This is a genomic window from Paenibacillus amylolyticus, from assembly GCF_003719335.1.
In the GTDB taxonomy this organism is placed as follows: Bacteria; Bacillota; Bacilli; order Paenibacillales; family Paenibacillaceae; genus Paenibacillus; species Paenibacillus amylolyticus_D.
On the sequence record NZ_RIAS01000018.1, the window covers coordinates 1 to 57,671 of the forward strand.

Genomic DNA, 57,671 nt, shown 5'->3' on the forward strand with positions numbered 1-57,671 from the left:
CATCCGAGATATATGGAGAAACGGGCGCTTATATGCTTTCGAGTGTGCAACCGCTACCGTTATCGTACTCTATGGAGGCGTACTTGGAAGCATACGTGAGGATGCCTTTAATTCGTTATTCCGTAACCTGCTGCTTTTTGATTGGCATTACGACAGTGATCTGCGTTTGACAGAAAAGAATGGCAAGGAATTGGCTCTGCCTGGAGATGTGCTTTATTTCAAAAATCCAGATGTGTCACCCGAAACCCCTGAATGGCAAGGCGAAAACACCATTATGCTGAGGGAAAACTTGTACTACGGACACGGTATTGGCATTGCAAGCGGTCAGGAAATTATCCGAACCTTGAATCATTTTCGTTTTCCCGGCAGCATGACCTCGGCCTATTTAATGGATATGGTCATATATCCAGACTTTCTTTATTTATCCCGCTATGCCAAAAATGCTGCCGGCAGCAACCCGGACGTAACCACACCCGTGTTACCTGGACAAATGTATGTTCGAGTGGGCGGCAGCCGCTATTTGCGTACTTGAATGTCTCATGATGCAATCAGCCACGGGTCACTAGAAATAGAATAACCTATACATTGCAAGAAGCCCAATCAAAAGCAGCGATGGCGCTGACTTGAAATTGGGCTTCTTGCAATATGTTATATATGGAATCAACGCCTGAGTCACCAACCGTTTTGAGCAAGGCCAACGTAGCTTAGTGTGACTTTAACAAAAAAATTATCAGTTCGGTGGATCAAGCTGAACCACAACTTGCTTGCCGCTAACCTGAACTCCTGTCGTTTTAGTGCCGTGCTCTTTCAACGCTTTGCACAGTTCTTCTGCCCAAGCTTTGCCTGCCTCTCCCTCTTTGGCTCCATGCACTTGAATGACCAATTTCACGGAGTCACCTTTTTTCAGAATACGCTCTGCTTGTGACTGCTTCACATCCCGGTCATGATCCTCCATTTGCAGATGCAGCCGAATTTCCTTTACTTTGCGTTTATCCGGAGATTTGTCTGCCTTTTTCTTCGCCTGCTGTGCTTCTTCACGGGCAGCGCCCGCACCAATCAGTTTGCACGGAGGCGGGCTGGTCATAAGCGACAAACACACCAAGTCTACCTTATGCTGTTTGGCCAGTGCCAGTGCTTCCCGCGTTAACATGATGCCCAGGTCTTCTCCATTCAGACCGGTAAGTTGCACTTCGTTCGCTTTGATCTTTTCATTTTTAATGATCTGAGCCATGCATCTTCCTCCTTGACATGAAAAGCCTGTCCTGATCACTGAAGATCAGAGCAGGCTTAAATAATAAACTACATTTTGTAAAACTTTATAAACGTTAAAAACGTTACCTACGTTGCGTTAAGATTAACGATCTGGCATTGCAATGAGTTCTCGCAATGTCATATCGTGCCCCGTATTACAACGAGTTAAATGCTTCAGTCAGAACAGGTACGATCTGCGATTTGCGGGATACAACGCCTTTAAGCAATGCTTTGTTGTCTGTCAGCGTTACGTTGTACGCTTTTTCAACCGCTTGAGTGGATGCACCATAAGCCAGCCCAACCGAGTCATTGTTCAAGATATCCGTCACGACAAACAAGAACAGGTCAAGTCCTTTGCTAGAGATAATCGCTTCAATCGCCGCTTCAAGCTCAGGCTGTTTTACCAGTACATCATTAACGTCAACTGCATTTACTTGGGCGATTTCAACTTTCGCTGTACCCATAGCAAACTCTTTTGCATCCAGAGAGATCAGCTCAGCGATTGTTTTCTGACTCAAGTCTGCACCAGCTTTCAACATGTCCAGACCATAGCTATCGGCATCCACACCAGCAATAGCAGCCAGTTCACGTGCTGCAGCTACGTCTTGCTCTGTGCAAGTTGGAGATTTGAACAACAAGGAATCCGAGATAATCGCGGACAGCATCAGACCTGCGATCGGCGCGCTGATTTCAATGCCGTTCTCTTTGTACATTTTGTTCAAAATCGTTGCGGTACAGCCTACAGGCTCCGCACGGAAATACAAAGGCTGGCTTGTCTCAAAATTAGCAATACGGTGATGGTCAATTACTTCAACAACGGTTACGTCTTCAATATCGCTTACACTTTGCTGACGCTCGTTGTGATCCACCAGAATGACTTTGTTTACTTCATTCGCCGCCGTTTTGATCAGACGCGGTGCTTCAACTTTGAATTGATCCAGTGCAAACTGTGTTTCGCCATTCACTTCACCCAGGCGTACCGCTTCCACTTCCTGTCCCAATTTGCTTTTCAGGTCTGCATAAGCGATGGCTGAACAGATCGTGTCTGTATCCGGGTTTTTGTGGCCGAAAATTAGTACTTTTTCCATATTCATAGCCCTCCGTCAATTCGAGTTTAAGTTAAACTTATCCTTGTTTGAATCATACCTTACTGATTATAGCGCTTATACGTCTTAATTCCAATCCCTTTACAGCGAATTAATCAGAGCTTATGCCAAAGGCCTGTTTCGCTAGTGGCAAACGCAGGGAAGCAAGAACGACGCGCTCGTTCTCAGCCGGCATCCATGCCTGTTCTAATTTGCAGGTGTATTCGCTACATTTGTAATCAGATGTCCGTCCAGCTTGTCACCTTTACACAGAGCTTGCACGAGCTCCCGGCCTGATTCCGGGGTCATTTTACCGTACCAGTCTCCTTGCGGATACACAATCGTTACACATCCATCATCACAACGGCCATTACATTTGGTACGTGTTGTATGAATGAATCCTCCAGCCTGTTGTTTCGCAATTTCGTCCCGCACCGCCTGAGTGACTTCTTCTCCATCATTACGCATACATGTTCCGCCATTACAGAGTAAAATATGGTGCTGCAGTTGATCCAGATTATAGATAGCCAAACTCGCTTCATTCCTCTCACATCAATAGGATATGTATCTTTTTATGATTGCATAGTATAACGTTACAACTCTATAAATTAGCACATCTATCCAGGTTTGTGCAACGATAACGGTAAACTAAAGCTCAGGGCCGAACGTCTTCAATCCTTTTTTCACAAAGAATGTCTCCAAACTACCTGCTTCGTTAATCTCCAGCAAATTCAACTGAGCGCCATAAGCACATCCACCGTCTATACCGATCTTGTCTCCCCGCGGGTCCATCCAGATTCCGGGCTCATCCTGCAAATATTGCACAGGGGTATGTCCAAACACGACAATGTCCTGAAGTGCTGTAGGTCTGCTGTAAAAAGGTTCGCGAATCCAGATAAAATCCCGTTCGGACTGGTTCCTCCAGTCGGGAACATCCGGGTTAATCCCAGCGTGTACGAAAATATATCCTGGCACTTCATACGACAGTGGCAGCTCGTCCAGGAAACGCAGATGATGCATGTAATGAGAGCGCATCCATTGTTTGTCCTGAGCATACGCACGCCAGTCCATCTGATCACCATCATACGCAATGTCCAGATAACTCGCCAGCGTCTGTAATCCGCCATTGCGAATCCAATGTAAATCGTACTCCTCTACGTCATGAGTCAAAGCCTTCACCATCATGGCATCATGATTTCCCTTGAGAACAACGATTTGGTGCTCTTGTCTTAGATTTATAATCTGCTCAATGACCTGTTTACTTTTAGGGCCTCGGTCTACGTAATCCCCCAGCAAAATCAACTCATCCTGCGACGGGTCGTAATGAACCTGTTTTAACAGTGCATTAAACTCATCGTAACAACCGTGAATGTCACTGATGACACATCTGCGCAAGTGAATCTCCTCTCTTTCAGGGTGAGTCCAAAATACAGACCGGAACCCTGTCTGCTGCAACACAACTGCAGCCAAGTTTAGCAAGGTTCCAGTCCTATCCAGACTTATATTCCCGATCCTGTAGGTATAATCCTGCTTTAGTTCTGATTCAGACCGAAAGCTTCTGCAATCAGACGGAAGGAACGCAGACGTGCCTCGAACGAATGGATGGCAGACGCAATAATCACTTCATCGGCTTCATGACGTTCAACCATCGCAATAATTTTGTCCTTCACCTGATCTGGCGTGCCGATGATGGAGAAGGAGCGGCGCTGACGAATCTGTTCCAGCTCCATCGCTGTATATGGGTAGTTATTCACCGTTTCCAGAGAAGGGAAGGACTTCTGTTCCAGTCCGCGTCCAAGTCGCAGGAAAAATAACTCATTGCTGCGAGCCAGCTCAGCGGCTTCTTCTTCCGTATCCGCACAGAAAGCGGAGACCGCAATCATGGAGTGAGGTTTGTCGTTTAGGATAGAAGGTTTAAAGTGGCGACGATAATGTTTCATCGCTTCCTCACCGCCTGGTGTTCCGAAAAACTGTGCAAATGCATACGCAGTCCCTTGCGCCGCGGCGATCCTTGCTCCTTCCGAGCTGGACCCCAAGAGCCAAACTTCGGGTACCGTTGGAACGGAAGGCCCCGCTACAAGTGAAGCAAAACGATGATCTTCAGGCAACTGCTCGTGGAAGTAACCACCAAGATCGGCAATTTGCTGCGGGAAAAACTGTACATTGGATGATTTGCCCTCGTTCAATGCTCTGCTGGCAATAGGCATTCCTCCTGGCGCACGCCCAATGCCGAGGTCGATACGTCCAGGGTGTAAAGCTTCAAGCAAACGGAAGTTTTCCGCCACTTTATACGCGCTGTAATGCGGCAGCATAACGCCTCCTGATCCTACTCGAATGCGCTCCGTATGGGCAGCCACATGGCCAATCATGATCTCCGGGCTTGAAAAGGACAGTGCTCCTCCGCCATGATGCTCAGACATCCAAAACCGGGAATATCCCAATTGCTCGGCATGTTTCGCTAATGTTACAGCCTCCTGCAAGGCATCATGCACATGGCGACCCTCACTAATGTGTCCATGCTCCAATACACTCAGTTTCATATATATTCATTCCTCTCGTCTGTGAAGTGATGAAATAAAGGTGCTTTTTCCCTTTAGCTTACTCGTCCATTGTAACATTAAAAATTACAGTTTCAAACTTTACATTACCTTCAACTCTTTTTTCCTCCCCTGACGTTTTAGAGAAGAAAATAAAAAACGCAGCCAGTTTTTATGCTGGCTGCGTTACAGGACGTTATCTCGACCTACCTTAATAATCTACCTTTACTTGTCTAGCTTACTTACATGACACTCCATTACTCAACCCACTAGAATTAAGGTGCTCGTTTGGGCAACAGCTTCACGTATTCATCAGACAACTTCATCAAGCTGAGCACATGTTCGTAATCGGAACGGTACGGTTCCAGATTCGTTACCGGTTCATACGTTTTGAGCGAATATGCCGTTCCATCGTCAAAGCCCGCACCAGGAATGAACATGATGTCATTATTCACAAATGAACCTGTCGGCAGGTAATAACGAATACCGAATGCATTGTGATCCATATTGAGCAAGTCATGCCCAAACGCTGTGAACTTCTCCTGCGCAAGTGATACGCCCATCAGATTCATGACCGTAGGCAGAATATCCAGTTGACCACCCGGTTGTTCAATCACTTGCCCTTTCGTTTGTTTCGGCGTATGAATCATCAGCGGAATGTTGAATCGGCTTACTTTTCCATCGTACGGGATATTCAGGTTTTCCTGAATCTGCTGTGTAATTTCCGGTTCCTCTGGTAATCCAAAGTGATCTCCATAGAGCACAAGCGTTGTATTATCCCACAAACCGTTGGCCTTCAATTCGTTAATCAATTGACCCACCGCGTAGTCGGTATAATTGATTGCTTGCAAGTAATCATGCAACAGTTTGTTTGTAATCGTCGCCGGAATTTCAATTCGTGCACGATCAACTGGCACAGTAAACGGCGAATGGCTTGACGCTGTGATGAACTGAGCATAGAACGGCTGTTTTGCAGCCTGATGCGCAGTCATTTTTTCCACACCCACCCGATACAATTCTTCGTCCGATGGCCCAAAATCGTTAAATTTGTCATTCGTAAAGCTCGGTTTATCGAAGTATCTTGTAAAACCCAGGGCAGGATACATCTTGTTGCGGTTCCAAAAGGTCACGTCATTGACGTGGAATGTCTCGGACTCATACCCTTCTTTCGCCAGCAGTTTGGGCAGGCTTGGAAGTTCACGGTCACTATACCCGGCTGACATCGGTACGACTCCTGTAGGATAAATGGACGTATTCGACATAAACTCCGCATCCGACGTATTTCCTTGGCCGATCTGTTGGAAGAAATGAGAGAAATAATAGCTTTCTTTCGCAAGATTATTTAGGACTGGCGTTAATTCTTGCCCGTTTAGCGAAGCGTTAATCGGAAAATTTTGAAAGGATTCCAATTGAAGCACAATCAAGTTACTGCCTTTTGCTTGACCAAAATATTTGGCCTTCACCGCTGCACCGTTATCCGTTTTGTTCTGGTATGGATATTGGCTCACCAAAGCATTAATTTTGGCAATCGTTTCGTTAATATTGCCATTGGCAATCGCCTCATTTTCCTTGCTCGTCAGAATTGCTGAGGACACCTGGTAGTTCAGGAAACCGAGATTTTCAGCCCGTACCAGTTCGTTATCAATCGTTTCCCCCTTGACGATAAAGCTGCCCGACAAAACGATACAGAACGCCGCTGTAAGTGCAACGCCCAGTTTGCCCCAGTAGCGTCTGCGACTTTTTCCAAATGTCAGGTTGCTCTCCTGATAACTGCTGCGATACGCTCCCTTGCTGCGTCTGCGTCTGATCAACCAGACCGGTATAGCCAGAATAATATCGGCAAAAAACATAAAGTGTAACGGCCGAACCAGCGGCCCGATACTTCCTCTGACCTGGGCAACCTGCCCCAGTTCACTCAATGCGGTGTACGTGGGAACTGAACTGAAGTGTGCATTATATAGCGTAGCTGCAAACAAAATCAGGGAAAACAGAACGTTAAACGCCCCATATACCGTTCGTTTCCAGCTCAGCGGCACAATGAGATCCAGCAAGCATACAATGGTGAGCGCAGCGAGTGCATCGGTTAACATTCCCACGCCCGATAACCCATTAAAAAAGAAAAAACGCAGAAGCGATAATTTCAGCAACATTAAAATAAACAAGACGGCAAATAAGACCCGTGATGTTGACTGCCTGCTTTGATTTGTCGATGTAAACATGGTCGTTTTCAACCCTTATCTGAAATTTTACGTTCATTTTACAAAACGCATATTTCAGTATAACAGTTTTCGTGTTTCTGTTCCATTGAGGTTATAGCGGACTTAGGCGATCGTGGATATATCCTCATTCTGCATGCTTTGATTGTTGCGCGATGCTTGAATGACTGCCTGTGCTGCTGCAACTCGAACCCATGGAATCTGCTCGGGTCTGCAACATACAGCCACTGACTTGATATTATGGAGAAACGCAATGGACGCCGTATCTTGGATATGTTCACCGGTTATGGATGTTTTCAGATGTGGTTTGCGAATTCTCCCTTGCGTTGCCGCCATCTCCACTAAACGGCCTACCCTTTCTATATCAAAAGTATGAGAAGAATTACATTCGATCTGAACAGTCTCTCCGACAACCTGCTCTCGCCCCGCTATTTCCTCACGCGTGTTGCCATAGATAGATTGTGTCAGAATATCTGCATCAAACGAGATAAAGTCCGCATAACGAGCGATTTGTGCTGCTGTCCATGCAACTTTGGGTGAGGTGACTGCTGCCCCTAATTTATATACACAATGACGACGCTCTTCACCAAGTACCTGATTCGCCACATGATCCACCAATGCCCTCATTTTTTGAATTTCATGTACATGCTCCACATGCGGAATCATGATTTCCGGACGAACCCATAGCCCTTTACGGATACTTTTAACCGCTGCCCGGAAAATAGCCTCCAGCTGCATTTCATGAATCTGGGATAAAACCAGTTCCCAATCATTACTTTGCTGCTCCAGCACATTTACATCCGGGAACAACTCTTGTAGCGGAAAATTAAATAGTTGAATGTTCACCGGTCGTCCGTCCATCACTTCAAAAAGACACTCCATATCAGACTGCTGCATTGGCAGCAATCGTTCCAAACCGCGCCTGCGTTCTGCTTCCGTATCCGCCAACACCATCTTCTGCATATAAGGCTTTCTTGACGGAGACAACAGCATGGTCTCGGTTACACATAACCCGATTCCCTCTGCTTCCCATGCTTGCGCATGCCTAGCCTCTGATACATGTTCCACCTTGGCGAGAATAGATAACTCTTTGATGTCATCAGCCCATTCCAGCAAAATTTTCAGTTCGGGCAGCTCCTGTTGCACACACGTTGTTACATCTTCTGATCTTATTCGGAGGAGAGCTTCCTCTTTTGAAACCAGCCCCTCATGTACGAAATGGACTGCGTTTCTGATCATAGCCAATGAACTTAATCTCGCAGGTTGCACATGTTGTATACAGATCGAGTCCGACTTCACCACATAGGAAAGTTCCAGCACTGCCCCTACGCGTCTCTCTAACTCCGTACAGATCATCTCAAGCTCTGTATAGCGCTTGGAGTTATTTCTTTTTAAATAGGAGAGTGCATGCACCATACCAGACTTGCTCCTTGATGGAAGATAATCCCCTATCATGCCTCTTTCACCGGTTGCAGGATTACGAGTGTAGACTTTCCCTGTACCTTTGTAATCAGCGTAATTGCCTTGTACCATGGCCTGTATAAGCACAGCTGACCCGTTTACTGCTCCGTTTGTTGCTTCTTCCTTTGCCTGATCTTCAAGGCGATTATCTCTTTGATTCATCTTGTCAGCAGTACAAAACACCGCTTGAACGGATGCTTGAAGTTGAGAAAATACATCCTGTGGAAAAGGGCCTCCGCTGATCGCCTGAATCAAACCCTTCCTCTCTTCTATCAATGATTCAAGCTCCGCTTCTCCAGAAAAATAAGGCTCTGAATCTGAAGGCTTCGCTAATGTCATCTTATAAGGAATGCCATGAACCATGTGCCCGTACTGCTGAAGTACGGCCAGATAACATTGAAGCGCATAAAAACGATTGCCTGTCTGGTGAGCGAGACCTTCGACGGTTTCATCATTCAGACCCACATAAGATATAGCGTATTTTTCTAATGCCGAAGAAGAATAAGCTTCATCTGATCGCACATCAAGCAGGAGTGGATGGTTTGGACCACCAAAAGATGTGCCTGTTTGTTGCTCCATATGACGGATGGCACTACCCAGCTCTTCCATCATTTCATCGGAAAGTTGACCAAGACGGGTAGAACATGCGCGGCAGCCATCCGTCGTGACGACCATTCCCGCTGGATCAGACCATCCAGCTTGTATTAGTTGTGCGAGACCAGCCCCCATGCTGCGCGTCATCCCTGTTAAGTCTGCCCCACTTTCTTCCAACAACATTACCCGTTTAGTCATTGCAGCTCTCCCATCTGCCGTCCATGGCTGTGATCGATTTAGCAGCGTCCTTAAACCTTAAGCAGCGCTGCCTTCACTCTAATGTTATGATGCGGGAGCATCTTCAAAGACTACAGGTTCAACATTTTGTAAACGTTATTCTTTTTTTGTATTAAAATCGATCCCGTTTCAAAGCAAAAACTCCCCCAGCATGAGCTGAAGGAGCCTTTATTGCGTACATTTTGCATAACGACTACTACCCTATAAACCTCAAAATATCGTCGATTTTCTTCCCATGTGAGATCACACCGTAGTTCATCCACGTCAAAAAGTCTACCTCATAAACATTACCGCTCTTCACGGCAGGGAGCTGCTTCCACTCCGTTCTGTCCAGCAATTGTCTTTCTTCTCCGGAGCTTAAAGAGTCACGAGTATCAAAAGTAATCAGTAGATGATCCGCACCAAGCTGACATAATTGCTCTAACGTAATGCTTACTCTGCGCTCACACTGTGTCCACTGTTGCACATGTTCATCCGGGTTAAGACCAAGATCTCTATAGATGACCGGGCCTACATAGCCACATTGATCACCGTAAAGTGTAATTTCCAAAGCTGAAACACGGAGAAAAGCAACCGATTCTTTGCGTATACGTCCTTGAAGATGTCTTTTGGCTTCAGTCGCTTTGTCTTCATACATATCAATAACTTCCTGTACGCGATTGGTTTTGCCAAGCACGTCTGCTGCCGATTTCAAAATGGCACGCCAATCTTCACCGTCATGATTTACATAATAAACGGGTGCCACCTGCTCAAATCGATCCAAATTCCACGTTTTATATCCCATGTCCAGCATAATAAACTCGGGTATATGCTCCGCCTGAAACTCGGCATCCCGCTGACTGACGTCAAATTCGGGCACATCATCCAGCTGTAAATAACGTTGTTTGCCCCAAGCCCGATGCGAACCCTGCAATATTGGCTTTACTCCAAGCGCCAACAGGAAATCCTCCAGATAAGGAGCAAACACGCTCACCTCCTGACGGTGATGGCGGCGATATACACCAGGCGAGATCCCTGCATATTGTTTAAACCTCCTGCTGAAATAATACTCATTGTTAAATCCCACATGACTTGCGATATCATGCAGACGATCATCCGTTATCTGTAACAGCTGTTTCGAACGTTCCAAGCGAACACGGTTCACATAATCAAGGGGGAGCTGGCCTGTTAATCTCTTGAAATGCCGTGTATAACTTGTTCTGGAAAGACCGGCTCGAGAAGCAAGCCCGTCCACTGTGAGCATCTGATTGTAATGCGATTCAATGTATCGAACGGATTGCTGGAGATGGGTTCGATCATAATTCAGTTGAAGCTCTGGATCATTTTGACGAATGACATTTCGGAACCACTGCTGGAACTGAATTTGCACATCCCATACATCATGCATATCTGTAACCTGTTGCTGACGATATAACTGCTCTAAACACTCCAGACAGGCACTCCAAGGGGTATATGTAAACTCAATGACGGATATTATGTTGTCAGTAACCAAACTTAATTCACGGTTAACAGTCTGCTTCTCCAGATGGATCGGCATTAACTTGTCGGAAGAACTACCTTCAAACATCGAATTCATATCCATTTTATAAAACGTGAACGCCTCTTCTTCTCCAACATTAGCTGTTACAGAGAAAGAATCACCTGCACGCACCAAACATATAGAACCCGGTTCCAGCTTTGTTTGCAGACCAGAACATGCTAAAATGCCCCTTCCTTCTACCACAACAATGAAAGAGTGAACATCCGTTTGCTTATATGAATAAGTTGAACTTGTTTCCAATGTATAATCTACGTATTGTATGCTTTGTAAGGAGCAGAGCCACGGCTTGGTCATTATGTGCTGTATTGAAGCGTACATTGTGCATCCATCTTCCTCATATGAGAATTATTATCAATTAAAATTAGTGTAAACGAAAAAAGAAAGCTCTTCAAGCCACGCTGAAGAACTTTCTCTATTTTAGTCACAACTTATGGTGTCATTTTTTCCAGCAAATCATCAATCTTCATCGAATTCGCAATAACTGCTCCAGACTGCCAGTGGGATCGCTCCATCATGTAGACATGTTTATTTTTAACCGCAGGAAGCGACTGCCACAGTTTTCCGTCCAACATGTGGATGGCCTCCTGATTTTCTGGGGAATCCCAGGTTCCGTTCGAAGGAAATACGATAATGTGGTCGGCATCCAGACTTGGAATTGCCTCTTCGGACAGAATCTCTTGGTATTCTTTCATATCTCGTGCCAGTGGATGAGGATTAAGTCCAAGCGCAGAGTAAATAAATCCGGTATACCGATTTTTGACCCCGAATAACGCCAGTCCTTTGTCCGCTACGTTTAATCTCACAACCGCAACCGTCTCATTTCCGATGGTTTGTTGTAATTTTGCTTTCGCATCTGCAATTTTTTGTTTGAATTGCTGTTCAAATGCAGCAGCTTTTTCCGGCTGTCCCACAATATCAGCAATGGTCGTCAATACTTGATTGGAATCCTGGAGAACGCTCTCCTTCAGACGATAAGTTGGTGCTACTTTGCTATATTGTTCGTATTGTGCCGCATCTACCCCACCATCGACGATGATCAGATCAGGGTTATATTGCAAAAGTGCCTCGATGCTTCCTGTCATATCAAATTTGGGCGCATCTAACTTCAAATAATCCTGTACCCCCCATGTGGGATGATACCACTGTACAACGGGTGTAATATCCAACGCCTTAAGATAGTCCTCGACATATATACCCGCAATACGCTGTGGATGAACAGGGATCGTTACTTCTCCAAACTCATCCTGAACAACCCGTGTCTCAGCGTTCGAAGTTTCCGTTTCCACACTGGTACTCTTTTTGGCATCTCCCTGTTGTGCTGACGTTTCCGTCTTTGCGCTACAACCGGATATCACCATTGCCGTGAGTAGTAACAACATCAACCACTTTTGTATCCCTTTGCTCCGTCTTGCCATCATGTGTTTCCCCCTAAGTGTATTTTTCTGTAGATGTCATCATGAGAACACTCTAATCTATAATGATAATCATTCTCATATTATTCTTTAGGTGAATTGTACATGATGTTGACCCAAGCTCACAATACACATTTGAAGACTCTTTTTTATACAAACGAAGCATTTTTGATGAAAAATAACCCCCGCTACGAATGCAGGGGCAGTTTTATCGCGTCTCTTCGGGTCAGTATTGTTAAATGTCTGATTAAGGCTCCCCTATCACTCGGGCAGATAAAATTTTAGAATTTAGGCTTAGTCAAGACTCTCTTCATTGTGTTTTCTAATCATCTCAAAAAGTTCTTCCTCACTATTCAAACGTATAGAATCTGTGATCTCCCTACGCTTTAACGTAACCTTCATACAACCGTTCCACAAACGCATCCTGCTCGCCCCCTTGTAGCAAGTAACAACCGATCAATCCAAAATCATCACTGACATAACCCGCTAACTCGGGTTCACCTGTTAAAGAAAGTGTTCGTTTAAATGCTGTCTCCCTGATCTGTCGCAACACTTCATCTTCCGCAACGGACGAGTCCCCGGCATAGCGTTCATAGGCCTGCATCCACTCATCTGCAAATGGGGCTTCATCACGCTCATCCAGATAAGCATCTACATCCAGTCCTTTGAAATTCCGTTCGCCCGGCAGCCGTCCTTCCTTCAAATCTTGCAACAATATATTTACATCACTTCTGCTCATCCCATCACTCCTTCATTCTCCTTCTTCAAATACATCTCAGGTATAACAAAACGTTTCATATGCTTACTTGAATCTGCTGTAAAATGATCTAATCCCCGTTTCTCATATTCTTCAAGCACACATTCGAAAATACGAGCAATAATTCCACAATCAGCCAGCGCATCATGTCTATGAATACCTTCTGTATCCAGATCGTAATATCCAATAAGAAAATCCGTTGAGACAACGTCCGTTACCTCGGGATGAATATATGTAAACATCGCTTTAGTATCCAGAACCTTGTTAGTAAACATCGTTAACCCGTACTCTTGACAATGACGCTCCAGCATGGGCAGATCATATTCATAACCCGCATGAGTCACGAGCACCTGGTCTCCGATAAAGCTACAGAATCGCTCATACACCTCATTAAAATGAGGAGCTTGTAACATCGCTTGATTCGTAATACCGGTAAGTTTCTCCACCGCTTCTGGGATCATTTTAGATGCTCGAACTAGAGAAGAAAAACTAGATTCACTAACTCCCTCTCCCCTTTTATAAGACACTGCGCCAAACTGAGTGATGCTCTCCACAGTCGTATCAATACCTGTCCCTTCCAGATCAAATATGCAGTATGTTCTATCCTGTAACGGTGTCACAATTAACTCGTCCACCGTATATGTCCCCGGCAAAAACGTAATTTTCACATCTTTCACTCCCACATTCGTGTAATCTGAAACATCTTGTCAGCTTGATCCAAATCCATCCTGTAAATATCCGGCATCGTCGTGCTCTTCCAGAACTCGAAACCATAACTCGGGTCAACATGCTGAAAAATAAGGGTCATGATATCACCATGTGTACCAATTACGACCTTTTTCCCCCTGTGCTCGCCTAACATTTGTTCAATCGTGTTAACCGCCCTCTTCTGAGCCTGAATGCCAGACTCTCCACCTGGAAAAGCAAACGTGGTATCAAGATACAACTGCCGTTTGGCTTCATAAAAATCATCATGTTTTACGTGGGGACTCGACAGCGTACGCTCACGTAAATCTTCCTCAATGAATACAGACTTCCCGCACAAATCAGCCAGACGCTGAATGGTATGCACAGCTCTAAGATACGGACTGGAGTAAAACACCTCGACGTCCTCTGTATGCAAAATCCGGGCGACCTTTGCTGCATCCAAGTCCCCTTGTTCAGTCAGTCCACGCTCGCGCTCCTGACCTTCAATGAACCTGGATTCTGCGTGTCGCACAAAATACAAGCTTGTACAAGCTTCTGCGCTCATGCATCTACCCTGCTCTTCTTCTCGATCACAATCAGACAGGTGCTGTCAGGTAAGGATACAGGTTCACCCTTCTCATCCATAAAAACAATCCGATCTGCCAACGCTTCGGTATATCCCTCTTGCAAGAAATGACGCAACATGATGATATCCGCTTGCTCCCCTAACGTGTCGCGTATGCATTTCTCATAGGCTTGCGGTGTAAATACGCCGAACTGCTCCTGGACTTCATGCACATAGGCTTCCTCCCCCCAAGTATAGGTGTACAGAAATTCCATCGCATCATTAATCGGCATCATTACTTCATCATCCGTTATACGTTCAAAAGTGATCTCTCGCCCCTTGAAATCTGCTGCATAACGTTCCAGCCAGCTTACCCCATCCGTCTCCAGGAATCGAATTCGTCGTGTCTGTGACTCCGGTTCGCTCATAATACCATCCCGAATAAGGATTCTTCCGCCTGGCGAGAGCACCTGAAAAGCACTATGCAGCGCAGCTGCCACGGTATCTGTATTAAATCTGCGTCCGTCACGCTCAATATAGGAATACAACTCGTGCAGAATGGAGGAGAAGATCACCGTATCCACTGTTCCCGGCTCCACATACTGATCCAGTTGCAGGGCATCGCCTTTCATCACATGCCAGCGATGGGACTCCCGTTGCTTCTTGCGCTCCAGCGCCTCGATCACATTGGCCGAAATATCAATGCCGATCGCTTCAACCTCGGGCTTCTCCTGCTCAATCAAATCCAGCAACACACCGCCACCTGGGCCGATATCAAGCACACGTTTGCCCACCATATGTTCGAGTAGCACTTTTTTGTAGTCTCCCGAACTATTCATATCCGAAAGGTACGTCTCTTCGTTGTGGAACCGATCATATGCATCCCGTCGCAGGCCAAACAGGTCAAATAATAGTAGTACCGCCTGTTCGTACAACGGAGATTTCTCTGCTTCAATGCAAAAAGCGATCAATTTCTCGGCTGCAGGCGAGAATTCAAAGGTTACAAACAACGTATCCGGCAGGTCGGGGTATCGTTCAATCCGATGTCCCAGATGCGGATAAGACAGTTGCTCTCCAGCGCTAATCTGTTCCCATGAATACTGTTCCAGATATTTTTCAATCATACGTTTCTTGTAAATATTCAGCTTTTTGACACCCTTGTAGTCGTAATACATCGTGTTCATTAACGGTTCGAAGCTGATATGACGTATAGAGGTCACGGAAGAGTCCTTTGAATGCCCCTCTATTTTCTTCTCCCATTCTTCGCTATGCAGTGCAAGTAAAAACACCTTGACCATCTCTTCCAGCGAAAAATCCCGCATGGCTGACTCCACATACCACAACGTACGTGATGCAAGAGAAGACAGTTGTTGCTCTACAGGAAACTGTTGTTTCAGCTTGGCATACGTTTCATCAATCGCCTCACCTTGACGGATTGAATTACTTCTTAGGCGAGATAATCGCTCCTTCACGCTCCAGTCTGTATGCTCCGTTCCTGACACGATCCAGTCTACAATTTGCTCTACTTCATCCTGAACCTGCTCCCAAAGACCAGAATCAACCGCTTCAATAATACATTGGTTCAGAGCCATTAACATAATACGAAGTTCACCGCCGGTAACCCAGCCTTCAGTAATCAAAGCACGCAACGGTAGATTCTCTGCATACGGAATTTCACCCCGTATGTATTGCCCAATCAGTCCATGTGTTGATATTAAAATACGAATGATCTCCTGTCTCGGAGACGCTACCGATTCCAGTCCATTTTCTCGATCTCGATCTGTTGCGTATCGTTGATAGAGCTGTGCCGAGCCAATATTATGTACGAACAGGTTAATTCCCTGCTGCTGCCACGTTCTGCGCTGTTCCAGTGAACCTCCTTTTGCCGTTTCCGACCAGGCCAGCACCTCTTCCAGAAGTTCCCGAATCCAGAACGAAAGCTGCATTCCATCCAGCATGTGAAGTGTGCGCTCGGTGTAATCCAATACCGCATGCGTCTTCTGAAGCTCGGCAATGGAGTGAATCCGTTCCAGATTAATTCGCGGCTTCTCCGCCGCGACTAACCATTGCAGCCATTGCGGCTCTTGTTGCTCTTGGTGCAGATGTTGTTGTTGTGAATTTCCTGATTTATAACGTTGAATCACTTCCAGCGCGTGCAGCATGGATTCTCCACCCTCTTTATTTTCATGATGTTGTATGAAGCGTTTCATCCAGCAAGCGCAGTCTGTCCCGCACAAACTGAAGGAGATACTCCTCTTCCGAGAAAGGCAAGCTTTCGTCCAAACGTGCCGCAGCGACAGGCAACATCCAAGCATCAATCTGCTCACGAGTGATCCCGGAAAGAGCGACGTAATGCCCTATATACTGCTCCAATATCAAACTTCGAGCCCGCTCGAATCCTTCCCGAATCGCAGGTTCCGCATCGTCTGGCAGCTTGCCGCTCTTTAATATTACCCATGTCCTGGCCACATCACCCGCGGGATTACCCGCCATGCCCGTCATCCAGTCAATGACACAATGTTGTTCTCTGTCCTTGCTCAGCATTACATTATCAGGATGATAATCACCATGGCAAATCGCCCGTTGTTCAGGCAATACAGACAAATAGTGAATCAGTCGTTCGTGTTCAATATCGGAGAAGCCCGATACGCACAGCATCGCGTGCTCCAGAATCTTTTTCTGAGAAGGCAATAAGTTACCCTCATCCTGTACCCTGTGCACTTTATAATGAGTTTCCGCCATGATGTAGGATAGCTGTTCCAGCAATTCCGGCTGCTGAATCATCAGCGTTAACAATGTTGTTCCCTCAAACCGCTCAAATACAATACCCGTACGTGTAGCATGATGCATTTGTTTTACAGCACGAGGAACGGGCAATCCCTTTCCATATACCCACTGACTAATGCGATATTCATTCTGTACGGCTTCTCCTGAGAACCCTGTCCGGTATAATTTTAAAATAAGATCATCTGCATAATGGTAGATTTCCGCCGTTCTTCCTTGCCCAATCAGCTTCATCCGCTAATCCTCCTGAGTATGTGAGATTCTTTTTTAATCGAACTCAATCCCTCTTACTTTGGAAAAAATGATCATATCTACCCATGCCCCTGTGCGATCTTGTTTTATCCTGCGCAGTATTCCTTCTTGCGTGTAACCGAGCCGTTTAGCTACACTGGCACTGCGGACATTTCGGGCATCACAACGAATCTCAAGGCGATTGGCCTGCAGATGTACATTTGCAAACTGTTCGATCCCCTGCACAGCCTCTGTGACCAAACCTTCACCCGACCGGGAGGTTCGCACCCAGTAACCAATCTCGAAAGAGCGTACATTCCAGTCCATCCGGTGCAGACCGCTGCTGCCGACAAACTCATCTGTAGCCTTATCGCGTAAGTGTAACATCAGGTCACTGCGTTCCAAAAATCGCAGTCTGGCTTTACGTACGGACACCTCTGACTCCTCTAATGTAGGAATGTTCTCTGCAAATGGTAACCACGGCCTTAGCTCTTCCACACTTTCCCGAATGGCCTCATTAACATCAGCGCCATCACCCCACTGCGGTGAGCGAATCGTAAGACGTTCCGTATCAAAGCTCTCGGGAAACTCAAGCATCATGGGGTCAATCGAATCAAAATCTGTCATACAAACTACTCCTCCACCTGAAAAATCGAATCAATAATCAGCGGTAGCTGATCTCTCACAGAAACGGCCCCTAGGACGGAACGGGCGTGAACTCCCTGTTCTTCTCCAAAAACGTCGATCATCAGATCCGAGAACCCGTTCAGCACCTTATGATGTTCCTGATAGGAAGCCGAAGCGTTGATGAACCCTTGCACTTTAACTACCTTTTTAACCCGATCCAGCGAACCTAGCACGTCCCGAACAACTGCAAGTACCTCCAGTCCTGCATTCCGGGCGAAGTCATATCCCCGTTCTGTCGTAAATTCCACGCCAAGCTTGCCGCGTTCATCCGTAGCCGGACCTTTTCCTGATACATACATCATTCCATTTACAATGACGGCGTTCGCATATTTCCCCGCAGGAGAACTGGATTGCGGGAGCGTGATTCCTAATTCCTGTAGTCTGGCTTCGATTGTTTTCATCATCAGGCCGCCTCTCTATTTTTAATAAAATGAAAAGCCTCTAAATGTTACTTATACATGCTTCCAGCGGTACTATATAAATGATTATATAAAACTTCATATTAAACATGAAAGTAAATAGAGGTCATGCATTCGCTGAATTCTTCCGGTGCCTTAATAGTGTTAAATCCTTAGCTTATTGTTGATTGTGTTTTTTTAATTCCATCCCGTCCATTGTATTCCTGCCTGTACGTTCTTGGTGACATCTGAACCGCACGCTTGAACATCTTGCCAAAATGCGAAAAATTGCCGAATCCCGCCAGCAAGGCAATATCGGTCACCGACTCTTCACTCTCACGCAGTAGACGCTGAGCCTCCTTTACCCGCAGTAGATTCAGATAATCGCTAAACGTAAAACCCGTCGTTTGTTTGAACAGCCGGCTTAGATAATGTGGACTAATCCTAAACTTGCCTGCGACCTCCGGCAGCGTAACTGGATTCTGGTAATTCTCATTCAGATAACGGACAACGACCTGAATCTTGGGGTGAAGGACAGGGTCTTGATCATCCGACTGTATACGTCCTAGATGACGGTGACGGTACGTGTGCAGCAACATCTCTAACGTACGGTGACGCAGCAACATTCCACTTCCCTCGTCGGGATTACGCATTTCTCGGACCATTTCTGCCACGATCTCCTCTGTCACCTTGGCGACCTGAATGGGGAATCTCACAATCGGTATGTCCCAGCGAAAGGGCTCCGTTAACCCTTCTGTGAGCTCACTCGTTACCGCCATAGCGGCAAACAGTTCCGGTTGCATATACAGCACGATTCGTTCGTGGTCCGGCATTCCACTTTCCAGTGTTTTGTGCACCGTATTGCGGTCTACGAATACCAAGTCCCCTGCTTTGACCAGATACGAACGATCTTTGATAAAATAAATGCGTTCACCAGAAAGTAAATAATACAACTCATAATGGTCATGAAAATGATCATTTGGCATAGAGTAGTATCCGATCCTGCGATCGTATTCTATATGTAATAAATCCGTTGCATCATGATAATCTGCACGAATGGCTTCGGTCATGTCACTCTCTCCTTTTTCACAATTATAGCAAAATATGCGGCATTTGAAAGCGGTTACGCATCAAATGCGGTGAAAGAAGTGCTCCTTTGTTATAGTCTAAACCTACATTCAAGGAGGCGATATAGGTGGGGAACAAAAAACGTTATGTATTAGTCGGAACTGGTGGTCGTGCCGAATTTTTCTATGGTGCTTTGACCCGGGATTTTAGCGCTACTTCCGAACTTGTCGGCTTTTGTGATATCAATCAAGTGCGTATGAATTATGCGAACAAGCTGCTGCGAGAAAAATATAACTATGCTGAGGTGCCTACATACATGGCAGATCAGTTTGACCAGATGATTGAGAACGAGAAGCCAGACTACGTTATCGTGACCAGCGTGGATCGGACTCACCATAAATACATCATTCGAGCAATGGAGCTCGGCTGTGACGTTGTTACGGAGAAACCGATGACTATTAATGAGGAGAAATGTCAGGACATTCTGGATGCAGTGAAGCGTACCGGACAGAATGTACGCGTGACGTTCAACTATCGTTATGCACCGCATCACACGAAAATAAGGGAGCTTATTCTGGACGATGCCATCGGCAAAGTGACTTCTGTGCATTTCGAATGGCTACTGAATACCCGTCACGGTGCGGACTATTTCCGCCGCTGGCACCGGGACAAGCGCAATAGTGGAGGTCTGCTGGTTCACAAATCGACGCATCACTTCGATCTCGTAAACTTCTGGATCGGCTCACAGCCAGATACTGTCTTTGCGTTTGGGGATTTGATGTTCTACGGTAGAGAAAATGCCGAGGATCGCGGGGTTACCCAATTCTACAACCGTGCTACAGGTAATCCGCTCGCACAGGATGATCCATTCGCCCTGCATCTGGATTCTGATGCCCATCTGAAATCGATGTATCTGGATGCCGAGACTGAAGATGGATACCAGCGTGATCAAAGTGTATTTGGTGAAGGAATCAACATTGAAGATACGATGGGTGTTCTTGTCCAATATCGGAACAAGGCGATCCTGACGTATTCCCTTGTTGCTTATCAGCCGTGGGAAGGTTACCGCATTGCGATCAACGGCACCAAAGGCCGTATCGAAATGAGCATTATCGAACAATCCTACGTTAATTCCCTGGGTGACAAAAGCAAAGAAGGTGCTTTGATTGGCAAAACGCTGCGCGTGCTTCCAATGTTCGGCGCACCTTATGACGTTGAAGTCGAGGAAAAAGAAGGCGGCCATGGCGGAGGCGACCCTGTACTGCTCAACGATCTGTTCGGCGCACCGTCAGAAGATCCATTCCATCGTGCGGCGAATCATGTAGATGGCGCTCGCTCGATTTTGACAGGCATTGCAGCCAATCGTGCGATTGCAACAGGCCTACCGGTCAAAGTCGATACTTTGGTACAATTTTAATAAGGCACATGTAAAAAGGCATAAGATCAGAGACCTCGAATCTCTAATCTTATGCCTTTTCTGATTTTCATTTCATTTGCACATTCCATTGTACGTCTCATGTACGTTGCACTCCGGCATCAACATGGGCTGTCAAGTATTCACCTTCCTCCTTGCTTCGTTCATATACTAGGTATAAATGACGAACGGAGGAAGAATTATGAGCTGGCAGCATCTTCGTACAGGCAAAACACTCCAGCAACGCTTGGCCCAATTGCAGGGACATCTTGCTGAGCTTAACGCCCCGCGTTCCGGTCTGGAGCCTGGACGCATTCGTCGGGTATTCCCTCGTAATTTTGTCAAAATCAATCATCAATTATTTATTCCGCTAAGCCTAAATTCGATTCGAGTATTCAACGTTCCGCGCACACAGCGAGGGATTCGGGTTGGCATCCGTACAACATTCCCTTCACGCAATGCATTCCGAAATATTAGACTGGTCGGCGTTGGACTCAATTATATTGAGTTGCAAGGCAAAGGCAGAGTTCCTTCACGTATTCTGTTTCCGCTTTCCAGCGTGGAGTCCATCTATCGCCCTCGCAAGCGAACCTTGAAGGGGAAACGTGGCTGTATCCGTCGTAGATAGATTAGAACGAGCCGAAGGAGCGATATGAAGAATTTGCTCAAGTTGAATGCCTAAGCAACATGTCCATGGAGAAAAAAACGGTGAGAATCGGTTGTCTCCGCTTCTCACCGCGAGGTTAAATGCCTACCTTGTTACACATACTCGCTGCATCCATGCATATATTAGAACACGTTCGCTCCATCCAATTAAATGCCTGTCCAGACATCCTTCGCATAACGACCTTGCTCTTGAAGCTGATTCAGCCAGGCTTCTGCCTCTTCTACCGTCTTACCTTGAGTATCTGCATAAGCCTGCTTTAGCGTTAATTCCACATCGGGAGCCATTTTACTGCCATCTCCGCAGATGTATAAATGCGCCCCATTTACCAGCAAAGGAATTAACAGATGTGCATCCTCTTTCATCCGATGTTGAACATAACACTTCTCTTCCCCTTGAATCCTGGAGAAGGCTGTATGCAGCTGTACAAGCCCCTCCTGCTCTGCAATTTCCAGCTCGTTTTTGTACAAATAATCATGCTCCGGATTGCGGCAGCCAAAGTACAGATGTGCTTCACCAACTTGCGCGCCTTCCTCCTTCATCACATGTCTCGCCTGCAAGAAACCACGGAATGGGGCTACCCCTGTTCCTGGTCCAACCATAATGATCGGCACTTCTGGAGTTTCAGGCAACTGGAAGCCAGATTCCGGTGTACGAACAAACATAACAACCTCATCACCAGGCTTCAGATCAGCCAGATAATTGGAAGCAATACCTTTATAAATCCCTTTTCCACTCCACGCAGATGCCTTTACGACACTTACCGTAATGCTTGCTTGCGCTGCTTGTACCCGTGGTGAACTGGATATGGAGTAGTATCTGGCCTTCAACGAAGGCAATAATGTAAGAAAACGTTCAAACGGCAATTCACATGCTTCATATTTCTCCAGATAGTCCAGCATTGATATCCGTTTGCCACGAACTTCCTTCATATATAATGTCTCATCCAGGAGCGCTTCAAGTTCCTTCTTGTGTGGAGGGCAGACCGTATATGCAGTAAGTTCCCTTAACTGCGCACGTGTTGCGGCCTCTTGCAATTCCACACTATGGCTGAGCAGATCGTACAAGTTCACTGGCCGTTGCAGTGGCAGATGCGCCGCGCTTCTCCCCGATGCATCCAGTACCAGATGCTCTGTTCCCGTGAAACCGTAACGACGCAGCACACGCTTCACAAGCTCTGGTGGATTTTGCGGCAACACGCCAAGATGATCACCTTCCTTATATGTGATCCCCTCCGGCAGCTTAATCTCCAGATGTCTTGTGCTTCGCTCGCTCCCTACATCATGAAGCTCCCGATTCTCCAGCACGGTTGCAACATGTGCGTCATACGTTTCAACCAGCGGTGTAACCGCCCTGCCACTAACAAATTGTACCGACAGGGAGCTGTGTTCACTTTTGGCTCCCGTATTCAGATTCAATTCCAGCGTTCGTGCCAAGTCAGGCCATAGTTGTTCTGTCCAGTCCTCCACCTGCTTCTCAAAATCCCCGCTGGCATCTGACTCCCCAAGAGATGATAAACGCTTGGCTCCCCGTAAGGACAGCTGTTCATCAATCAGACGTGGAATCCGCTGATACGTGCTGGCCCAGTTATGGTCACCGCATCCGAGAACCGTATATTTTACGCCCTCGAATTCCCCCTGATCGGCATGCTGAATCCACTCTACAAACGTTCTGGCATTACTTGGCGGCTGACCGTTATACGATGCGCTGACAATAATAACAGCCCCTTCTTTCGGCAACCTGCCGACGCGATCATCCAGTGCAGCGACTTCACTGCGGAAACCTTGATGTCTCGCGTTATCCGCTATTTCGCGTGCGATCCCTTCAGCCGTCCCCAGATTCGAGCCGTAGAGTACAAGTAAGGGAGTATCGTGTGCTTCTACCACATCTTGTTCATGCTTTTTCACTGTGTTAGCAGGCTCTTGCATAGCCACACCAGGTACAGCCATCACAGGCTGACTTCCGCGCGAACGTACACGAATGATGAATTGATCGGGTTTGAGTGTCAATGTCTCTTTGACTTTTAACTGATAATTCATATGATCGATGAAGTCAAAATGTTTCAGCACCATGCCCAGCACGAGCGTCGCTTCCTGAAGCGCAAACTGCTGACCAATACACGCGCGTTGACCGTTGCCAAACGGTTTATACGCGTTATGTGGCACCTTGCTTGGGTCTTCGAATCGCTCAGGCCGAAACTCCTCCACATCATCTCCCCATGCCTCACGGTCACGATGCAACTTGGGAATGAGCACGCTGACACTGTCCCCTTTCTGAAGCGGGTATTGTCCGCCGAGCACTGTATCCTCTTTTGCATATAAAGAGAATGCTGGCGCGGTTGGCCACAAGCGTAGTGCTTCATTCAGCACCATACGTATATATTTCAATTGACGAACCTGATTGTACGTTGGCACCGGGTCTTTCAGAATCTCATCTGCTTCCGCTTGGGCTTTCGCGAGCTTATCCGGGTTTTTCATCAAGTAGTACACGGCAAACGATAACAAACCACTTGTCGTTTCATGCCCTGCAATCAGAAATGTAATAATCTGATACCGGATATTTTCGTCATCCAGCGTTTCACCTGTCTCCGGGTCCTTGCCGCTAAGCATGTGAGAGAGCAGATCATCTGCCCCTTCCTGCGGTTGCGCTTTACGCTCTGCAATAATGTGATCCACTAGCGAGAACATGGAACGGATATCCTGATCGAATTGTTTCTTTTTGCTGATCATCAATTTATCCTGCAAACGCAGACGCTGCAACGAACTCATGGATTCATCCAATGCACGTACCATGCTTGTAATGAATGGATGTGGCTCTTCACGGTAGAAGCTGTTGAAGCGATAGTTAAACCCACATAAACCAATGGTATCTAACGTCAAACGAGTCATATCATCCGGTACATTCACCGTTTCATCGGGATTCAGTCTTGACCACTTCTGCACAAGCTGCACGGCAAGATCTACCATTTTGTTATGATAGCCCTGCATCGCACGCTGACTAAAACTTGGAAGCAACACATTATGTGCCTTTTTCCAGTTAGGCTCGTCCGTCCAGCTGGTAAAGAGTCCATCCCCGGCAAAAGCACGTACCTTCGCAAGCGGGGCCCATACTCTTTTATCAAATTTGGATTCATCCGTCACTTCGGCTACGTACTTCTCACTTGAAATATAAAGCTCGCTTCTTCCAGGGTAATCCATGCGAAAAATAGGTCCGTACTCGCCTGCCAGCTTCACCAAGGACTGGGTCGGCTCATCAAAATTCAACTGTGGCAGATTGCCCAGTGGACCGTACGTTTTGGGCTGAGGCACTGAAACGGGTGACATAGCTCTCACTCCTTCTTTTTCTCCAAATGTAAATGATGTTTCCTGAAGCATAGCGCGTTGAATCAGATTTCAGTTAAATCCATCTTTTATTCACGTGTGTGTTGTGTGTAATATGTCATACCCAAAACCAACTGACCATAATCGTAATCCGGTCAATTTAGAGTAAAAAAAATGGGCATTTCTCTATGTCTATCTTTACCATATCATTTCCAGTTCCAATCTTCAACTGTCCTAAAGTCTCAGTTTCTCTCTCGGCATCCTCACTTCTAAAAAAAATAAAAACTGTCCTCAGCAGAAATTCTACCTTAAGGACAGTTCTATGTTTACAGTTACTCCCTGTTTCAGGCGGGCTAGAGATCCGAAAGCTAACCGACAATTAAACCATACACAATCCCTGGGCCATGAACCCCAATAGTTAAATCATTTTCGATATCGGACGATCGGCTGGGACCTGATATAAAATGAATGCCTGCCGGTAGCTGCGCGCGTCCTGCTTCGTCAAAACGGTTCAGTGTTTCTCCGAGCCTTGTATGCAGCCGTTCAAGCGGAATAATCAGGATCAGCACGGTTGGCAGAAGACTGACGGAACGTCCTTTCTCCGGGGAAGAAAGTACAGTTACTGAACCAGTGTATGCTGTGGCATAATCCGCCATGACTACACCGATATCCGCTTCGGCTGCCCGGGCTTTCCAGTCTACATCCAGAGCACTATTCCACACGGAAACTTGTACTTCTGGAAGCTGTTCCTCCAGTCCCAGATCCGTAAGCGTCTGTTCATTCTGGCGAATTAGATATTTAGCACTTAATTCATTCACTTTGTTCGCAATGAACTGTGCTACTTCTTCCATATTTGACATGCGGCCGATATGCGCACCGACACTGACAAAATTATCTGTAAACGCCTGTATTCGCTGTTCCTCATCCCATTCCATTTCATTCCAGAAGTCCGGGGCACCTCGAAAAGCATGGATCGGCGCATGACGCTGCCTAGGTCTTTTCAACTTCGCGGCGATATCGTCCATAAACTTTTCCTGTCTACGCCGCGACTTTTCCTCCATAGATGCAAGCCACTGTTGATGTTCACTTCCCATGCTTCGAACCTCCCTTCCCGCGATCTCGAACAATCTGTTGCATGCGCTCTCGTACAGATGTATCCATAGCGGCATGTTCCTGCTGATTCAACTCTTGATCCAGACTATCCCACTGTTGCCGGAAGGATTTTTTCGCGAGACTGGGAGCTACTCTATACGTATTCCAGCCTTTAAGCGGGCCAAGCTTCAGTGAAATACCATCATTCCGCACAACCGCTTTTTGTCCGATCTGTCCAAGCCGAATAGCGAGAGCAAAACGTTTGGAGTTTGCCGCAACTGCCGCAAAGCCCTTCATCCCCATCGTTTCCAGCTTGTTGCCATGTCCTTCTTCCACCTTACGTCTGCGTAAATATACGAGCATGTCATGCAGTGGAATTTTGACGGGACAAGCTTCATAACAAGCACCGCACAGACTCGATGCACTCGCAATATCGTTCCACTCCTCTATGTTACCGTTTAAAGCTGGAGTCAGCACCGCCCCAATTGGGCCACTATAGGTTCCACCATAAGCATGACCGCCAATGTGTCGATATACCGGACAAGCGTTAAGGCATGCTCCGCAGCGAATACAGTTGAGCAGTTCCTGAAACTCGGGATCACCGAGTTGTAAAGATCGTCCATTATCTACGATAATGATATGCATCTCATCCGGCCCATCTGCATCTGCCGAGCGGCGAGGACCTGTAATGCCCGACATGTACATCGTGAGCTTTTGTCCGGTAGCAGAGCGTGGCAACAAGGTTGCCATAACTTCAAGGTCTGCCCATGACGGAATGATGCGCTCCATGCCCATAAGTGTAATCTGTGTTTTTGGCACGGTAGATACCATACGGGCATTGCCTTCATTTTCAAATAAAACCATCGAACCCGTCTGCGCAATCGCAAAATTGCAACCTGTCAAACCGATATCAGCCTCCAAAAATTTCTCGCGCAGCTTTTTGCGGACGAACCCGGCGAGTACCGTTGTATCTGGCTCCAGTATCTCTCCAGCTTCCTTGGATAATAACTCCGCAATCTGATATCTGTTTTTGTGAATGGCCGGTATGACGATGTGGGAAGGCGCTTCACCCGCCAGCTGTATAATATATTCGCCAAGATCGGTCTCAATGGCTTCTATGCCTGCCGATTCCAGCACATGGTTCAGATGCACTTCCTCCGACACCATGGATTTGGATTTCACTACAGTTGAAGCTTGCTTGTGCGCCGCAATATCAAGAGCAATGGAAGCCGCTTCCGCTGATGTATCTGCAAAATAAATATGCACCCCGTTCGCACGGGCGTTGTTCACAAACTCATTCAAGTAATAATCGAGATGTGCGATTGTATGCAGCCGAATCTGGCGTCCACGCTCCCGCCATTCTTCCCAGTTGCCATGCTCTTCCGACGCAGCTTTCTTGCCATTACGCAAACGTTCTGTTGTGAACTTGACCGCCTTGCGGAGAAAATCATCATTCAGTGCCAGACCCGCACGGGATTTGACCGTTTCATCCATAACACCAGGTTGGCTCATCGTGTCTGCACCCCCTCATATAAAAGTTCGGCCAGATGCATCACCCGCACTGGTTCATTTCGGTGCCGCAGATTGCCCGCAATATTCATCAGGCAAGCCATGTCTAGCCCAACGAGAACTTCGGCTTGTGTTTCTTTCACATGATCCACCTTTTCGGTCACCATCGCCCCGGAAATATCCGACATTTTAATCGCAAACGTACCACCGAATCCACAGCAATCCTCTGCATGAGGGAGTGGAACAAGTTCAAGCCCTTTCACGTTGGAAAGCAAGGCCAGCGGTTCATCCTTTACCCCGAGCAGACGACTGCCATGGCAGGACGGATGGTAAGTTACTTTATGCGGAAAATGTGCACCGAGATCGGTTACACCTAACACCTGTACAAGAAATTGTGTGAACTCGTAAGCCTTGGCCTCAAGGCGCTTCGCTTTATCCAGCCATTCTGGCTCATCTGCAAACAGTTCTGGATAATGATGAATCATATATGTGCATGAGCCTGACGGACAAACCACAAAATCACTGTCATCAAACGCTTCTAATATCGTCTTGGCAGCTACCCGAGTCTCATCCCAATATCCACTGTTATACGAGGGCTGACCACAACAGGTCTGTATCTTTGGAAACTCCAGCCGAATACCGTGAGCGGCCAGCAATCGAACCATCGCTTCCCCCACTCGGGGGTAAATGGCATCGCTGAGACAGGTTATAAATAAGGAAACCTTCATCATTACACACTCCAATAAACAAATGTTTTCAGGTTAACGCTTCGTTATCGTTATACCGTGCGAATTAACAAGTGGTAGGCACTACACAAGGAAATCTGTTCCTCGCTTAAGGGTTGATCCGTAATAACCGTGTGTACCGTATCGAGTCCGGTCACACGGGCGAAAGCCCGAAGGCCAAACTTGCTCGCATCAGCCAGCAGGATTACCTGATCTGCAGTACCTACCATTTTCTGTTTTAATCTGGCTTGAAGCTCATTGGATTCACTGATGCTGCCGCTCTCAAGATGCACACCCTTGCAGGATAAAAAAAGTTTGTCCACATGATAGGTTTCGAGAGAACGCTCAGCGAGTGGGCCAACAAAGGATAAAGACCGCGCAGCCAGCTGCCCACCAGTGGAAATCACCTCGATGTTATCCCGACTGCTGAGTTCTGTGGCGACTTGAATCGAGTTGGTCAGCACCGTTAATGGCATATCCGGCATGTTCGCCGCCATATAACCTGCTGTTGTACTGGCATCCAGCAAAATGCGATCTCCCGGCACGATTAGCGCCAATGCCGCATCAGCAATCCGTTTCTTCTCCACCGCATGTGTCGTTTCCCGAATTCGGTACGGAATCTCTGGCTGCTCCTCCCTGACACTGACCGCTCCGCCGTGTGATCGGCGCAGCCGACCAGCCTCTTCTAAACGATCCAGATCACGGCGGATGGTTTCTTCGGTTACCCGGCAACGTTCACTCAGCTCGGATACACGCATGCTGCCCTTGATATTAACTAGCTCTACGATCCGGTCATATCGTTCTGCCGCGAGCATGTCTACACCTCACTCCCGCTTTCTGTGCCCGGTGATAAAACCGTTATCCGCAAAAACCGTTCATAAGCATCTGCCCATGCCGACCTGTCTTGCGGTTCATATTCGCTAACCGGGAATGAATCACGAATAGCGCGGCGGGCTTCCCAAATATCCTTAAACGTTCCGCTCGCGATCCATTGCACAGCCATATTGCCGATTGCACTTCCCTCCGCTGGCCCTGCCCATACTGGCTTGCCGATGGAGTTCGCTGTCCACTGGCATAATAACTCATTCTGAATGCCGCCGCCCACCATATGCAGTCCGCCGAATGTTTTCTCTGACAGCTGCTCCGTCCATTCCAGAACCCTTCTATACTTCAAAGCAAGACTCTCCAGAATAGCCCTGGCTATACTGCCCTGATCCTCTGGAACACGCTGTCCTGTCTTCTGGCAATATTGACGAATGCGTTCCGTCATATTGCCAGAAGGCAGAAATAACGCATCATCCGGGTCGAAGAGACTGGCAAACGCCGGTGCTGTTTCAGCCTTAGCAAGTAATGAGCCATAGCTAATCCCTTGCCCTTCACGTTCCCATTGCCGCATGCATTCCTGCAAGATCCAAAGGCCCATAATGTTTTTGAGCAGACGATATGTTCCCCCCGCACCACCCTCATTCGTAAAGTTCAGTTCCATACTCTCCGCACTGATGACGGGCTGATCCAGTTCAGTACCCATCAGGGACCACGTTCCACAGCTTAAGTAAGCAAAGCTTCGTTCCGTAGCTGGAACCGCTGCCACAGCCGAACCGGTATCATGCTCTGCTACTGCCAGGACGGGAATGGGCGCAAGACCAATATCATGACATATGCTGCTGCGTAATTGTCCAACAGCGCTCCCCGGTAGGACCGCATCCCCGAACCATTGCTCAGAAACACCAATATAAGCGAGAAGTTCACGATCCCATTGTCCAAGCACCGGATTGTATAACTGTGTTGTTGTAGCATTGGTGAACTCATTTACCGCTTCTCCAGTGAGAAAATACCTTAATAAATCAGGGATCATTAGAAAACGCTCCGCTTCGCGCAGCAATGGAGAAGCGCTTCGCTTAAGTGCCGCGAGTTGGTACAATGTGTTAAACGGTAGAAACTGTATCCCTGTGCGCTCGAAAACTCGCTTAGCCGTTATCTCCTGACAAACTGTATCCATTACACCGTTGAACTGTGTGTCACGATAATGATAGGGATTACCAAGCAGTTCACCATTGCTGCCCAGCAAACCAAAATCTACGCCCCAAGAATCGATGCCCATACTCTCCGGCACTTCACCTTGTTGTTTTATAAACGTCAAGCCCTGCAGTACTTCATGATGCAGCCGCAAGATATCCCAGTGCATCCGATCACCCGTCTTCACGGGTTCATTTTTGAATCGGTGAATTTCACGAGTTTCGATCCCTCGATCATTCAGATGACCAAGTATCGCTCTGCCGCTTCCTGCACCCAAATCATAAGCCAGTACACTCACTTCTCTCCCACCTTTCAGTTGTTATTGTCTTCATCTTCGCTTATATCTTTATTTAATTACTAAATTACTGTTTGTTTTTCTTTGTTTAATACTGTTTTGTTTTATTTTACGAGTATATCATCAATGTAAACGTTTGAATACCCATGAATTCGCTTTCTCATTGAATAACAAAAACGGCTCACTCCCTTCCGAAAGTAGCCGTTGCTTGCTTTTCCTATGAAAAATGATTCACTCTTAATTCCCAGGTTGCCCAGACTGAGGCTGGAGATCTCGTTCAAAATGTTTAAATCGAGTACCTTGATATGTCAGCATCCCCTGATCTTGTTCCACCAGCATTCCGTAGGTTTGTCCGCCAACATTTAATTCCAGGCGTTCCCCATTGTCAAACTCAAAGGTCGCATAATAACTCGTTCTGGCACTGCTATCCCCACTTCCACCTCGAACCTCGGTTCGTTTCGTAACGACTCTGGAATGTAAGGTCAATACAGCCGCAGCATTGTTGGAAGACCAGGTTCGTACACCCGAGAAAATCGCATATACGATACCTCCTGCCACAACCAGAAATACGATGCCGATCAGAATAGGGACAATCGTGCCCATAGCTCCAAGCTCATTAAATCCAGAAAAAAAACCACTCTGATTGCCTTCAAATCCCGGCACGCCGCTCATATCGTCTAATCCCCCAAAGCCATCTACACTCAACTGGCCCACTGACGAGAATATGCCCGTAACCGTCATAACACATCGTTCCTTTCCCCACGCAAAATAACAGTTCACCGCTTCCCGTTCAGGAAATGGTTCATTTGCAGACAACCCGTTCTGCCTTGTCCCTATACTATATGAGCCGGATTAGGAATACAGACGTTCAAGTTCGTCCACAAGACTGCCGACATAAGAAACGGCTGTGCGGATCGGTTCAGACCCAGACATGTCCACACCTGCAAGCTTCATCAATTCCTGCGGTGCGAGGCTTCCCCCGGATTTAAGTGCCTCAAGCCAGCGATCCACTGCAGGCTGCCCTTCCTCTCTAATCTTCTGTGCTGCAGCTGTTGACGCTGTGAGACCGGCTGCATACGTGTAGGGATACAAGCCCATATAATAATGCGGCTGTCTCATCCACGTTAGCTTGGCCCCTTCGTCCACTACCAGCTCTGGCCCCCAGAATTCGGAAAGGATCGCACCTTTCAGCTCACTTAACGTCTTTGCAGTAATTGGCTTATCATTCGACGCAAGTGCATACACCCTACGCTGTAGTTCACCTTCCAGCAGATGTGTAACGAAGTTATGATAATACGTATTAAGCAATTGCAAAATCACCCAACGACGCATTCTAGGATGATCGGAACGTTTCAACAGATGATCTGCCAGCAGCATTTCGTTCATTGTCGAAGGTGCTTCAATAAAATAAAGAGACGGCCGCGTATTGGTAAGCCGCTGATATTTGCCTGCTAGCATAAAATGGCCTGCATGCCCCACTTCATGCGCCAGGGTAAACGCTCCGCGCATATTATTCGCCCAAGAGATCAAGATGTAGGAGTGCGCGCCATAGATAGAGGAACAGAACGCTCCCGTGGATTTACCTGCATTGTCCGCGTAATCAACCCAGCGGTCATTAAAGGCCCGTTCGACAATCTCCCCATATTCCGGCCCCAGTACATCCAGCGCCTCACGGATCAACGTGCACGCTTCATCATAGGTAATCGCTGGACTAAATTCCGGATCAAGCGGAGCCTTGAGATCACAGAACATCAGCTTATCAAGTCCAAGCTCACGCTTTTTCAGTGCAGCCAGTCTGCGCATATGCGGCGCAAGCTCCTTTTGAATAATATCCAGAACGTTATTATACATTTCCTTGCTCACTTGTTGTGGAGCTAATAGCATGTCCGTCACATCTTCATATCCGCGCAGACGGGATAGCACCACTTGTTTTTTGACCTCAGTAGCATATCCTTCAGCAAACGTATTTTTGTATTGATCCAACGTTTCAGTAAAGGAGGCATAAGCGGAACGACGCAGTTTGGTATCGGGAGACATCTCGTAATTATTTTCGTAAAAAGACCACGATAATGGACGTGACTGCTCCTCACCATCCAGCACTTCATCAAAAGTCATATCCGCCAGCTTGCCACGTTGATAGAATCGATAGGGGGAATCCAGTACTTCACCAAGCGAAGCTAGCACTTTCTCCGTTTCAGGCGAGAGTCGGTGTGCCTTTTCTTCAATAAGTCTCTCCAGGCTGCGCTTGTACGGTTCCAGACCCGGAAGTTCATTCATATACTTCTCAATTGAGCCTTCTGGCAGTGAAACAATCTCGGAGTTGACAAATGACAAGCTGGACGACAAGTTAGACAGAGTATCACCAGCTTTAGCGGCATTCTCGATATTTAGCGGGTTCGTGCTGTCCTCGGATTGTTTTAAGCGCGCATAAGCCGCCGTTTTACCGATTCGTTCCTGCAAAGCTTCACGAGCATCAAGACAAGCGAGCAATTGCCCCGCACTTTGACCCAGTGTACCTTTGAATGTTTCGATATCAGAAGCAGCATCCGGCAGCGATAGAAGTTCCTGTTCCCACTGCGCATCGGTTGCAAACAAATCACGCAAATCCCAGGTTGTTTCTTCCATAACCTCGGAACGTAAACGTATCTTTTCCATCTTGATTGTCATCCTCCTTGCATTTCCAATATCTCTCATCGTATCATACTCTGCTAATCGATACATGACATCTCCTGATTATGAGACTTTTGGTTTAAATCCGCAGAAATCAATCCGGCTGGAAAAGTAAAAAAACGTCAAGCTCTGGAGTTGCCCAGTTTACCTGACGTTTCGTTAATCGATCATTCATTTCTGATTCTTCAAGATATTCATCGGTGTACTATAAGATATTCAATTCGTCCGCTTTCCAGATGACATTTTCACCGTAGTTTTTGCCCCAGTTATACATCGCATGCAACACTGGCATCAGACTCTGCCCATGATCCGTCAGTGAATATTCGACTCGAGGCGGAACTTCGGCGTACACCTTGCGTTCCACCAGTTTGTCCTCCTCCAGCTCCCGCAGCTGGTTGGTCAGCATCTTTTGCGTAATATGGGGGATCAGGCGTTTTAACTCACTGAAACGTTTAGTGCCCTCCAGACCCAAATGCCACAATATAATCAGCTTCCACTTGCCGCCAATCACCGCCAGTGTTAATTCCTTTTCACAGTTGATTTCTTTTAAATTTATGCGTTCTTTGACTTCGGACGCCATGGCTCCAAGTCCCCCCTTATCTCGTACGATATCAAACTCTAATACTTCATTTTACTACAGCACGGACCGAATGCAAAGTTCGCTCATCTTTTTCACAGAAAAGACCGCAATCCCATTTGCACAGGACTCCGGTCTACTTCATTTTTAGCTATATTAAACGCGTGAGCACTTTAATCGAACTACTCCAGATTCGCGTGCCGGCTGAACATATCTGCACCAGTCATGCCTTTCATCTCCATCATGGTGAGGATCAGCGCATCCATGCTGAGCAACAAGCTTTGTTCAAACAAGGAACCCATGGGCTGGATAGTAACATCCGCTCCGGCTCCCGCCGTATCTTCTTTTGCAGAGGCAGGCAGACGAACGACCGCTTGTGCCAGCTGTGCAATTGTGGAATCCGGCTTAATCGTGATTAAGCCTACAGGTGCACCCGCTTGATTCGCTTTTCGTGCCATGGCAACCAGCCCGCCTGTCTCTCCAGAACCAGAGCATAACAGCAGGAAATCTGCGGAACCGATCCCCGGTGTCACGGTCTCGCCTACGACGTAAACGGTCAGTCCCATCTGCATCAATCGCATCGCAAATGCTTTTCCCATGAGACCTGAACGACCCGCGCCAGCTACAAAAATGCGTTCCGCAGCTAACACCTGCTTTGCCATTGCCTGCATCTCGGCATCGTCAAGCTGGCTTAACGTGCGTTCCAATTCCTTCAGGATATCTGCGGCGTATTGTCTGCTGCTCATCTGCTTATCCTTGCTGAACAAGACGCTGCATTTCGGATGCTACAGCTGCTTTATCTGCTTGCCCTGTAATACCGCCACCAACGATGACCAGGTCAGGCTGTGCTTTCACAACTTCTGGCAATGTGTCCAATTTGATACCACCAGCAACCGCGGTTTTTGCATTTTTCACTGCACCTTTGATCGTTTGCAGGTCTTCGAACGGGCTCTGTCCAACCGCTTGCAGGTCATAACCGGTGTGAACACAGATGTAGTCTACGCCCAGAGCGTCAACTTCACGTGCACGTTGTTCCAGGTTAGGCACGTTGATCATATCCACGAGAACTTCTTTGTTTTGCTTTTTCGCTTCTTCTACAGCGCCTTTGATCGTCATATCGTTACTTGCACCCAGAACGGTGATCAAGTCTGCGCCCGCTTCAGCTGCTTTCATGATTTCATATCCGCCAGCGTCCATAATTTTCAGGTCTGCAAGGACTTGCAGGTTAGGATACGCTTCCTTCATTGCTTTTACAGCATGCAATCCTTCGTTAATAATAATCGGTGTGCCGATTTCGACGATATCAATATATTGTTCAACTTCTTTAACCAGTGCGATACCTTCCGGGATGTTAACCAAATCAAGTGCGAGTTGTAATTTCATGTTTTATGTCTCCTTTGTATTTGAGGTTGAGTAAATAGTTTTCAATCCATTTTTCGATCCATTTGCCAATCAACATGCTATTAACTTTACAGCCAACGATCCGTTGCTGAGGCCAGCATCTCGTAATGGTGGCTGCTAGTTCATTGTAGAGCCTGACTATCTATTTAGGAAGTACGCACTTTCAAGTGAGGTAGTTACTTGGGCGAAACTAATGATAATATTCCGTTGTTATGAGAAATTATTTTCAATTACACATCCACCTTCAACTAACTCAACGAGCATTATTACTAACAGCGTTACTGTTCAACATAAATTTAAGCGGGTTCGTGCTATGGATCTTTTTCCTTTATCATAATGATTTTCAAAAAAAGAAAAAGAAGAACCCTGTCTTCTCAGGCAGGGTTCTTCTCAATTTTTCATAGCAGCATAAGCGCTGTATGTCAATATTTATTTACACATCGACCGGTTACAGATATACAGGTTTCACACATACCGGCTTGGATACGCCTGTGCTGTGACCTGTGTATTTCAAGCGACCGCTTTCCTGATCTACCGTAAAGGTAACCATGTTGTTCGTATCACGGTTAGCCGCAATCAACAGTTTACCATTCGGTGTCAATGCGAAATGACGCGGGTGCTGTCCTTCTGCGGAGACATGCTCTACCAGGGTCAGATGACCTTTGTCTGCATCTACTGCAAATACTACGATGCTGTCATGTCCACGGTTGGAACCATATACAAAACGGCCATCGCTCGAAACCGTAATCTCAGCGGTTGTATTCTCAGCCCCGTCGTAGCCATCAGGAAGCGTTGAAATATTGGAGATTTCAGTCAGTGTGCCTGCAGCTGCATCATACTTGTAAGATGTGATTGACGAATCTACTTCGTTGATCACATAGGCAAATTGACCATTCGGATGGAACGCCAAGTGGCGTGGTCCTGCGCCCGGATGGGTTTTCGTTTCACTGTGAAGCACCAGTTCATTGGTGTCTGCGTTAATGGAGTAGATCACAATTTTATCTGCGCCCAAATCCTGTACCATCATATATTTACCATCTGGGCTGAAGAATGCCGAGTGCACATGTGGCTTGTCCTGACGCTCAGGATGTGCGCCGTGTCCTTCATGTTTCTTCTCGTCCAGAAGCGCTCCAACTTCACCGTTGTCTGTGAGTGCCTGGAGTCCTACCAGTCCACCGTGATAGCTGGACAGGATCAAATATTTACCGGAAGGGTCACGCTGAATGTGGCATGGTGGAGCAGAGATGGAGTCTTTGCGATTGAGCAAAGTTAATTTACCATTCGAAGGATCTACACTCAGTGCTACCGCTTCAGACATTTTATTGCCCTCAGCAGACGCCGTTTCACCAATCGCATATAGTTTGTTTGCTTGCGCGTCCACGTTAACAAACGTCGGGTTTTTCACGCCCGCAATGCCGTCCAGCTTCGCCAGACTGCCTGTATCCTCATTTAATTCATATGCGTAAATGCCCTCATTTTCCGCTTCGGCATAAGAGCCGACTAGTACGAGCAAGCGTTTTGATTCACTCATTACAGTTTCCTCCTCTATGTGTATGTAATCTTGTTGCACCTCTTCTATAATAAATCTGCCATATCAAAATAGCAATCTGACCCCTGCCCGCTCCACCTGTGCCCGACATGTTTAACGCAATGCAATGCGCATCTGTATAAGGAATATGTGCTTATACATTCAACTGTCGAGCATTTCCTGCTATGATAAGATAGGTTTTTCATCTAGAAAGGACTGAACAGATTGTTTACCTCGTTTTTCATTACGCTCTACCATGTGTTTCTGCCCATATCCTTGCCCGTCATTGGCGGAATATTGTTAAAACATTTCAAGGACTGGGATACACGGCCGCTTTCGGCGTTTTCACTCTATATTTTAAGTCCTGCGCTTATCTTCCATACCCTGCTGCACGCAGAGATTACCTGGACTGATGTTACAAGCACTTTCTGGTTCTCCATCCTCAACTTGATTGCCCTATGGGCTCTAGCTGAGATCGTAAGCCGAATTTTTGGTCTGGGTGCACCTGAAAAAGCAGGACTGACCCTCGTCTCCACATTCACGAACTGTGTGAACTACGGGCTCCCGCTTGTGCTGCTAGCTTTTGGTCAGCTTGGTCTGGACAAGGCTTCGGTGTACGTCATTGGACAGATGATTATCGTCAATACGGTAGGTATTTTCTTTGCCGCAAGATCGGAATTCACGGTGAAAAACGCGATGCTGTCCGTATTCCGCATGCCCACCATCTATGCAGCTGTGATCGCAGTCATCATCCGGAGCTCGGGCATTTCTCTTCCTGATGCTCTGGATGGGGGCGTTTCGATGATGGCTACCGGTTATTCTCCCATTGTTCTGGCGATCCTGGGCGCACAGATGCTACGACCCAAAGGAGATACAGCACCTTGGCAACCTAATGTTCGTAAGGCTTTTTGGGCCGGACTAGTTGTCAGGTTGGTTGCAGCACCGATTTTATCCTGGCTTATACTGAAAGCCCTGCAAGTCGAAGGAACATTATTCCCTGTATTGCTTATCCTCGCCTCGATGCCAACGGCTGTGAACGCTGTTATTTTGGCTGAACAGTTCGGTGCATCTCCGCAATTTGTATCCCGTTGCATTCTGTGGACCACCGCTGTTTCCATGGTCTTCCTGCCGATTATGATTGTGATGTCTTCCTGATCAGCACAGACGCTGTGCTAAGGCCTGAAGCGTTTGCCGCTTGGCGGCGCTTCTCCAGCCGGCGTTCATGCCGCCGATGAAGAGCTCTGACGTAGAAATATTTGACGACAAAGTACGAAACGAATCCCAAAATTAACCCAAGCACACTCATACCTGCCAGGATATCTAGTCCGCCGAGCAACAGTTCGCTTACCGCTGACCAGTTCCCATGAAACAGTTCCCTCCATGCGCTCTCATGCATAGGCCCCTGTCCCATACTGTGGGCTGGTAAAATCCATGAACCTATCTGTTTCGCAAGTGGCATCAGAATAATCGGCAGAAATGTCAGTTTGCCCACAACGTTACCTACGATGGCCGCTGGCATGGAACCACCAGACAAACGCACGATCGGATAAAACACAAGATAAATCAGGGATGCAGTTGAGATCACGATCAGTTCAAGACCGAACCCTATAGCAAATCCGGTAGATACCTTATGAGCACCACCCGGAGCACGTAAAAGTTTGAGGAAATTCAGTTTCATTGCACGAGTCAAACGTGCCATTCGATTGGGTTTGCGCTTCTGGTTTTTCATCCTGAATTTCTCCTTATTTGCACAAATGACGAATCATGTCGTCTACCCATCAATTATATCACACTGCGTCGGCTCCAGTGGTTACAATCACCGGACGCGTTTCCATCGTCACATTGCCAGCTACTGCGCGAGATATCATACAGGATGCCTCCGCCTTATGCGCCAGCTTCTCGGCCTTGCTCAGATCTGATTCGGGTGCATCTGGTGGAAGTACAATTCGCGGCCGATGCACAATGCGTTCATACGTAAAGATGTTATTGGTCACATCCACCGTTGCCTCCGATTCCAGCGTCAGCTCGTCAGGTGTAATATCTGAACGCTCCAGCATCGCAGCGAGTGTAATCAGGTAACAGGTTGCCGCTGCCCCCAGCAGCATCTCGTCCGGGTTCGTTCCTGTACCAGGGCCGCCCATCTCCTGCGGGATAGAAATGACGGTTTTCAGACCTCCCGCATCAATCGTGCCCTCACTGTTACGTCCGCCATTCCATACCGCTTTTAAGTGAAACGGATGTTTCATTGCCATCGATCCTTTCTGTACCGTTTATAATCCTTAATTCCCGTCACACCCGTATACACGGAATTTGAAGTTCATTCAGCGCGTTGACATGCTCATCCTGCACACCCTGATCGGTGATGACCTTCCCAACACTCTCCATGCCAGCTACCCTTGTAAAAGCTTGGATGTTAAATTTGCTCGAATCGGCTAGCAAAATGACTTCGTCAGCAATATGAATCATTTTCTGCTTCACCAAAGCCTGTAATTCATTCGACTCGCTGATGCCCTTGGTCAGATGTACGCCTTTGCAAGACAAAAACACTTTATCCACATGATACGCATCCAGCGAGCGCTCTGCGAGTGGCCCGACAAAGGACAAGGATTTTGAGGCAAGCTGTCCGCCTGTAGCAATGACACGAATCTGTTCTTTCGTACTTAGCTCCGCTGCAACCTTAATTGAATTGGTCAACACCGTCAGCGGAATATTGGGCAGTCCAGCTGCCATATACCACGCAGTAGTGCTTGCATCCAAAGCAATCCGGTCACCAGGCTCCACCAGCTTCACTGCTTCACTTGCAATGCGGCGCTTCTCATCGGCATGGGCAACAGCACGCTCGGGATATGGAATCTCGGTTTGCGACTCATCCTTGTATTTCACACTCACCGCTCCACCATGCGAGCGTCTGAGCCTGCCCGCCTGCTCCAGCTTGTCCAAATCACGGCGAATTGTTTCTTCGGTCACTCCACAGCGCTCACTAAGCTCAGTGACACGCATGCTTCCATGCGCATCCACCCATTCCACAATTTTTTCATATCGTTCCGCAACGAGCATTTTCATTCACTCCAAACCGTTAATATACCAGTTAATCCTGTTATCCCATCATACCATAGAGCAGTTGGAAGGAGAATTTCACAGACCTACAAGAAATGACATTCATAAACATTCATGCAATATATGAAAAAGAGGAGGCTTGCGCCCCCTCCATCCAGTCATTCCGATACATTATTTATCCTCTGCCATAGGGAACCAACCTGGCGTGTGGATAATCGCATTCCACAATCCATCAGGAATTACCAAACGCTCTTGATCGGATTTCGTCAGAATGGTCTCAATATCCTCTTCACGTCCGCTTTCAATCTTCTCGACCCAGTCTGGCTCGATGATCAGCTCACGTCCAATCGCAAGCAACGGTACACCGGTCTCCAGCGCTTCTGCTGCTTCATCCGCGGTATGAATCGATCCAACACCGATTACAGGTACTTTACCGCCAACACGATCCAAGATGAATTCGATTCTAGCACGTGTATCCTCTTCACCACGTCTTGGCTTAGACCAGAACTCATTTAAGGAAACGTGCAAATAGTCGAGATTTTTGTCTTTCAAAGCATCAACCAGTGCATACGTATCCTCCATTGTTAATCCTGGCGTTTCTGGCTCTTCCGGCGAGAAGCGGTAGCCTACAATGAACGGAAGTTTGGTATGCTCGGCAACGACACGTTGTACCTCATCTACGACGGCCAATGGGAACGCTAAACGTTTCTCTACACTGCCGCCCCAGCGATCTTCACGTCGGTTGGAATGCGGAGAGAAAAACTGCTGAATCAAATAACCGTTCGCGCCATGAATCTCGACACCGTCAAAACCGGCTTCAATGGCACGGCGAGTGGCTTCACCGAAATCACGAATGACCGATGTAATCTCTTCATCCGTCATTTCTCTCGGCTCCGGAGAACCCGGGCGCTCACTAGCAACGGCACTAGGTGCAACCACTTGGCCTGCAGGAACGGCTTGTTCCGGTGTCAGACGCCCTGCATGGAACATTTGCAGTACAGCAACAGAACCTTGCTGTTTAATCGTTTCAGCCAGACGTTTCAGTCCAGGCACAAAGCTGTCATCATAAGAGCCGAATTGCGCTGGAAAGCCGATACCGTTAGGCGTAACATGAGTTACCGCTGTAACCGACATGCCAGCTCCACCTGTGCGGCGCGCATAATATGCAAGCTCAGCATCGGATACCGTTCCATCTGGGTTAGAGGACATATGAGTCATAGGAGCAAGCACGATCCGGTTTTTCAGTGTAATGCCGCTTGGCAGCGAAACTTGTTCAAACATTTTCGAATACTTTGGATTCATTCGTGGTTCCCTCCTGAATTATATCTCTTTAAATAGATATATGGATATATACATTCAATTACTGTAACTATTATAATTACGTTTTAATTCAATTGCAACTTTTCTTTTTCCATTCCCTGTCAGCACGCATCGGAAACCACGCGAATGTAAAAAGGACAGCATGTCCTCAGACACCCCATCCTGTTCTTTTAACCATTCCAAAAGCTCAGAAACAAAAAACATGGAAGCAGCTACATCTTCAGCAAATTCTCTGGTACACCTAAGTCATTCCTAGTAACTCCGCACGTATGCCAGCTTTTGCTCCATCTCTTCAACACATTCATAACAATCATGTTCGTCGTTCGCCACCATCGGTGTGACCGGGTACAGATTCATATCTGTTTGGTTGTACGTTTTGAGGAGCGGTAGCAACTGTGTCACCCGTGTATTAGCCGGATCAAGCCAGGTGTTGATCTCATCATCCATAAGAATCGCTGGCATCTTGTTGCCAAACTCACGAGTCGCAAGGTTTGCGCCAGCCATGAGCATCGTACAGGTACGAAGCGGCTGTTTACGTGTATCTTTCCATATTTCATACAACCCCGCGATGCCAAAAAGTCCGCGATCCGGCATGACCACACGTACGGCATAACGCTTCTTGCCTTCTTGTCGCCAGTAATACAGCCCATTGCAAGGAATAACACAGCGTTTGGTCTCCACCAACTTATAATATGCGGGGTTTTCATGCACAGTCATTAAGTTGGCGTTCACCGCATCCCTCCCCCAGAACGGAATAAATCCCCAACGGAACTCATCCAGCACACGTTCTCCATCCTGATGCAGAATGATCGGCGTATGTTGCGTTGGACTGATATTATAGCGATTTTTATAGTAATACATGACACGCTGTACCTTGAAATGATCCCGAACTTCATCCAGATCAGCCGCGAGTGAAAAACGTTCGCACATCCCTATACACTCCTTTTTCCTAGTCAGGTTGAGTGTATTATTTGTGAGTTAAGGGAATTTATGCATACGTTCCCCGGACAGAAAGCGACTCGTTGTGACAACATTCCTTTGTAGTACAGGTTTTTTCCTTTTTTCCACGGCAAAAACAACGACTTGAGACTCATTTCAGGTACACATTTCCTTGTTACTATAATAGAGAAAATATACATTTATTGGAGGTTTTAAGTATGAAAAGGAAGATTTTGATGAGCCTGATGTTGTTCTCTGCGCTTGCGATGTTTGGAAGCACGATCTATGCAGCAACCTTTTTGAATTACGGCTACCCAAGCTCCACCATTCCAATCCGTACCTACAACTACGCTTCTGCATGGCAGGGTCCGATGGATGCTTCTCTTGCCAACTGGAACAATGCGGGAGCCAAAGTGCAATTCGTCAAAACGAATAACTCTCCAAACACGATCACCGCTGGCAACTTCAATAATACCGCTTACGGTGTCAACTACGCTTCCGTCTCCGGCAATCAGGTTGTCAACTTCCGCATCGAACTCAACGCCTCCACCATTACTGCTGATGCATCCAATCTATCCAACTTTATACAAAGCGTATTCGTCCATGAACTGGGCCACTCCGTCTGGCTTGGTGACAACCCTACAACGAACAGTCCTTCCATTATGTCTTACACACGCAACCGGAATTCCATGACCAAACCACAGACCTTCGATATCAATAATGTCAGATCCAGATACTAATCGTTCGTATATCATCATTCCGTATCATTTACATTTTATTACCAAGGAGGATTCCAATCCATGAAAAAGAATCGAGTACTTACCTTGCTCGTCTCGTCCATCTTTATCTTGTCTGCCGTCGGCTGCTCTCCAGCAACTCCGGCCGCTTCTCCCCCCGACGCTCCCGTCACAATCATCGCATCCGAGGATTATCCCAGTTATGGCAGTGTAGACGCCTTGTCCCAACGGGCCGACACCATTGTGAAGGGCAATGTCATCCAAACACGGGTTGAAGCTTTAGATGACAGGGTGTTGGCTGAGTCCCAAGATCAGAATAATATGAACGCAGCGGGAAGCGCGGCAGATACACAGGTTTCTTTTGACAAAATCTATACGATCTATACGGTTCAGGTGACTGAATCCTACAAAGGTGGTTACACAGCCGGGGATCGGCTTGAAGTCAAACAGCTTGGCGGACAACTGGGTAACACCGAAATAGTCAACGATGACAGCCTTAAGCTTATGCAGGCCAAGGATTATGTACTTTTTCTTGAAACATATGCGGACACCCCTGCAAGCCTGCTGAACAGCGTTCAAAGCCTCTATGTGGTCAAACCTGTTGCAAAATCAGACCAGGCCAGCCAGCAATCCCAGTCTGAGGTGATTGTCAGTGCAAATCCAGAAAATGATCTGACGCTCAGCCTGAGCGAATTGCAACAAATCAAAAACGAACAGTCCAATCCGTAACGTATATTTCCTCTTTTACCTACTTACTTGTTTGATGTCCACCTCAATATGCCGCTCTACATAAAATAAAAAAACGCGCTGCCCGAAATACAGGGTGGCACGTTTTTACGTTATTGCCTATGATCAAATCTCTCAATGCCAATGGCTAGCGATTGACACACACCGGAAGGGTAAACCAGAAGCAACTGCCTTCTCCCTTCGTACTTTGAACAGCAATTTCGCCTCCATGCCGTTCCACAATCGATTGAGCGATCGCGAGCCCAAGCCCCGCACCACCACTACTTTTACTACGAGATTTATCAATCCGGTAAAACCGTTCAAAAATACGTGTCGTTTCTTCCGCTTCAATCCCCTCACCTTGATCTATCACCGCAATTCGCAGAAACGCTCCCTGCTCTGTTGCAGTAAGCGTGATTGTGCCTCCTGTAGAAGAGTGCTGGATAGCATTTTGCAGTAAATTGGAGAGAACCCGTTTCATCTGTGCAGCTACCATCATGGCAGCTGGCAATCGATCAGGCAGCTCAATCTCCACACTCAGCTGTTTCTCGGCAAGATGGAACGAGAAGCTCTCGAGCGTGGTTAGCAACAACTCATCAACATGACTGGGCTCTGGATCAAATGGCCCCCCTTGTGCTTCCAGACTCGATAGATCAAACAAGTCCTGGATCAGCCCTCCCAGCCTCTTCGTTTCAAGGCGAATCGTATTCAGATAACGTTGAAAGGTCGCTTCATCCTTAATCACATCGTCCTCAAGTGCTTCCACAAAAGCCTGAATCGAGGCCAGCGGTGTACGCAAGTCATGAGATACATTCGCAATCAGCTCTCGCCTGGCCGATTCGGATTGATGAAGATGGTCAAAGCTATCCTTCAGCCTGGAACTCATTTCATTAAATTGCTGTGCCAGCAGTTTGAATTCCTGTGGTCCGATGAGAGGGACTTCCGTATGGAAATCCCCTTCGGCTACCTTCACTGTACGCTCGGTAATACGAGCTATTGATTTTTCTAACGGCTTCGTTAATACATACTGGAGAACAAACGAAAGTAAACCTACTCCGGCTGTTATACCTGACAACCAATACAATTGATCGATGGTGAGAAGCATTTTGGAATAACTGACGAACAAACAAATCAACAATACACCAATACCCAGAAGACTGGACAATACCAGATACGTGCGTAGATTCATGATGATCCACCTGCAAACTTGTAACCTATACCCCAAACGGTTTTAATATATTTCGGCTCTGAAGCATTTTGCTCGATCTTTTCTCGTAATCTCCGAATATGCACGGTTACAGTCGTCGTGTCTCCCTCGTAGCTAAAATCCCAGATTTTGCTTAACATCTGACTACGCGAGAATACCTGTCCCGGGTGGCTGGCTAGCAAATACAACATCTCAAACTCGGTAACCGTCAAGTCAATCAGCCGCCCGTCAATCTCTACCTCACGTTTCACAAAATCAATGGTCAGTCCTTCATAACGAATCGTATGCGATGAATGAGTAGCAGGCGACACCTGTACCGTTCGCATTCTGCGCAATATCGCTTTGACACGTAGAACGAGTTCTCTCGGACTAAACGGCTTGGTCAGATAATCATCTGCTCCCATCGTCAGACCCATCAGTCGATCCTGCTCTTCCCCGCGAGCCGTCAGCATCACAATGGGTACATCCTCGGTTTGCCGAATCTCGTTACAGATTTCCCAGCCATTTTTACGTGGCATCATCAGGTCTAACACAATCAGATTTGGCGCGTGACTGCGCCACAGCTCAATCGCCTCCATGCCATCCTTAGCTGTTACCACGGAATAACCTTCCCTTTCCAGGTACCTGCGACAAACGTCTGTAATATTACTGTCATCATCAGCAACCATGATACGCTCATTCAATGAACTCACCCCATATTCAAAACAAGCATCTGGCCTCATCATATCACAGGGCAAGGACCATGTTTCAGTATTATTGATCTGCTTTACTTACAATTCTTTACGTTTACTTCGTCACCTTCACTTCATAGCCTTCATCGGCATCATGTATTTTGAAATGACCGTATTCGCCACATAGGTGTTGCCCTCATGGATCGTAGGCATCGATTTCAAGCTAACCTGCATGCCGTCTACCATCATTTTTTTAGAACCAACCCACACTTTAATGGTTTTAGCCGCAGGCATTATAACATCTTCCATCATCGTGTTATCAGCCATCGTTGTGTCATCTTGCTTCATCATATCATCGTCCATCATCATGTCATTTTTCATTTTCATATCGTCTTTCATTGTCATATCATCTTTCATCATCGTGTCGTGCATTTTTTCCATATACATTAACGTTACCGAGCGGTCTTTGCTGTCCCACATAATGCTGTAACCGTACATTTTTGCCGCCTGTCTCAATTGAACAAGCTCCATACCATCTTTTTTAATCATTTTCATCTCTGCTGTACTTGCGCTTGCTAATCCCGAAAAGGTCAAAGACATCATCAACACCGCTGCTGCAATCATTTTTTTGCTTTTGCTTGTTTTCATCATTGTTATCACTCTCCATGGTTTAGTTGCTTGCATGGACTACAATAAGGAAAACAACTTACGATTCTCTAAGCAAAATATTACGAAATCATTACGATGTAAATATTGGTATCATCCTGATATAAAAAACGGTTGAAATCCCTCTTTGCGAGAGACTTCAACCGTTTCATTCGTTGCTACGTCTTATTTTCTACTTGCCTCACATTCAGTTCACACGAATAAAGTCAGCCATGGATCGAACCTGGGCCGCTCCTGGATTCGAAATGACGTCTGCTTGCTGTAACCCTTCTCTGGAGGTGAACTTCACCTTTACCGGAAACCCGGGAATCAGATCAAAGAAGTTATCCGAGAAGACCCCTTCAACTTCCGAAGACATCCACACCTGCTTGGCAAGAACGTCACTTTCCAGCACTAGATACACACCATCCTCATCGGCTCCTCCGCTGACTTTGATGCTCGCAGGCTGAAGCGCAAGCTCTTTGGCAGGCACGAAGTAATGCTCCTGGACAATGTCTGTTACTCCCTCTTGATGGAGAGCGAGTCGCAGGAGCGTCGTCGCAGCATCATGTCCTTCAAGCCAGTCTGTATTGCGCAAAGACAACAACTTCTCGCCTGAATTGGCTGCCACGCTTACTTCAAGTGTCTCATCCCGGTGCACCGTGCCATCGAATCCAATCAATTGAATTTGGAGCTGCCCCTCCACAGGTTTAAGTTGATCGGAAATCACATAGATATCCGTGACGTCTTCTTTGGTACCATCCACGGAAACCAATACATCGTTGAAACTGCGCTTCGCGTAATATTGCAATGCCTTCCAGCGACCAAGATAGTCCATCCCTGCCCACGAAGCGACAGGCCAGCAGTCATTCATCTGCCAGTAGAGCGTGCCCATACAGTACGGTTTGCGGCGGCGATGGGCTTCAATTGCGGTTTTCATCGCTTCCGCTTGAAGGACCTGACTCATATACAGGAAGGATGGGAAATCCTTCGGTTCATGCAAATACATATCCATATACTGCTTGATCAGCCGATTACCCGCACCGTTCTTCTGATGTGCAAGCATGACCTCTGACTCCAAGGCCAAGTCTTCTTCCTCGGCATACGTGCGTACCGATTTGTATTCCGGGAACGACTGGAATCCATACTCACTCATAAAACGGCCTACATAAATATTGTAATTCTCAAAAGGCTCAACATTGTGCCACACACCCCAGTAATGGATGTCTCCTTCCGACGTAGACGGATGGGCGTGCTGTTTTTCATCCCCTGTCAGCGATACAATCGGGGAAGAAGGCCAGTAGTCGATGCCAGGTGCATACGCTTCGACCACTTCTGGTAAAAGGTCATGGAAAATCGCTTCATAATCCGCCCAGATGCGTTCGCGCTGTTCGGCATTGTAATCTTTTTTCCAGCCCCATCCACCATGTTCAATATAATGCGCCCAAGCCGAATCAATCTCATTGTTGCCGCACCACAGAACAATACTCGGATGATTGCGCAGACGTTTCACATTGTCTATCGCTTCATATCGGACACTGTTCAGGAACGCTTCGTCACCCGGGTACATACTGCACGCAAACATAAAATCCTGCCACACCATGATACCGTATTCATCACACAGATCGTAGAACACATCCTCTTCGTAAAAGCCACCGCCCCATACTCGCAGCATATTCATGTTGGACTCAGCTGCCGATATGATCTCATGCATGTACCGTTCCCGTGTCACTTCAGTGATAAAACTATCATTTGGAATGTGGTTGGCTCCCTTGGCGAACACCGCAACTCCGTTCAGTTCAAAATAAAAGGAAGCCCCGGCTTCGTCCGGATCACGAACAAGACGAATGGATCGAAGTCCTGTCTTGACCTCGCACGATGCGACAGAACGCTCACCTTGAAGTACCTCGGCAGCAAACGTATATCGATACGCTTCACCCAATCCACGACTCCACCAAAGTTTCGGATTTTGAATCAAGATGGGAACCTCTATCGTATGGGAACCAGCTTGCAAAGACACGTCCTTCTCCCAGCGCTGACCATCCGCGCCTATGCGTATAACGGTATCTACAGGCTGTGAAGTTTCCACTTCTACCACGGCGGTGACTTGTGCCGATGTGGCATTTACTTTATTTTGCCGGATAAATAGATCATGAATTTTCACATCTGCCCATCCCTCAAGCCTAACTTCACGCCAGATGCCACTGGTGACAAAACGCGGACCCCAATCCCAGCCGTAGTGATATGGCGCTTTGCGCGCAAAGATACTTACTCGTTTATCCCCGAGACCGCCCACATCGGATTGGTCATTGGATGCAGGCAAGGCATATCCCAGCTTCTCCAGCTTCGGCAAATCCTCCTGAATGGGAGAACGAAAATGAATGCGAAGCATGTTCTCCTGTTCCTTCACTAATGCTTTTACATCTGCCTTCCATACTCGAAACATGTTATCCGCAGACAACACATGTGTGTCATTCACATATACATCCGCATACGTATCCAGTCCGTCAAAAACAAGTTCAATATGCTCCTGCGTGTATAAGAAAGGTTCAATATCGAACGTTGTACGGTACTCCCAGTCCTTCTTGTCGATCCACTGCACTTCCTTCTCATTTGTCCCGTAAAACGGGTCAGGAATCTTGCCTAATCTAAGCAGATCGGTATGTACGCATCCAGGCACCTGAGCCGGCATCCATTCCTGATCTTCACTAGCCTTGAACGTCCAATTTTCAAATCGTTGCGATAGGTTTGTGCTCATGACAGCCTCCCAAGTTGTTATAGTAACCAACTTATTTTGTTAGGTTTTGTTATTATAAAAGCAAACAATTCACAAAACAAAATTAACATGTTAGCCGTATAACAGTCAATGCATTTGGTAAATTTTATTGTTCTGATCATCTCTCCAATCACCAAAAAAGACATAGAGATTTACTCCTCCATGTCTGTTCATGTCTGTTCCTTCTCTTTTGTTTCCATCCTCCTAAGAAGGCCGGCAAACTAAAAACTGCACCGGGCTATGCCCGAAACGAATGATACTCATCCCGCATAATAATGTCCGCATTAATCAGCTTGCGCTCATATGGAACTTTCGGATTGCTGATGCGCCATAACAGCTGATCTACAGCACGTGCTCCTAGATGTTCTTTATGAATATGCGCCGTAGCCATAATAGGATCATCTGTCCGCGTATTATCAAATCCTGTTACCGCGCACTGTTCGGGCACCTGAACGCCGCGACTTCGCAAAGCCTCAATGATAATAAATGCCGTGTGGTCATTCGCGCAGACGATTACCTCTGGAAAATCTTCGAGCTTCAGCTCTCTGACCGCCTGTTGCATCTCCTCATACTCCTGCACCAACAGCCCCACATGCTGATCTGCCTGTAACTGTATTTCTTCAAGTCCCATCCGGTACCCTAGCCACCGTTCCCTGAAACTAACCGCATCGGGCAGCTGTCCAGCAAACTGGAACCGTTTATATCCCTTTGCTGCGAGCATAAGAACTAACTCTTTCATGCCTTTCACATTGTCAGTAAATACAGTATCCGTGTGTATTGCCGAATCCTCGTGATCCACCATGACGAGCGGAATGCGTAAGCGATATATTTCGAGCAGAACTGGCGTTGAGATCGTGCCTACCGTAATGACACCCCGAATGGCGTCAGGATTGAGAACCGAAAACATATGATCGGAAGAAGGCTCCGTCAGCGTCAAAATATCCATGCCCTGCTCATTCAAACGCGCTGAAATCCCGTCGAATACAGGCCCCCAATACAAGGAAGAACGATTTTGAGAGCGTATATTCGGAAACAAAATCAATGTGGTACCTTCGTTTTTCTTCTCCGCTGTGCTGCCGGATGATGTATGAGAATCCACTGCATTATATTTTGGCTCTATTTTAAAATAACCCAGTTGCCCTGCGGTTCTGACAATCATCTCGCGCGTATGCTCACTAACCCCAGGCTTGCCCGTCAATGCACGGGAAACTGCAAACTTGGATACTCCTGCAGCATCTGCGATCTGCTGCATGGTCACTCTTTTGCCCATCTTGCTCACCCGATTTTCCTGATTTTTCATCCAGTGTAGCATAAAACCCCGAATGAACAAAACATGTTTTGTTCATTCGGGGTTTGTTAGGTTAGAACGGAGTTAGACGGAATAACCTGTAACTTCGTTTATCTAGCGTTTATCTATGGTCGAATGTCTTCAACTAAACATGTTTAGATGGACAAACAGAATCACTTAACACTATAATGCCGGGCGCTTTCTGCGTCTGAACACATGCAGCGGCAGTTTGATCTCCGTAATCAATACGCCAGCCAGCATCAATGCCGCTCCACAGTATCCTTGCAACGTAAGGGACTCTCCCTGAAAAATAAAAGCAAACGCTGCGGCAAACAGCGGCTCCAGCGAAAAGATCAGGCTCGTTCTCGTAGGAGAAGCGTGGCGCTGAGCAAAAGTTTGCAAAATATAACCAAGCCCACTGCATAATACTCCGAGTCCCAGGATCGAGGCCCACGATTCCGGCGTATCTGGCAACTGCGGTGTTTCAAACACAAATGTAGCAACGGTCCCTAACAGAGCTGCTACACCAAGTTGAACGATTCCGAGTGTAAGCGGATCATGATTCGGTGTATATTTACCTGCGATCATAATATAAACGGCATAAACCAATGCCGCCAGAATACATAACAAATCCCCGAGATGCAGGCTCATTTCATGTTGAAGCGTTAATAATCCGAGCCCTGCTACTGCGACCACAATACTGACACTTAGACGTTTGTCCGGCAAGCGCCGGCGCAAGACTGTCGTTAATATTGGCACAAAAATGACGGCCAAACTGATTAAAAATCCCGCCTGAGACGCTGTCGTTCGCTGTACCCCATAGGTAATGAATACAAACGCAGCAAACAACGCTGTACCCAGCACGCCTCCAGCAAGCAACGTACCACGATCTACACTTCTCAAACGGCGGTGAAAGAGCAGCCCTGCCGCTACAAAGGCGATTCCAAATCGCAAAGCAATTAAATTTAGTTCTTGCATTGAAGCTAGTCCCGATTTCATAAACAGATAAGAAGAACCCCAAATAACGGTTGCAAGCAACATCTGTACATCCGCTCTTCGCGATGCCTGAATCTGATTTCCCTGTAAGCCATTCATCTAACTTCTACCTTCATTCTTCTATAATAGTCTGAGCTACGTTGTATATATGTACTAAACTAACTCGCCTTGGCAAGTATAAACGATCTCTTTGCATTATAAAAATGAATATTTATAATAGTTATTATGAAACAAACTCATGTATAGGAATGTATGCTTAACTTGGAAGGATGTTATTATCCAATGTCACTGATTAAATACGAAATTCTAAATACGGTTGTCGAATATGGCAGTCTGACCAAAGCATCCGAGGCCCTAAATATTACACAATCCGCCGTCAGCCATGCCATCGCCAGCCTGGAAAGCGAATATGGTTTCTCCTTGCTGCATCGCAGCCGCTCGGGTGTTCGAGTCACCGCGGAAGGTGAGCGCATTCTCGGTTATACTCGTGAAATCATCCGCTGGGCCGAACTAATGAACCAGGAAATCTCCCTAATTCGCGGTGCCGAGATTGGCACGGTACGAATCGGGACATTTGCTAGTGTATCAACCCAGTGGCTTCCGGGTATTCTCAAGCAGTTCAGGCTTCGCCACCCCGGAATTGAGATTAAACTGTGGGAAGGTGACTATGCCGAGATTGAGAACTGGCTTGCCAGCGGTGCCATCGACCTTGGATTCTTGTCTCTTGGCGACTCGTCGCCGTTCGAAACCATCACATTGCAAAAAGACAGGATCATGTGCATCCTGCCTCTGGATCATGCTCTGGCTTCAGAGAAATCTGTATCTTTTGACGTTTTGCTAGAGCAGCCTTTCATTCTTCCCAAATGGGGCGGTGACAACGAAATTGAACGTTTGATTCGCCAGCATGCTGCCAAATTAAATGTTGTATATGAGGTAGCCGAGGATCAGGCTATTATGGCCATGGTACGTAACGGACTTGGCATCAGTCTTCTTCCCGAGATGGTGCTGCAAAATCATACGGAATCACTCGCGCTCGTGCCAATTGCAGGTGACCCTTACCGAATGATCGGTTTAGCTTGTGCTTCCCTTCGGAACCTTTCGCCAGCCGCACGTCGTTTTATCGAAGATGTTCAGCAATGGCTCATTTCAAACAATTCAATATTATTCCCAGACCCGATCTAGCTGATCTGCATAGTAGCGTATCGCCCGGCTGTAGTCCATTATCCGCGAATCTCCAGAAGTATCCGCGAGTTGAACAAGCAGCCGTTGCATTGCCTCTGCGTGTTCGCCGAGATTGTAGAGCACCATAGCATAGAATACTTCAAACTCCCGGTGCTCGGGAAATTCCGATATTCCTGCAAGCAGCCATGTTTTGGCCTGCTCGTATTGTCCAAGCGTACGATAGGTACTCCCCAGTCCAAGAATTGCACCAGCCCGATCTTCTGCCGATAGCTCCAGTTGCAGTGCTTTTTCATAATAAGGCACAGCCTCACGTTCCAGGCCTAGCGAATCATGTGCCCATGCGAGTTGATACCAGCCTTCCCCATTTTCCGGATCAAACTCCGTAATTTGGTGCAGCAAGTCAATTGCCTCCCGCACTTTGCCTTCCTGTCGCAGGCAAATCGCTTGTTGCAAATCATTCATGTTGTTGTCACATCCAATAACAATTAATAATAAACAAGCACATCTTGTAATAATACCAACAACGAGGTTGTCCGTTTTATTCCAAAATGTGCTCTCTGAGGGAATCCCTACTCTACACTACTTAAGACCAAGTTGTATTCACTACCATCAAGATGAATATGAGCATCAAATAATTGACCGAGATCAAAAAGTTGACCTTTGCCCACTTCTCATCATCCTGTGTTTTCAATCCGCCAAGTGTATGTACAAACCAGATCAAGCTGCTAATCAGAGATATAATCAGAAATACCAGCCCAACGTAATCAAAATAATACAACAGGAATACAGCAGGAATCAGTAGAAAAACATAAGGAATCATCTGTAGCTTGGTACGTTTCACACCTTTGACAACCGGTAAGAGTGGAAAGCCAGCAGCACGATACTCTTCCACACGGCGAATACCCAGCGACCAGAAATGTGGGGGCTGCCACAAAAATAACAGTGCAAACAACAGCCAAGCTCCTGCATCGATTTCATTCGTTACGGCGGTATACCCAATGACAGGTGGCATCGCCCCTGCAATTCCCCCCAGCGATGTACTCCATGTCGATGTACGTTTTAGCCATATCGTATAGATCACGATATACGCAAACCAACCGAGCAAAGCCATCCAGCCGGATAACGGATTCACCAGTAGAAACAATATTGCTAAACCAGCGACTCCAAGCACCAAGCCGTAACCAAGAACAAATCCTGGTTTTAGATGATTAATGTAATCCATCCTTTTTTTCGTTCGTTCCATCTTTTGATCCAGCTCACGATCCCAATAATTATTGATGACACAAGCCGAAGCAATCACGAGCGTTGAACCAATCACGACCATAAGCAGAGATATCCATGCGATATCCCATTGTGAAGCAACCCAGAAACCGACGGCAACCGCAAATACATTCAACCTTAACAGTCCGGGCTTGGTTAATGCAATCATGTCTTTAAGCATCAGAAGCCTCCTGAATGATGTAAAAACGCCATTCCTATAATGATACATGTACCACCAACGAATTACAATCGCTTTCAACCATTTGTCATAACAAAAAGCATTCTTCACCGTTTAATTGAACGGAAAGAATGCCTTCTGTCGTTTAAATTTTATTTATATTTTTTATCCCGTTAAGGAATGTACTGTTGTACAATTTTAATTACTTTTCCATCTTGAATCGTCAGGTGGTAGGGGAACACAGACAGATCCAACATTCGTTTATCCCCATACAGCGATTCAAACTTGGTCAAGCTCACGGGTTCATTCCACTGAATATCTGCCCCTTGAACCGTACCATCACGGTCATACAGTTGCATCAGAACGTTGGCGTCAGCTTTGACCTCAACCTGCTCTTGTTCTTTGTTATCATTAACAATATAGTAACCGTCAGGTGCTTCGTCCATGCCCGCATCCGGATTTCGTTGCTTGAAAATGGCATCTGCTTCCTCACCTTGATACCAGCCGATTTTATCTACAGTCAACATTAATTTTCCGTCTTCTACACGCATCCCGTCAATATAAGCCGTATACACTTCGGAATTGGCCAACTGGGCCTTATTAGCAGAAGGTGACTGAACATTGGTACGCTCCTCTGCATTCGCAGGGGTAAGCAAATATGTAGTCAGCACGATGATGCCAAGTAAAGCCACTGCTGCACCGATCATCCGATATCTCCATTGTTTCGCCGCGTTTTTCATGCCAGCATCTCTCCTTATTTCAAACGTCTCTTTAATTATTAAACGAAAGCTTTTCTTCTCAAACGGACACGCCAAACATTAACGATTCGTTTATGTTGTACTCATCATACTTCATAACACTTTCTGAAAAGTATCAGCCAGATTAAAAATAGTTACAATTCACGTCATTACTAATGAGCTTGTCCACCGCTTCACATAGAGAAACCCCAAATCAGCTGCATTCGGGGTTTCTCCTGCATCTATATTAATCTATGCTTGTACAGTCCATTTATGCCTAAACTTCTTTAATGGCTCGTTCTGGTGTCTTGCGCCAAACGAACAAGCATATGAGCCAGCATATGACGTTCCTCTTCTTTACCTACGTTCCAGAGTTCCTGTAAGAGTTTCTCTTCCCGGTTGCGTGGTTCTTCGTTAGCTGCCAGATGATCTGCTACTTTTTGTGCAATTTTAGCCATTTGTTCTTCACTTAAACCGATGGATTCGCCCATGGCAATCCGTTTACCGAGGTATTCTTTGAACGCATCAAAATTTTGTAAAATGTGGTCTCTTTCCTCCGGTGCAATCTTTTCAATTGCGTTGTCTACCTGATCTGTGGAAACCTGTCCGTCTTTGTGGATCACATGATTTTGTTCATTCATACTTATTACCTCCTTTAGTTTAATTGCATTATTCATTTTTGTGACTTATGTTGAGCTTGCAATAAGCTTCACAACCATGGGTCATTTATAATATAAACGTCTCGCTGAAGTTTAATCAGCCGTTTCAAAAATGGTAGTTGGGTTAAACGTTTTACATATACATGTAGATGTTTGGTTATGTTAGTAAACATTGATTATTACCGAGTTTAAGGAGGAGATCTCATGAATGACAAGCCTAAACATGACAAAACAAACGATGAACTCAAGCCTGGCGTAAATACCGTCATTGAACCAGACAAAAGAAATCCAGGTCCTACGGACATGATTGAAGGAGTCGTCGGAGACATTGTAGATAACATTCGCAAAGACTTCACCCATAGAGGACATGATCATTCTTCCAATAAAAATGCAACAAATGAACTGGATAAATAAGCATTCGCACTCCAGTATTCGTCAGAACAGATTCTGCTTTTGCTTCTCACTATCCTCAAAAGAAGAAAAGCATGAAAACAAGTCCTCTTCAACCGACAGGAAAAGAGAGGACTTGTTTTTTTGTAATTTTTTTATAATATACCGATTAACCTTTAGCTATTTTCTGTAACGCTTTGTGAATCCATATCGCCGCGATCGCGCCCTCGCCCATAGCAACAGTCGCTTGCTCGGCATGAAGTCCAAGATCTCCAGCAATCCACACGTGAGGAGCCGCCTGCATACTACGAGGATTCGCTTCTACATGTTTATTGTCTGCAATGACGGCCCCGAGCTGCTCAGCTAACTCATAGTGAACCCGGTTTCCGCCAAACGCAATAAATCCACGTTCCGATTCAAAAATCTGTCCATCTTCGGTTAAGACACCTGTAATATGACCGTCCCCCATCTGCTGTACTTCCTGTACCGCTGCTTCGAGATAACGAACTCCTGCTTGTTTCATTTGACGATGAAGGTCAGCAGAGATAGCGGTCTGCTCGTGGTTGATATATAAGAGATCGTCAGTACGCTCAATTAATGTCATGGCCATATTCGCTCCAGCTTCACCAGCTCCCAGCAGGATCGTTCGCTTCCCTTGAATCTCATAACCATCACAATCAGGGCATACATACACGGTTCTGCCGAGCGTAGATTTAAGTCCCGGAATATCAGGTATTCGATCCGACAACCCGGTTGCCAGCAGCACTGTTTTGGCCTGATACAGAGTTCCAGAAGACCCTTTAAGCCTAATCTTGTCCTCATGCACACGCATAGCTTCTATAATTCGATCCTTTTCAAACAAAACGCCCGTCTGCTCAGCCTGCATCCTGCCAATGGCCCGTAATTCTTTGCCCGACACCCCATCCGGGTAACCGAGAATGTTATGATAGGTTCGGCACAACGTTGATCTGCCCTCCCCAGCATCGACTACCAGTACTTGATGCGATGAATAACGTCCTAGCTGGATGGCCGCCTGAAGCCCTGCAATCCCTCCGCCCACAATAATACAATCCATCTCTCGCATGTTATTCCCTCCTGAATATCCAATACTCTCTCTTTTTAACTTTATATTTTTCAAGACGATTCTTGTCCTTCTATACATTAAACCGTACAAACAGGCTTAAACGGCCTGACTTATTCCATAGCTTAAACCAAAAATAAAAGACCCAAACCTCCGGTTTCAGACGAATGGTTTAGGTCTTCGTGTGTTAGAACTGATACGATTCGAAGCGCATGGCATTGGTGATGGCATTCCATACATCCGCAGTTTCGCCGCCCATATACCAGTAAGCCAGTCCTGCAATGCTTCGTTGAGTACTCATCTGCACTTTGGCTGATAAAGAGCGGCTATCTTCCGCCCAGATCGCTCTTGCCACCGAGTTAGACGTGTATTTAATCATATACTGATTCAACTGTGTATCCCAGTTTCTTAGAGAACCTGATGCCGCTGCCCGGACTCCTTGCTCGCCCAGTGTAATGTCCCAGGAAGCTGATGCAGGATTCACGGTAGACCAGTCCCTCGTATACAACGGAAGCGCCAGAATGGTCTTGGACCGATCTACCTCGGAGAGCATCGTTGTCAGCGCTCGATTCACCCATGGAAGGGAAGCTACCGAACCTGGCTTGAGGTCACCGCTCCAATGCTCTTCATAACTCATAAGCACCATATAATCTGAGATCGCGCCAAGCTTGACGTAGTCAAAGGCTGCCGTCCAATCTGAACCGAGATTGGGAGATACATCGACCGATACAACAGCGCCAAGAGCGTGCAAGGATTTCGTTAGCGAAGTCACAAACGCGGTAAAGCCTTCGCGATCGACAGGATCTACATTTTCAAAATCCACATTAATGCCGCCGAATTTATACTTTTTAACATAAGCACTCACTTGACTGACAACCGCTTCCCGGTTCGCTGAACTGGACAACATCTGATGCGTCATCTCTTTATTGGAACGGTTACCAAGCATAGGCCAAAGCGCTCTGCCTGAAGCAGATGCCCAAGAGATCAATGTAGTATTGGTATGATCCGAAACGTTCATATCTTGATTCAAGAAAAACCAACGCGGAACGACGGTGTTAACAGGCGATTGCTCCACTTGTTTTATAAATGCTGCTGTCGATG

53 protein-coding genes and 1 pseudogene (1 of these 54 running past the window's edge) are annotated in these 57,671 nt (G+C 46.7%); 8 read left to right on the forward strand and 46 right to left on the reverse strand.

Annotation, left to right across the window (positions count from 1 at the left end; translation table 11 throughout):
* A pseudogene (locus tag EC604_RS24540) lies at window positions 1–532 on the forward strand (protein-glutamine gamma-glutamyltransferase); the annotation flags it as partial.
* 198 nt (window positions 533–730) lie between these two features.
* On the opposite strand, the gene infC reads toward EC604_RS24540, so the two are convergent.
* The 17 genes from infC to EC604_RS24630 all read right to left on the reverse strand — a co-directional run bounded on the left by infC (window position 731) and on the right by EC604_RS24630 (window position 19,512).
* The gene (gene infC, locus EC604_RS24545; protein ID WP_123066796.1) at window positions 731–1,222 is read right to left on the reverse strand and encodes a translation initiation factor IF-3; all 492 of its coding nucleotides are present in this window, start codon (window positions 1,220–1,222) and stop codon (window positions 731–733) included.
* 184 nt (window positions 1,223–1,406) lie between these two features.
* Window positions 1,407–2,339, reverse strand: a complete 933-nt coding sequence (locus tag EC604_RS24550) for a manganese-dependent inorganic pyrophosphatase (protein WP_123066664.1) — start codon at window positions 2,337–2,339, stop codon at window positions 1,407–1,409.
* Between the two features lie 204 nt (window positions 2,340–2,543).
* Entirely contained in the window at window positions 2,544–2,867 is a 324-nt protein-coding gene (locus EC604_RS24555) for a (2Fe-2S) ferredoxin domain-containing protein (protein WP_123066665.1), read from the reverse strand.
* A 117-nt stretch (window positions 2,868–2,984) separates the two neighbouring features.
* A complete protein-coding gene (locus tag EC604_RS24560) occupies window positions 2,985–3,806 on the reverse strand; it encodes a metallophosphoesterase family protein (RefSeq protein ID WP_240037182.1) in 822 nt (273 codons plus the stop codon).
* A gap of 62 nt (window positions 3,807–3,868) precedes the next feature.
* Window positions 3,869–4,876 carry an LLM class flavin-dependent oxidoreductase gene (locus EC604_RS24565; RefSeq protein WP_123066667.1) on the reverse strand — a complete coding sequence of 336 codons (1,008 nt, stop codon included), beginning with the start codon at window positions 4,874–4,876 and terminating at the stop codon, window positions 3,869–3,871.
* A 272-nt stretch (window positions 4,877–5,148) separates the two neighbouring features.
* On the reverse strand, window positions 5,149–7,092 hold the full coding sequence (locus EC604_RS24570) for an LTA synthase family protein (RefSeq protein WP_123066668.1): 1,944 nt from the start codon (window positions 7,090–7,092) through the stop codon (window positions 5,149–5,151).
* Window positions 7,093–7,194: 102 nt separating this feature from the next.
* On the reverse strand, window positions 7,195–9,342 hold the full coding sequence (locus EC604_RS24575; RefSeq protein ID WP_123066669.1) for a putative PEP-binding protein: 2,148 nt from the start codon (window positions 9,340–9,342) through the stop codon (window positions 7,195–7,197).
* Between the two features lie 235 nt (window positions 9,343–9,577).
* The gene (locus EC604_RS24580) at window positions 9,578–11,104 is read right to left on the reverse strand and encodes an AraC family transcriptional regulator (protein WP_161557031.1); all 1,527 of its coding nucleotides are present in this window, start codon (window positions 11,102–11,104) and stop codon (window positions 9,578–9,580) included.
* A 245-nt stretch (window positions 11,105–11,349) separates the two neighbouring features.
* Window positions 11,350–12,336, reverse strand: coding sequence for an ABC transporter substrate-binding protein (locus tag EC604_RS24585; RefSeq protein WP_192895158.1), 987 nt, complete (start codon window positions 12,334–12,336; stop codon window positions 11,350–11,352).
* Between the two features lie 376 nt (window positions 12,337–12,712).
* A complete protein-coding gene (locus EC604_RS24595) occupies window positions 12,713–13,072 on the reverse strand; it encodes a hypothetical protein (protein WP_123066672.1) in 360 nt (119 codons plus the stop codon).
* On the reverse strand, window positions 13,069–13,758 hold the full coding sequence (locus EC604_RS24600; RefSeq protein ID WP_161557032.1) for a 3'-5' exonuclease: 690 nt from the start codon (window positions 13,756–13,758) through the stop codon (window positions 13,069–13,071). Before EC604_RS24600 ends, EC604_RS24595 begins: the two co-directional genes overlap by 4 nt.
* 5 nt (window positions 13,759–13,763) lie before the next feature.
* On the reverse strand, window positions 13,764–14,342 hold the full coding sequence (locus EC604_RS24605; RefSeq protein ID WP_123066674.1) for a histidine phosphatase family protein: 579 nt from the start codon (window positions 14,340–14,342) through the stop codon (window positions 13,764–13,766).
* Entirely contained in the window at window positions 14,339–16,504 is a 2,166-nt protein-coding gene (locus EC604_RS24610; protein WP_123066675.1) for a class I SAM-dependent methyltransferase, read from the reverse strand. The genes EC604_RS24605 and EC604_RS24610 overlap by 4 nt, the downstream gene beginning before the upstream one ends.
* Window positions 16,505–16,526: 22 nt before the next feature.
* Window positions 16,527–17,360, reverse strand: a complete 834-nt coding sequence (locus EC604_RS24615; protein ID WP_123066676.1) for a phosphotransferase family protein — start codon at window positions 17,358–17,360, stop codon at window positions 16,527–16,529.
* A 33-nt stretch (window positions 17,361–17,393) separates the two neighbouring features.
* Window positions 17,394–17,984 carry a GNAT family N-acetyltransferase gene (locus EC604_RS24620; protein ID WP_192895154.1) on the reverse strand — a complete coding sequence of 197 codons (591 nt, stop codon included), beginning with the start codon at window positions 17,982–17,984 and terminating at the stop codon, window positions 17,394–17,396.
* A gap of 5 nt (window positions 17,985–17,989) precedes the next feature.
* The gene (locus tag EC604_RS24625; RefSeq protein ID WP_429351052.1) at window positions 17,990–18,445 is read right to left on the reverse strand and encodes a RidA family protein; all 456 of its coding nucleotides are present in this window, start codon (window positions 18,443–18,445) and stop codon (window positions 17,990–17,992) included.
* A 170-nt stretch (window positions 18,446–18,615) separates the two neighbouring features.
* Window positions 18,616–19,512 (reverse strand): AraC family transcriptional regulator, encoded by an 897-nt coding sequence (locus EC604_RS24630; protein ID WP_123066678.1) that lies wholly within the window; start codon window positions 19,510–19,512, stop codon window positions 18,616–18,618.
* 125 nt (window positions 19,513–19,637) lie between these two features.
* Between EC604_RS24630 and EC604_RS24635 the strand changes: the two genes are divergently transcribed.
* Window positions 19,638–20,927 (forward strand): Gfo/Idh/MocA family oxidoreductase, encoded by a 1,290-nt coding sequence (locus EC604_RS24635; protein WP_123066679.1) that lies wholly within the window; start codon window positions 19,638–19,640, stop codon window positions 20,925–20,927.
* A 199-nt stretch (window positions 20,928–21,126) separates the two neighbouring features.
* On the forward strand, window positions 21,127–21,552 hold the full coding sequence (locus EC604_RS24640) for a hypothetical protein (RefSeq protein WP_123066680.1): 426 nt from the start codon (window positions 21,127–21,129) through the stop codon (window positions 21,550–21,552).
* Between the two features lie 185 nt (window positions 21,553–21,737).
* On the opposite strand, the gene EC604_RS24645 is transcribed toward EC604_RS24640, so the two are convergent.
* The 12 genes from EC604_RS24645 to EC604_RS24700 all read right to left on the reverse strand — a co-directional run bounded on the left by EC604_RS24645 (window position 21,738) and on the right by EC604_RS24700 (window position 36,724).
* Window positions 21,738–24,911: a bifunctional cytochrome P450/NADPH--P450 reductase gene (locus tag EC604_RS24645; RefSeq protein WP_123066681.1), complete on the reverse strand. Its 3,174-nt coding sequence runs from the start codon at window positions 24,909–24,911 to the stop codon at window positions 21,738–21,740.
* A gap of 365 nt (window positions 24,912–25,276) precedes the next feature.
* On the reverse strand, window positions 25,277–26,002 hold the full coding sequence (locus tag EC604_RS24650) for a LutC/YkgG family protein (RefSeq protein WP_123066682.1): 726 nt from the start codon (window positions 26,000–26,002) through the stop codon (window positions 25,277–25,279).
* Window positions 25,992–27,512 carry a LutB/LldF family L-lactate oxidation iron-sulfur protein gene (locus EC604_RS24655; protein ID WP_123066683.1) on the reverse strand — a complete coding sequence of 507 codons (1,521 nt, stop codon included), beginning with the start codon at window positions 27,510–27,512 and terminating at the stop codon, window positions 25,992–25,994. Before EC604_RS24655 ends, EC604_RS24650 begins: the two co-directional genes overlap by 11 nt.
* Window positions 27,509–28,237, reverse strand: a complete 729-nt coding sequence (locus EC604_RS24660) for a (Fe-S)-binding protein (protein WP_123066684.1) — start codon at window positions 28,235–28,237, stop codon at window positions 27,509–27,511. Before EC604_RS24660 ends, EC604_RS24655 begins: the two co-directional genes overlap by 4 nt.
* 50 nt (window positions 28,238–28,287) lie before the next feature.
* Window positions 28,288–29,049 carry a DeoR/GlpR family DNA-binding transcription regulator gene (locus EC604_RS24665; RefSeq protein ID WP_123066685.1) on the reverse strand — a complete coding sequence of 254 codons (762 nt, stop codon included), beginning with the start codon at window positions 29,047–29,049 and terminating at the stop codon, window positions 28,288–28,290.
* Window positions 29,050–29,051: 2 nt separating this feature from the next.
* Window positions 29,052–30,548 carry a rhamnulokinase gene (locus tag EC604_RS24670; RefSeq protein ID WP_123066686.1) on the reverse strand — a complete coding sequence of 499 codons (1,497 nt, stop codon included), beginning with the start codon at window positions 30,546–30,548 and terminating at the stop codon, window positions 29,052–29,054.
* Between the two features lie 234 nt (window positions 30,549–30,782).
* Window positions 30,783–31,361: a DUF2500 domain-containing protein gene (locus tag EC604_RS30635; protein ID WP_240037186.1), complete on the reverse strand. Its 579-nt coding sequence runs from the start codon at window positions 31,359–31,361 to the stop codon at window positions 30,783–30,785.
* A 36-nt stretch (window positions 31,362–31,397) separates the two neighbouring features.
* Window positions 31,398–33,200, reverse strand: coding sequence for an oligoendopeptidase F (gene pepF / locus EC604_RS24680; RefSeq protein WP_123066687.1), 1,803 nt, complete (start codon window positions 33,198–33,200; stop codon window positions 31,398–31,400).
* Window positions 33,201–33,420: 220 nt separating this feature from the next.
* Complete coding sequence (locus EC604_RS24685; RefSeq protein ID WP_123066688.1) at window positions 33,421–33,795, reverse strand: winged helix-turn-helix transcriptional regulator; 375 nt, start codon at window positions 33,793–33,795, stop codon at window positions 33,421–33,423.
* 179 nt (window positions 33,796–33,974) lie between these two features.
* A complete protein-coding gene (gene hxlB / locus EC604_RS24690) occupies window positions 33,975–34,559 on the reverse strand; it encodes a 6-phospho-3-hexuloisomerase (RefSeq protein WP_345789281.1) in 585 nt (194 codons plus the stop codon).
* A complete protein-coding gene (gene hxlA, locus EC604_RS24695; RefSeq protein ID WP_090920812.1) occupies window positions 34,543–35,175 on the reverse strand; it encodes a 3-hexulose-6-phosphate synthase in 633 nt (210 codons plus the stop codon). The genes hxlB and hxlA overlap by 17 nt, the downstream gene beginning before the upstream one ends.
* A 466-nt stretch (window positions 35,176–35,641) precedes the next feature.
* Window positions 35,642–36,724, reverse strand: a complete 1,083-nt coding sequence (locus tag EC604_RS24700; RefSeq protein ID WP_123066690.1) for a lactonase family protein — start codon at window positions 36,722–36,724, stop codon at window positions 35,642–35,644.
* Between the two features lie 222 nt (window positions 36,725–36,946).
* Here EC604_RS24700 and EC604_RS24705 point away from each other — a divergent pair, with 222 nt between their 5' ends.
* On the forward strand, window positions 36,947–37,876 hold the full coding sequence (locus EC604_RS24705) for an AEC family transporter (RefSeq protein ID WP_123066691.1): 930 nt from the start codon (window positions 36,947–36,949) through the stop codon (window positions 37,874–37,876).
* Here the strand turns inward: EC604_RS24705 and EC604_RS24710 are convergent.
* The 5 genes from EC604_RS24710 to EC604_RS24730 form a co-directional block, all read right to left on the reverse strand.
* Complete coding sequence (locus EC604_RS24710) at window positions 37,854–38,450, reverse strand: DUF2062 domain-containing protein (RefSeq protein ID WP_123066692.1); 597 nt, start codon at window positions 38,448–38,450, stop codon at window positions 37,854–37,856. The genes EC604_RS24705 and EC604_RS24710 overlap by 23 nt on opposite strands.
* 58 nt (window positions 38,451–38,508) lie before the next feature.
* On the reverse strand, window positions 38,509–38,967 hold the full coding sequence (locus tag EC604_RS24715) for an OsmC family protein (RefSeq protein WP_123066693.1): 459 nt from the start codon (window positions 38,965–38,967) through the stop codon (window positions 38,509–38,511).
* A gap of 43 nt (window positions 38,968–39,010) precedes the next feature.
* A complete protein-coding gene (locus EC604_RS24720) occupies window positions 39,011–39,778 on the reverse strand; it encodes a DeoR/GlpR family DNA-binding transcription regulator (RefSeq protein WP_123066694.1) in 768 nt (255 codons plus the stop codon).
* Between the two features lie 171 nt (window positions 39,779–39,949).
* Complete coding sequence (locus EC604_RS24725) at window positions 39,950–41,080, reverse strand: NADH-dependent flavin oxidoreductase (RefSeq protein ID WP_123066695.1); 1,131 nt, start codon at window positions 41,078–41,080, stop codon at window positions 39,950–39,952.
* A gap of 270 nt (window positions 41,081–41,350) precedes the next feature.
* Window positions 41,351–42,028, reverse strand: a complete 678-nt coding sequence (locus EC604_RS24730) for an SOS response-associated peptidase (RefSeq protein WP_123066696.1) — start codon at window positions 42,026–42,028, stop codon at window positions 41,351–41,353.
* A 227-nt stretch (window positions 42,029–42,255) separates the two neighbouring features.
* On the opposite strand from EC604_RS24730, the gene EC604_RS24735 reads away from it, so the two are divergent.
* Window positions 42,256–42,777, forward strand: a complete 522-nt coding sequence (locus tag EC604_RS24735) for a hypothetical protein (RefSeq protein ID WP_123066697.1) — start codon at window positions 42,256–42,258, stop codon at window positions 42,775–42,777.
* Window positions 42,778–42,837: 60 nt separating this feature from the next.
* The gene (locus EC604_RS24740; protein ID WP_123066698.1) at window positions 42,838–43,503 is read left to right on the forward strand and encodes a hypothetical protein; all 666 of its coding nucleotides are present in this window, start codon (window positions 42,838–42,840) and stop codon (window positions 43,501–43,503) included.
* A gap of 145 nt (window positions 43,504–43,648) precedes the next feature.
* Here EC604_RS24740 and EC604_RS24745 read toward each other — a convergent pair whose 3' ends face one another.
* The 6 genes from EC604_RS24745 to EC604_RS24770 form a co-directional block, all read right to left on the reverse strand.
* Complete coding sequence (locus EC604_RS24745) at window positions 43,649–44,689, reverse strand: sensor histidine kinase (protein ID WP_123066699.1); 1,041 nt, start codon at window positions 44,687–44,689, stop codon at window positions 43,649–43,651.
* Window positions 44,686–45,390: a response regulator transcription factor gene (locus tag EC604_RS24750; RefSeq protein ID WP_123066700.1), complete on the reverse strand. Its 705-nt coding sequence runs from the start codon at window positions 45,388–45,390 to the stop codon at window positions 44,686–44,688. Before EC604_RS24750 ends, EC604_RS24745 begins: the two co-directional genes overlap by 4 nt.
* 117 nt (window positions 45,391–45,507) lie before the next feature.
* The gene (locus EC604_RS24755; protein WP_123066701.1) at window positions 45,508–46,029 is read right to left on the reverse strand and encodes a stalk domain-containing protein; all 522 of its coding nucleotides are present in this window, start codon (window positions 46,027–46,029) and stop codon (window positions 45,508–45,510) included.
* Between the two features lie 202 nt (window positions 46,030–46,231).
* The gene (locus EC604_RS24760; RefSeq protein ID WP_123066702.1) at window positions 46,232–48,781 is read right to left on the reverse strand and encodes a beta-mannosidase; all 2,550 of its coding nucleotides are present in this window, start codon (window positions 48,779–48,781) and stop codon (window positions 46,232–46,234) included.
* A gap of 256 nt (window positions 48,782–49,037) precedes the next feature.
* Window positions 49,038–50,069: a LacI family DNA-binding transcriptional regulator gene (locus tag EC604_RS24765; RefSeq protein ID WP_123066800.1), complete on the reverse strand. Its 1,032-nt coding sequence runs from the start codon at window positions 50,067–50,069 to the stop codon at window positions 49,038–49,040.
* A gap of 201 nt (window positions 50,070–50,270) precedes the next feature.
* On the reverse strand, window positions 50,271–51,182 hold the full coding sequence (locus EC604_RS24770; protein ID WP_192895155.1) for a DMT family transporter: 912 nt from the start codon (window positions 51,180–51,182) through the stop codon (window positions 50,271–50,273).
* A 183-nt stretch (window positions 51,183–51,365) separates the two neighbouring features.
* Here EC604_RS24770 and EC604_RS24775 point away from each other — a divergent pair, with 183 nt between their 5' ends.
* Window positions 51,366–52,265 carry a LysR family transcriptional regulator gene (locus tag EC604_RS24775; RefSeq protein WP_123066703.1) on the forward strand — a complete coding sequence of 300 codons (900 nt, stop codon included), beginning with the start codon at window positions 51,366–51,368 and terminating at the stop codon, window positions 52,263–52,265.
* Here the strand turns inward: EC604_RS24775 and EC604_RS24780 are convergent.
* From EC604_RS24780 to EC604_RS24795, 4 genes are all read right to left on the reverse strand, one after another.
* Window positions 52,245–52,727 (reverse strand): tetratricopeptide repeat protein, encoded by a 483-nt coding sequence (locus EC604_RS24780; RefSeq protein ID WP_123066704.1) that lies wholly within the window; start codon window positions 52,725–52,727, stop codon window positions 52,245–52,247. The genes EC604_RS24775 and EC604_RS24780 overlap by 21 nt on opposite strands.
* A gap of 121 nt (window positions 52,728–52,848) precedes the next feature.
* A complete protein-coding gene (cyoE, locus tag EC604_RS24785; protein ID WP_123066705.1) occupies window positions 52,849–53,706 on the reverse strand; it encodes a heme o synthase in 858 nt (285 codons plus the stop codon).
* A gap of 170 nt (window positions 53,707–53,876) precedes the next feature.
* Complete coding sequence (locus tag EC604_RS24790) at window positions 53,877–54,443, reverse strand: hypothetical protein (RefSeq protein WP_123066706.1); 567 nt, start codon at window positions 54,441–54,443, stop codon at window positions 53,877–53,879.
* Window positions 54,444–54,727: 284 nt separating this feature from the next.
* A complete protein-coding gene (locus EC604_RS24795) occupies window positions 54,728–55,081 on the reverse strand; it encodes a DUF3243 domain-containing protein (protein WP_123066707.1) in 354 nt (117 codons plus the stop codon).
* A gap of 222 nt (window positions 55,082–55,303) precedes the next feature.
* Between EC604_RS24795 and EC604_RS24800 the strand changes: the two genes are divergently transcribed.
* Window positions 55,304–55,513, forward strand: coding sequence for a hypothetical protein (locus tag EC604_RS24800; RefSeq protein WP_123066708.1), 210 nt, complete (start codon window positions 55,304–55,306; stop codon window positions 55,511–55,513).
* A 145-nt stretch (window positions 55,514–55,658) separates the two neighbouring features.
* Here the strand turns inward: EC604_RS24800 and EC604_RS24805 are convergent, their stop codons facing one another.
* Both EC604_RS24805 and EC604_RS24810 read right to left on the reverse strand, forming a co-directional pair.
* Entirely contained in the window at window positions 55,659–56,573 is a 915-nt protein-coding gene (locus tag EC604_RS24805; RefSeq protein WP_123066709.1) for an NAD(P)/FAD-dependent oxidoreductase, read from the reverse strand.
* A gap of 184 nt (window positions 56,574–56,757) precedes the next feature.
* Window positions 56,758–57,671 carry the 3' portion of an S-layer homology domain-containing protein gene (locus tag EC604_RS24810; protein ID WP_240037188.1) on the reverse strand. Its footprint extends 730 nt past the window's final position, so only the last 914 of its 1,644 coding nucleotides appear in the window; its start codon lies beyond the right edge, outside the window; it ends in the stop codon at window positions 56,758–56,760.

Excerpts from the sequence above, each read along its gene's own strand:
- pepF (WP_123066687.1), bottom strand. The coding sequence starts at position 33,200 with ATGGAAAAGATACGTTTACGTTCCGAGGTTATGGAAGAAACAACCTGG.
- cyoE (WP_123066705.1), bottom strand. The coding sequence starts at position 53,706 with ATGCTTAAAGACATGATTGCATTAACCAAGCCCGGACTGTTAAGGTTG.
- EC604_RS24765 (WP_123066800.1), bottom strand. The coding sequence starts at position 50,069 with ATGGGCAAAAGAGTGACCATGCAGCAGATCGCAGATGCTGCAGGAGTA.
- EC604_RS24585 (WP_192895158.1), bottom strand. The coding sequence starts at position 12,336 with ATGGCAAGACGGAGCAAAGGGATACAAAAGTGGTTGATGTTGTTACTA.
- EC604_RS24780 (WP_123066704.1), bottom strand. The coding sequence starts at position 52,727 with ATGAATGATTTGCAACAAGCGATTTGCCTGCGACAGGAAGGCAAAGTG.
- EC604_RS24795 (WP_123066707.1), bottom strand. The coding sequence starts at position 55,081 with ATGAATGAACAAAATCATGTGATCCACAAAGACGGACAGGTTTCCACA.
- EC604_RS24655 (WP_123066683.1), bottom strand. The coding sequence starts at position 27,512 with ATGAGCCAACCTGGTGTTATGGATGAAACGGTCAAATCCCGTGCGGGT.
- EC604_RS24565 (WP_123066667.1), bottom strand. The coding sequence starts at position 4,876 with ATGAAACTGAGTGTATTGGAGCATGGACACATTAGTGAGGGTCGCCAT.
- EC604_RS24735 (WP_123066697.1), top strand. The coding sequence starts at position 42,256 with ATGAAAAGGAAGATTTTGATGAGCCTGATGTTGTTCTCTGCGCTTGCG.
- EC604_RS24700 (WP_123066690.1), bottom strand. The coding sequence starts at position 36,724 with ATGAGTGAATCAAAACGCTTGCTCGTACTAGTCGGCTCTTATGCCGAA.
- EC604_RS24575 (WP_123066669.1), bottom strand. The coding sequence starts at position 9,342 with ATGACTAAACGGGTAATGTTGTTGGAAGAAAGTGGGGCAGACTTAACA.
- EC604_RS24740 (WP_123066698.1), top strand. The coding sequence starts at position 42,838 with ATGAAAAAGAATCGAGTACTTACCTTGCTCGTCTCGTCCATCTTTATC.
- EC604_RS24770 (WP_192895155.1), bottom strand. The coding sequence starts at position 51,182 with ATGAATGGCTTACAGGGAAATCAGATTCAGGCATCGCGAAGAGCGGAT.
- EC604_RS24745 (WP_123066699.1), bottom strand. The coding sequence starts at position 44,689 with ATGAATCTACGCACGTATCTGGTATTGTCCAGTCTTCTGGGTATTGGT.
- EC604_RS24805 (WP_123066709.1), bottom strand. The coding sequence starts at position 56,573 with ATGCGAGAGATGGATTGTATTATTGTGGGCGGAGGGATTGCAGGGCTT.
- EC604_RS24610 (WP_123066675.1), bottom strand. The coding sequence starts at position 16,504 with ATGCTGCACGCGCTGGAAGTGATTCAACGTTATAAATCAGGAAATTCA.
- hxlA (WP_090920812.1), bottom strand. The coding sequence starts at position 35,175 with ATGAAATTACAACTCGCACTTGATTTGGTTAACATCCCGGAAGGTATC.
- EC604_RS24615 (WP_123066676.1), bottom strand. The coding sequence starts at position 17,360 with ATGAAGCTGATTGGGCAAGGAAGAACGGCGGAAATCTACCATTATGCA.
- EC604_RS24595 (WP_123066672.1), bottom strand. The coding sequence starts at position 13,072 with ATGAGCAGAAGTGATGTAAATATATTGTTGCAAGATTTGAAGGAAGGA.
- EC604_RS24660 (WP_123066684.1), bottom strand. The coding sequence starts at position 28,237 with ATGAAGGTTTCCTTATTTATAACCTGTCTCAGCGATGCCATTTACCCC.
- EC604_RS24640 (WP_123066680.1), top strand. The coding sequence starts at position 21,127 with ATGAGCTGGCAGCATCTTCGTACAGGCAAAACACTCCAGCAACGCTTG.
- EC604_RS24800 (WP_123066708.1), top strand. The coding sequence starts at position 55,304 with ATGAATGACAAGCCTAAACATGACAAAACAAACGATGAACTCAAGCCT.
- EC604_RS24550 (WP_123066664.1), bottom strand. The coding sequence starts at position 2,339 with ATGGAAAAAGTACTAATTTTCGGCCACAAAAACCCGGATACAGACACG.
- EC604_RS24665 (WP_123066685.1), bottom strand. The coding sequence starts at position 29,049 with ATGCTCGCGGCAGAACGATATGACCGGATCGTAGAGCTAGTTAATATC.
- EC604_RS24730 (WP_123066696.1), bottom strand. The coding sequence starts at position 42,028 with ATGTGCGAACGTTTTTCACTCGCGGCTGATCTGGATGAAGTTCGGGAT.
- EC604_RS24605 (WP_123066674.1), bottom strand. The coding sequence starts at position 14,342 with ATGAGCGCAGAAGCTTGTACAAGCTTGTATTTTGTGCGACACGCAGAA.
- EC604_RS24720 (WP_123066694.1), bottom strand. The coding sequence starts at position 39,778 with ATGCTCGTTGCGGAACGATATGAAAAAATTGTGGAATGGGTGGATGCG.
- EC604_RS24645 (WP_123066681.1), bottom strand. The coding sequence starts at position 24,911 with ATGTCACCCGTTTCAGTGCCTCAGCCCAAAACGTACGGTCCACTGGGC.
- EC604_RS24775 (WP_123066703.1), top strand. The coding sequence starts at position 51,366 with ATGTCACTGATTAAATACGAAATTCTAAATACGGTTGTCGAATATGGC.
- EC604_RS24685 (WP_123066688.1), bottom strand. The coding sequence starts at position 33,795 with ATGGCGTCCGAAGTCAAAGAACGCATAAATTTAAAAGAAATCAACTGT.
- EC604_RS24620 (WP_192895154.1), bottom strand. The coding sequence starts at position 17,984 with ATGACAGATTTTGATTCGATTGACCCCATGATGCTTGAGTTTCCCGAG.
- EC604_RS24710 (WP_123066692.1), bottom strand. The coding sequence starts at position 38,450 with ATGAAAAACCAGAAGCGCAAACCCAATCGAATGGCACGTTTGACTCGT.
- EC604_RS24715 (WP_123066693.1), bottom strand. The coding sequence starts at position 38,967 with ATGAAACATCCGTTTCACTTAAAAGCGGTATGGAATGGCGGACGTAAC.
- EC604_RS24725 (WP_123066695.1), bottom strand. The coding sequence starts at position 41,080 with ATGAATCCAAAGTATTCGAAAATGTTTGAACAAGTTTCGCTGCCAAGC.
- EC604_RS24755 (WP_123066701.1), bottom strand. The coding sequence starts at position 46,029 with ATGATGAAAACAAGCAAAAGCAAAAAAATGATTGCAGCAGCGGTGTTG.
- EC604_RS24790 (WP_123066706.1), bottom strand. The coding sequence starts at position 54,443 with ATGAAAAACGCGGCGAAACAATGGAGATATCGGATGATCGGTGCAGCA.
- EC604_RS24760 (WP_123066702.1), bottom strand. The coding sequence starts at position 48,781 with ATGAGCACAAACCTATCGCAACGATTTGAAAATTGGACGTTCAAGGCT.
- EC604_RS24570 (WP_123066668.1), bottom strand. The coding sequence starts at position 7,092 with ATGTTTACATCGACAAATCAAAGCAGGCAGTCAACATCACGGGTCTTA.
- EC604_RS24630 (WP_123066678.1), bottom strand. The coding sequence starts at position 19,512 with ATGACCGAAGCCATTCGTGCAGATTATCATGATGCAACGGATTTATTA.
- EC604_RS24650 (WP_123066682.1), bottom strand. The coding sequence starts at position 26,002 with ATGGGAAGTGAACATCAACAGTGGCTTGCATCTATGGAGGAAAAGTCG.
- EC604_RS24625 (WP_429351052.1), bottom strand. The coding sequence starts at position 18,445 with ATGAAAACAATCGAAGCCAGACTACAGGAATTAGGAATCACGCTCCCG.